This window comes from Lactobacillus sp. B4007 (genome assembly GCF_026535895.1).
Classification (GTDB): domain Bacteria; phylum Bacillota; class Bacilli; order Lactobacillales; family Lactobacillaceae; genus Lactobacillus; species Lactobacillus panisapium.
This window is the reverse complement of sequence record NZ_JAFNPA010000001.1, coordinates 486981-544406: the sequence shown is the minus strand read 5'-3', so window position 1 is coordinate 544406 and position 57426 is coordinate 486981. Positions and strand designations below refer to the sequence as shown.

General features: G+C 38.3%; 61 protein-coding genes, 1 pseudogene and 2 riboswitches (1 of these 64 cut by a window edge). Of the genes and pseudogenes, 32 read left to right on the top strand and 30 right to left on the bottom strand.

From position 1 onward, the window contains the following. The first annotated feature begins 236 nt into the window (after window positions 1–236). Window positions 237–536 carry a nucleoside triphosphate pyrophosphohydrolase gene (locus J3U54_RS02610; RefSeq protein WP_267384959.1) on the top strand — a complete coding sequence of 100 codons (300 nt, stop codon included), beginning with the start codon at window positions 237–239 and terminating at the stop codon, window positions 534–536. A gap of 85 nt (window positions 537–621) precedes the next feature. Here the strand turns inward: J3U54_RS02610 and J3U54_RS02605 are convergent, their stop codons facing one another. After that, entirely contained in the window at window positions 622–1641 is a 1020-nt protein-coding gene (locus tag J3U54_RS02605) for a LacI family DNA-binding transcriptional regulator (RefSeq protein ID WP_103752586.1), read from the bottom strand. A 158-nt stretch (window positions 1642–1799) separates the two neighbouring features. Here J3U54_RS02605 and J3U54_RS02600 point away from each other — a divergent pair, with 158 nt between their 5' ends. The 4 genes from J3U54_RS02600 (at window position 1800) to J3U54_RS02585 (ending at window position 6597) form a co-directional block, all read left to right on the top strand. Further along, entirely contained in the window at window positions 1800–3143 is a 1344-nt protein-coding gene (locus tag J3U54_RS02600; protein ID WP_103752585.1) for a glycoside-pentoside-hexuronide (GPH):cation symporter, read from the top strand. 15 nt (window positions 3144–3158) lie between these two features. Continuing rightward, complete coding sequence (locus J3U54_RS02595) at window positions 3159–4274, top strand: glycoside hydrolase family 172 protein (protein WP_267384957.1); 1116 nt, start codon at window positions 3159–3161, stop codon at window positions 4272–4274. 242 nt (window positions 4275–4516) lie between these two features. Then, complete coding sequence (locus J3U54_RS02590; protein WP_267384956.1) at window positions 4517–5407, top strand: DUF3737 family protein; 891 nt, start codon at window positions 4517–4519, stop codon at window positions 5405–5407. A gap of 2 nt (window positions 5408–5409) precedes the next feature. After that, window positions 5410–6597 carry a MalY/PatB family protein gene (locus tag J3U54_RS02585; RefSeq protein WP_267385058.1) on the top strand — a complete coding sequence of 396 codons (1188 nt, stop codon included), beginning with the start codon at window positions 5410–5412 and terminating at the stop codon, window positions 6595–6597. Window positions 6598–6839: 242 nt separating this feature from the next. Here J3U54_RS02585 and J3U54_RS02580 read toward each other — a convergent pair whose 3' ends face one another. From J3U54_RS02580 to J3U54_RS02555, 6 genes are all read right to left on the bottom strand, one after another. Beyond that, entirely contained in the window at window positions 6840–7391 is a 552-nt protein-coding gene (locus J3U54_RS02580; protein ID WP_220232500.1) for a hypothetical protein, read from the bottom strand. A gap of 239 nt (window positions 7392–7630) precedes the next feature. Beyond that, window positions 7631–7864 (bottom strand): hypothetical protein, encoded by a 234-nt coding sequence (locus J3U54_RS02575; protein ID WP_267384955.1) that lies wholly within the window; start codon window positions 7862–7864, stop codon window positions 7631–7633. Further along, window positions 7836–8252, bottom strand: coding sequence for a hypothetical protein (locus tag J3U54_RS02570; RefSeq protein WP_267384954.1), 417 nt, complete (start codon window positions 8250–8252; stop codon window positions 7836–7838). Before J3U54_RS02570 ends, J3U54_RS02575 begins: the two co-directional genes overlap by 29 nt. Window positions 8253–8327: 75 nt before the next feature. Then, on the bottom strand, window positions 8328–8717 hold the full coding sequence (locus J3U54_RS02565; RefSeq protein ID WP_267385056.1) for a flavodoxin family protein: 390 nt from the start codon (window positions 8715–8717) through the stop codon (window positions 8328–8330). A 51-nt stretch (window positions 8718–8768) separates the two neighbouring features. Continuing rightward, entirely contained in the window at window positions 8769–9809 is a 1041-nt protein-coding gene (locus J3U54_RS02560) for a zinc-dependent alcohol dehydrogenase family protein (protein ID WP_267384953.1), read from the bottom strand. A 13-nt stretch (window positions 9810–9822) separates the two neighbouring features. Then, window positions 9823–10467, bottom strand: a complete 645-nt coding sequence (locus tag J3U54_RS02555) for an NAD(P)H-binding protein (RefSeq protein ID WP_103752577.1) — start codon at window positions 10465–10467, stop codon at window positions 9823–9825. A gap of 166 nt (window positions 10468–10633) precedes the next feature. Here J3U54_RS02555 and J3U54_RS02550 point away from each other — a divergent pair, with 166 nt between their 5' ends. Then, the gene (locus J3U54_RS02550) at window positions 10634–11074 is read left to right on the top strand and encodes a MerR family transcriptional regulator (protein ID WP_164715390.1); all 441 of its coding nucleotides are present in this window, start codon (window positions 10634–10636) and stop codon (window positions 11072–11074) included. 106 nt (window positions 11075–11180) lie between these two features. Here J3U54_RS02550 and J3U54_RS02545 read toward each other — a convergent pair whose 3' ends face one another. Continuing rightward, entirely contained in the window at window positions 11181–11543 is a 363-nt protein-coding gene (locus tag J3U54_RS02545; RefSeq protein ID WP_103752575.1) for a DUF805 domain-containing protein, read from the bottom strand. Window positions 11544–11704: 161 nt separating this feature from the next. Between J3U54_RS02545 and J3U54_RS02540 the strand changes: the two genes are divergently transcribed. The 4 genes from J3U54_RS02540 to J3U54_RS02525 all read left to right on the top strand — a co-directional run bounded on the left by J3U54_RS02540 (window position 11705) and on the right by J3U54_RS02525 (window position 14142). Then, on the top strand, window positions 11705–12595 hold the full coding sequence (locus J3U54_RS02540) for an SDR family oxidoreductase (protein ID WP_267384952.1): 891 nt from the start codon (window positions 11705–11707) through the stop codon (window positions 12593–12595). A gap of 210 nt (window positions 12596–12805) precedes the next feature. Then, complete coding sequence (locus tag J3U54_RS02535) at window positions 12806–13294, top strand: GNAT family N-acetyltransferase (RefSeq protein ID WP_217349842.1); 489 nt, start codon at window positions 12806–12808, stop codon at window positions 13292–13294. Window positions 13295–13318: 24 nt separating this feature from the next. Then, a complete protein-coding gene (locus tag J3U54_RS02530) occupies window positions 13319–13711 on the top strand; it encodes a cytidine deaminase family protein (protein WP_103752573.1) in 393 nt (130 codons plus the stop codon). Further along, window positions 13711–14142 carry an ASCH domain-containing protein gene (locus J3U54_RS02525; RefSeq protein WP_103752572.1) on the top strand — a complete coding sequence of 144 codons (432 nt, stop codon included), beginning with the start codon at window positions 13711–13713 and terminating at the stop codon, window positions 14140–14142. The genes J3U54_RS02530 and J3U54_RS02525 overlap by 1 nt, the downstream gene beginning before the upstream one ends. 349 nt (window positions 14143–14491) lie before the next feature. On the opposite strand, the gene J3U54_RS02520 is transcribed toward J3U54_RS02525, so the two are convergent. Further along, window positions 14492–15589: an SLC13 family permease gene (locus J3U54_RS02520; RefSeq protein WP_103752571.1), complete on the bottom strand. Its 1098-nt coding sequence runs from the start codon at window positions 15587–15589 to the stop codon at window positions 14492–14494. A gap of 217 nt (window positions 15590–15806) precedes the next feature. On the opposite strand from J3U54_RS02520, the gene J3U54_RS02515 reads away from it, so the two are divergent. Continuing rightward, the gene (locus tag J3U54_RS02515; RefSeq protein ID WP_267384950.1) at window positions 15807–16535 is read left to right on the top strand and encodes a gamma-glutamyl-gamma-aminobutyrate hydrolase family protein; all 729 of its coding nucleotides are present in this window, start codon (window positions 15807–15809) and stop codon (window positions 16533–16535) included. Between the two features lie 12 nt (window positions 16536–16547). Next, a complete protein-coding gene (locus tag J3U54_RS02510; protein ID WP_103752569.1) occupies window positions 16548–17948 on the top strand; it encodes an APC family permease in 1401 nt (466 codons plus the stop codon). 122 nt (window positions 17949–18070) lie between these two features. On the opposite strand, the gene J3U54_RS02505 is transcribed toward J3U54_RS02510, so the two are convergent. The 6 genes from J3U54_RS02505 to J3U54_RS02480 all read right to left on the bottom strand — a co-directional run bounded on the left by J3U54_RS02505 (window position 18071) and on the right by J3U54_RS02480 (window position 24703). Then, a complete protein-coding gene (locus tag J3U54_RS02505) occupies window positions 18071–19252 on the bottom strand; it encodes an MFS transporter (RefSeq protein WP_267384949.1) in 1182 nt (393 codons plus the stop codon). Between the two features lie 76 nt (window positions 19253–19328). Continuing rightward, window positions 19329–20204 carry an AraC family transcriptional regulator gene (locus J3U54_RS02500; protein WP_267384948.1) on the bottom strand — a complete coding sequence of 292 codons (876 nt, stop codon included), beginning with the start codon at window positions 20202–20204 and terminating at the stop codon, window positions 19329–19331. A gap of 78 nt (window positions 20205–20282) precedes the next feature. Next, a complete protein-coding gene (locus J3U54_RS02495) occupies window positions 20283–21179 on the bottom strand; it encodes an alpha/beta hydrolase (RefSeq protein ID WP_267384947.1) in 897 nt (298 codons plus the stop codon). 174 nt (window positions 21180–21353) lie between these two features. Continuing rightward, entirely contained in the window at window positions 21354–22190 is an 837-nt protein-coding gene (locus J3U54_RS02490; RefSeq protein ID WP_267384946.1) for a hypothetical protein, read from the bottom strand. A 155-nt stretch (window positions 22191–22345) separates the two neighbouring features. Next, window positions 22346–23329, bottom strand: coding sequence for a diaminopimelate epimerase (gene dapF, locus J3U54_RS02485; RefSeq protein WP_103752565.1), 984 nt, complete (start codon window positions 23327–23329; stop codon window positions 22346–22348). A gap of 21 nt (window positions 23330–23350) precedes the next feature. Next, window positions 23351–24703: an aspartate kinase gene (locus tag J3U54_RS02480; protein WP_103752564.1), complete on the bottom strand. Its 1353-nt coding sequence runs from the start codon at window positions 24701–24703 to the stop codon at window positions 23351–23353. Window positions 24704–24870: 167 nt separating this feature from the next. Continuing rightward, window positions 24871–25048: riboswitch (Lysine riboswitch) on the top strand. 103 nt (window positions 25049–25151) lie between these two features. Between J3U54_RS02480 and lysA the strand changes: the two genes are divergently transcribed. From lysA to J3U54_RS02445, 7 genes are read left to right on the top strand one after another with little or no spacing between them, the layout of a single operon-like run. Further along, the gene (gene lysA, locus J3U54_RS02475) at window positions 25152–26459 is read left to right on the top strand and encodes a diaminopimelate decarboxylase (RefSeq protein WP_103752705.1); all 1308 of its coding nucleotides are present in this window, start codon (window positions 25152–25154) and stop codon (window positions 26457–26459) included. Between the two features lie 12 nt (window positions 26460–26471). Further along, window positions 26472–27182: a 2,3,4,5-tetrahydropyridine-2,6-dicarboxylate N-acetyltransferase gene (gene dapD / locus J3U54_RS02470; protein ID WP_103752563.1), complete on the top strand. Its 711-nt coding sequence runs from the start codon at window positions 26472–26474 to the stop codon at window positions 27180–27182. Between the two features lie 4 nt (window positions 27183–27186). Then, a complete protein-coding gene (locus J3U54_RS02465) occupies window positions 27187–28326 on the top strand; it encodes an N-acetyldiaminopimelate deacetylase (RefSeq protein WP_103752562.1) in 1140 nt (379 codons plus the stop codon). Between the two features lie 22 nt (window positions 28327–28348). Continuing rightward, window positions 28349–29272: a 4-hydroxy-tetrahydrodipicolinate synthase gene (dapA, locus tag J3U54_RS02460; protein ID WP_228706345.1), complete on the top strand. Its 924-nt coding sequence runs from the start codon at window positions 28349–28351 to the stop codon at window positions 29270–29272. Continuing rightward, window positions 29272–30033: a 4-hydroxy-tetrahydrodipicolinate reductase gene (gene dapB, locus J3U54_RS02455; protein ID WP_103752561.1), complete on the top strand. Its 762-nt coding sequence runs from the start codon at window positions 29272–29274 to the stop codon at window positions 30031–30033. The genes dapA and dapB overlap by 1 nt, the downstream gene beginning before the upstream one ends. 18 nt (window positions 30034–30051) lie before the next feature. Beyond that, window positions 30052–31242, top strand: a complete 1191-nt coding sequence (locus tag J3U54_RS02450; RefSeq protein WP_267384944.1) for an aminotransferase class I/II-fold pyridoxal phosphate-dependent enzyme — start codon at window positions 30052–30054, stop codon at window positions 31240–31242. Then, complete coding sequence (locus J3U54_RS02445) at window positions 31239–32303, top strand: aspartate-semialdehyde dehydrogenase (RefSeq protein WP_103752559.1); 1065 nt, start codon at window positions 31239–31241, stop codon at window positions 32301–32303. Before J3U54_RS02450 ends, J3U54_RS02445 begins: the two co-directional genes overlap by 4 nt. A gap of 955 nt (window positions 32304–33258) precedes the next feature. Here J3U54_RS02445 and J3U54_RS02440 read toward each other — a convergent pair. The 3 genes from J3U54_RS02440 to J3U54_RS02430 all read right to left on the bottom strand — a co-directional run bounded on the left by J3U54_RS02440 (window position 33259) and on the right by J3U54_RS02430 (window position 35210). After that, window positions 33259–33447, bottom strand: a complete 189-nt coding sequence (locus tag J3U54_RS02440; protein WP_103752558.1) for a cysteine-rich KTR domain-containing protein — start codon at window positions 33445–33447, stop codon at window positions 33259–33261. A gap of 24 nt (window positions 33448–33471) precedes the next feature. After that, window positions 33472–33924 carry an AraC family transcriptional regulator gene (locus tag J3U54_RS02435; protein ID WP_103752557.1) on the bottom strand — a complete coding sequence of 151 codons (453 nt, stop codon included), beginning with the start codon at window positions 33922–33924 and terminating at the stop codon, window positions 33472–33474. A 293-nt stretch (window positions 33925–34217) separates the two neighbouring features. After that, window positions 34218–35210: a GMP reductase gene (locus J3U54_RS02430; protein WP_103752556.1), complete on the bottom strand. Its 993-nt coding sequence runs from the start codon at window positions 35208–35210 to the stop codon at window positions 34218–34220. A 197-nt stretch (window positions 35211–35407) separates the two neighbouring features. Here J3U54_RS02430 and J3U54_RS02425 point away from each other — a divergent pair, with 197 nt between their 5' ends. The 5 genes from J3U54_RS02425 (at window position 35408) to J3U54_RS02405 (ending at window position 40251) form a co-directional block, all read left to right on the top strand. Beyond that, window positions 35408–36697, top strand: coding sequence for an adenylosuccinate synthase (locus tag J3U54_RS02425; RefSeq protein WP_220220340.1), 1290 nt, complete (start codon window positions 35408–35410; stop codon window positions 36695–36697). A 3-nt stretch (window positions 36698–36700) separates the two neighbouring features. Then, the gene (gene purB / locus J3U54_RS02420; protein WP_267384943.1) at window positions 36701–37996 is read left to right on the top strand and encodes an adenylosuccinate lyase; all 1296 of its coding nucleotides are present in this window, start codon (window positions 36701–36703) and stop codon (window positions 37994–37996) included. 188 nt (window positions 37997–38184) lie between these two features. Further along, on the top strand, window positions 38185–38640 hold the full coding sequence (locus tag J3U54_RS02415) for a LytTR family DNA-binding domain-containing protein (RefSeq protein ID WP_103752553.1): 456 nt from the start codon (window positions 38185–38187) through the stop codon (window positions 38638–38640). Continuing rightward, window positions 38640–39401 (top strand): LiaF transmembrane domain-containing protein, encoded by a 762-nt coding sequence (locus J3U54_RS02410; RefSeq protein WP_103752552.1) that lies wholly within the window; start codon window positions 38640–38642, stop codon window positions 39399–39401. Before J3U54_RS02415 ends, J3U54_RS02410 begins: the two co-directional genes overlap by 1 nt. After that, a complete protein-coding gene (locus J3U54_RS02405) occupies window positions 39394–40251 on the top strand; it encodes a hypothetical protein (protein ID WP_103752551.1) in 858 nt (285 codons plus the stop codon). The genes J3U54_RS02410 and J3U54_RS02405 overlap by 8 nt, the downstream gene beginning before the upstream one ends. A 114-nt stretch (window positions 40252–40365) precedes the next feature. On the opposite strand, the gene thiE is transcribed toward J3U54_RS02405, so the two are convergent. The 3 genes from thiE to thiM are packed head-to-tail and all read right to left on the bottom strand — an operon-like array spanning window position 40366 to window position 42644. After that, complete coding sequence (gene thiE, locus J3U54_RS02400) at window positions 40366–41025, bottom strand: thiamine phosphate synthase (RefSeq protein ID WP_410476862.1); 660 nt, start codon at window positions 41023–41025, stop codon at window positions 40366–40368. 6 nt (window positions 41026–41031) lie between these two features. Beyond that, window positions 41032–41841, bottom strand: coding sequence for a bifunctional hydroxymethylpyrimidine kinase/phosphomethylpyrimidine kinase (gene thiD, locus J3U54_RS02395; protein ID WP_103752549.1), 810 nt, complete (start codon window positions 41839–41841; stop codon window positions 41032–41034). A 14-nt stretch (window positions 41842–41855) separates the two neighbouring features. Continuing rightward, window positions 41856–42644, bottom strand: coding sequence for a hydroxyethylthiazole kinase (thiM, locus tag J3U54_RS02390; protein WP_103752548.1), 789 nt, complete (start codon window positions 42642–42644; stop codon window positions 41856–41858). Between the two features lie 74 nt (window positions 42645–42718). After that, window positions 42719–42820: riboswitch (TPP riboswitch) on the bottom strand. A 127-nt stretch (window positions 42821–42947) separates the two neighbouring features. Between thiM and tenA the strand changes: the two genes are divergently transcribed. Then, window positions 42948–43610, top strand: a complete 663-nt coding sequence (gene tenA, locus J3U54_RS02385; protein WP_103752547.1) for a thiaminase II — start codon at window positions 42948–42950, stop codon at window positions 43608–43610. Between the two features lie 124 nt (window positions 43611–43734). Here the strand turns inward: tenA and J3U54_RS02380 are convergent, their stop codons facing one another. The 9 genes from J3U54_RS02380 to thiD (J3U54_RS02340) form a co-directional block, all read right to left on the bottom strand. Next, window positions 43735–44964, bottom strand: a complete 1230-nt coding sequence (locus J3U54_RS02380; RefSeq protein WP_267384941.1) for an alpha-L-fucosidase — start codon at window positions 44962–44964, stop codon at window positions 43735–43737. 65 nt (window positions 44965–45029) lie between these two features. Next, window positions 45030–45365 carry a PTS lactose/cellobiose transporter subunit IIA gene (locus J3U54_RS02375; protein WP_220220331.1) on the bottom strand — a complete coding sequence of 112 codons (336 nt, stop codon included), beginning with the start codon at window positions 45363–45365 and terminating at the stop codon, window positions 45030–45032. 12 nt (window positions 45366–45377) lie between these two features. Further along, entirely contained in the window at window positions 45378–46472 is a 1095-nt protein-coding gene (locus J3U54_RS02370) for a DUF871 domain-containing protein (protein ID WP_103752544.1), read from the bottom strand. Next, window positions 46438–47733, bottom strand: coding sequence for a PTS sugar transporter subunit IIC (locus tag J3U54_RS02365; RefSeq protein WP_267384940.1), 1296 nt, complete (start codon window positions 47731–47733; stop codon window positions 46438–46440). Before J3U54_RS02365 ends, J3U54_RS02370 begins: the two co-directional genes overlap by 35 nt. Continuing rightward, window positions 47733–47888 carry a hypothetical protein gene (locus tag J3U54_RS02360; protein WP_228706344.1) on the bottom strand — a complete coding sequence of 52 codons (156 nt, stop codon included), beginning with the start codon at window positions 47886–47888 and terminating at the stop codon, window positions 47733–47735. The genes J3U54_RS02365 and J3U54_RS02360 overlap by 1 nt, the downstream gene beginning before the upstream one ends. 29 nt (window positions 47889–47917) lie before the next feature. Beyond that, entirely contained in the window at window positions 47918–48031 is a 114-nt protein-coding gene (locus J3U54_RS02355) for a hypothetical protein (RefSeq protein WP_228706343.1), read from the bottom strand. A gap of 162 nt (window positions 48032–48193) precedes the next feature. After that, on the bottom strand, window positions 48194–49168 hold the full coding sequence (locus J3U54_RS02350) for a LacI family DNA-binding transcriptional regulator (RefSeq protein WP_103752542.1): 975 nt from the start codon (window positions 49166–49168) through the stop codon (window positions 48194–48196). 48 nt (window positions 49169–49216) lie between these two features. Next, complete coding sequence (locus tag J3U54_RS02345) at window positions 49217–49906, bottom strand: type 1 glutamine amidotransferase (protein ID WP_103752541.1); 690 nt, start codon at window positions 49904–49906, stop codon at window positions 49217–49219. Between the two features lie 229 nt (window positions 49907–50135). After that, window positions 50136–50948 carry a bifunctional hydroxymethylpyrimidine kinase/phosphomethylpyrimidine kinase gene (thiD, locus tag J3U54_RS02340; protein ID WP_410476861.1) on the bottom strand — a complete coding sequence of 271 codons (813 nt, stop codon included), beginning with the start codon at window positions 50946–50948 and terminating at the stop codon, window positions 50136–50138. Window positions 50949–51087: 139 nt separating this feature from the next. Here thiD (J3U54_RS02340) and glpK point away from each other — a divergent pair, with 139 nt between their 5' ends. The 7 genes and pseudogenes from glpK to J3U54_RS02305 all read left to right on the top strand — a co-directional run. Further along, window positions 51088–52590 (top strand): glycerol kinase GlpK, encoded by a 1503-nt coding sequence (gene glpK / locus J3U54_RS02335; RefSeq protein ID WP_103752539.1) that lies wholly within the window; start codon window positions 51088–51090, stop codon window positions 52588–52590. Between the two features lie 32 nt (window positions 52591–52622). Then, window positions 52623–53396: a tyrosine-protein phosphatase gene (locus J3U54_RS02330; protein ID WP_103752538.1), complete on the top strand. Its 774-nt coding sequence runs from the start codon at window positions 52623–52625 to the stop codon at window positions 53394–53396. Window positions 53397–53408: 12 nt separating this feature from the next. Beyond that, a pseudogene (locus tag J3U54_RS02325) lies at window positions 53409–54349 on the top strand (LacI family DNA-binding transcriptional regulator). Window positions 54350–54525: 176 nt separating this feature from the next. Further along, on the top strand, window positions 54526–55428 hold the full coding sequence (locus J3U54_RS02320; RefSeq protein ID WP_103752537.1) for a helix-turn-helix domain-containing protein: 903 nt from the start codon (window positions 54526–54528) through the stop codon (window positions 55426–55428). A gap of 384 nt (window positions 55429–55812) precedes the next feature. Beyond that, complete coding sequence (locus J3U54_RS02315; protein ID WP_103752536.1) at window positions 55813–56640, top strand: hypothetical protein; 828 nt, start codon at window positions 55813–55815, stop codon at window positions 56638–56640. 50 nt (window positions 56641–56690) lie between these two features. Then, window positions 56691–57227 carry a hypothetical protein gene (locus J3U54_RS02310; protein ID WP_127326212.1) on the top strand — a complete coding sequence of 179 codons (537 nt, stop codon included), beginning with the start codon at window positions 56691–56693 and terminating at the stop codon, window positions 57225–57227. 12 nt (window positions 57228–57239) lie between these two features. Next, a protein-coding gene (locus J3U54_RS02305; protein WP_103752534.1) for an ATP-binding cassette domain-containing protein crosses the window boundary here: on the top strand, window positions 57240–57426 show its 5' portion. It continues 413 nt past the right edge of the window; the window shows 187 of its 600 coding nt (coding positions 1–187); it begins with the start codon at window positions 57240–57242; the stop codon falls past the right edge of the window.

Genomic DNA, 57426 nt, shown 5'->3' with positions numbered 1-57426 from the left:
GGATTTGGTGAAAACGAAATTATAGATAATCAAAAGCTAAATGATGAAGGAATTGATATACCTAAGAAATTGTAAACCAGTTTAATTAATTATCCATTTAGTATATTGATAATAACGGGTATATTTAATGTAAACTATCATTGTATATTATCTTTTTGTTTGTTGTAAAGACATTCTGAATTATACAATAATATAATGTTATACATTAACTTATTTAACTGAGAAGGCAAATAAATATGAAAAAATTAGTTAGAGATAAAATACCTGAATTTGCTAAAGATGCTAATTATCGTCACCTTACACATAGTGAAATTGAACCAGCTCTAAAGAAAAAATTAATTGAAGAAACTGGAGAAGTTGTCAACGCAACAAGTGAGACTAATTTGGTTGAAGAGCTAGGCGATGTTTATGAAGTTATCAGGGCCTATTTGAAGTTTAAGGGTGTTAGCCAAGAGGAGTTTCTAAAAATAGTTGGTCAAAAACGAGCTGAAAAGGGTGGCTTTACTGAATTTATTGAAATGGAAACTAAAAAGTAATATAAAAACTTCTTGTAAAAAAGAACATCAATTTTATATAGCAAATTAGAATTTTAATTTCTATAAAATTGATGTTTTTTATTTATTATAAAAATTTAGGCTGAGATAGGTTTTTGGTAGTCTGAGCTGCTCGAAAAGAAACAGGAATAGTTGTGTTGTGTGAAATATTTGAATCGTGTTCAATTAGTTTAATAAGATCATCAACTGCTACTCTTGCTATTTCTTTTACTGGTTGAACAATTGAAGATAAACTTGGAGTAATATTTGGCATAATTTGAAAACCGTCATATCCAATTATCTGTAATTCATCAGGAATTTTTATAGCATAATTTTTCAATTTAAATAGTAGTTGATAAGCTGTTTCGTCGTTAACAGCGAATATCCCATCAATTGTATCTAGATTATTAATGACCCTATCTAATAATAAAGGTGCCTGAGGGTCTGTTTCGCTACATTCAAAAATCTGATACGGAATCTGATTGTGCTCAATTACTTCTAAAAATCCTTTTTTTCGGTTTAATGAACCATTTGGATAATTAGCATATGTTCCAACAAAAGCTAATTTTTTTGCTCCTCTTTGAATTAATTCATGTGCAGCAATTTCGCCGCCATGAAAATTATCAGAAGTGATTGTAGCAACAGTCGGATATTCTGAAGTATCAAAGAATCTATCAATACTAACAAAAGGAATATTTGTTGATAAATAAGGAACAATATCATTATAAGTAATGCCTATAATACCATCGACTTTATTTTCTTGAGCCATTTTAAGGAACTTTTGCTCACTAGAAGGATCACTTTGATTATTAGACAGAAGCATCCCGTAACCACGGTTCTGCAAGTCAGCTTCTATATAGTAAGCAAACTCGGCATAAAAGGGATGCCAAATAAAAGGTACACTAAGAGCAATCATTTTCATTGATTCGGACTTTAATGCTTGTGCGACTCGATTGGGTTGGTAACCGAGCTCTTCCATTGCAATTTGCACCTTATCATAAGTAGATTGTGAAAAACCTCTTTTATTATTTAATACACGTGAAACTGTAGCTATTGAAACGCCAGCCTTGGCTGCTACATCTTTAATATTAGGCTGATTTTGGTTCATAATTACCCTACTTTATAACTTATATATACTATTATAACTCATAGATAACGTTTACTAAAAATATTTTATTTTTTCTTGAAACCCTTTTATATTAAGTATATTATTTAAGTAAACGTTTACTGATAACGTTTACAATAATGAAAAGGAGAGTAGTTTAAGTGAAACAAAAAGTTCAGTCGACTTCCCATCAGTTGTGGAAGGAACGTTTAAGTTATGGCATTTCAGATTTTGCATGCAACTTAGTATGGAATGTCTTGACATTGTATATGATGTTTTTTTATACCGATGTTGCCGGAATTGCGAGCGCGGCAATTGGTACAATGATTATGGTTACAAGGCTATTTGATAGTTTTGCAGATATGTTTACCGGAGTAATTATCGATAAAACACACTCGCGATGGGGAAAAAGTTTACCTTACATTTTCTTTGGCTCATTTCCGCTAGCAATATTTGGTGTTCTGCTATTTTGTGTTCCAAATATTTCAATGAATGGCAAATTGATTTATGCTTACATAACTTATTTAGGCATTTCAATTTGCTATGGCTTGGTTAATATCCCGATTTCATCAGTTTTACCTAATTTAACTAGAGACCCAGTAGAAAGAACTAACATGTCAACAGTTCGGATGGTTTTTTCTTTTCTAGGTGCAACTTTTGTTAGCGTGGCAACTCTACCCTTAGTTAAAATCCTGGGAGGAGCTAATCAGCAAAAAGGCTTTGTTATTGTGATGAGTCTATATTGTATTTCTGCAATCTTTATTTTATATATACCTTTTAAAAACTTACATGAAATTGAAGATACAGATAAAATTAAAAGCTCAGTTAAATTAAGTGAGAGCTTCCATGCACTATTTAAAAATAAGCCATGGTTAATTTTTGCTTTTAGTACATTGTTTATGTGGGCTTCTAACTTCTTTGTTCAAGGTTCGTTAGTATATTACTTTACTTATGTAATAGGTAGTACTACCCAAGCTGCAGTCGTAGCAGGACTGATTAATTTTGTGCCAATGCTTGGAACGATTGTAACGCCTTTTTTAGTAAAGTATATGATTAAACGTAATGTTTTCATTTTAGGAAGTAGTTTAGCGGGAATTGGTCTTCTAGTAATGTTATTTGGTCATAAAGGCTTGTTTTGTATATATCTGGGATCAATTCTTTATGCTTTTGGACATGGGATTCGCCAAAATATGTACTTTTCAATGCAAGCAGACCCTGTAGATTATAGTCGTTGGCAATCAGGTATTAATCTATCTGGACTTATTTCTGCAATAAATGGTTTTATTGGTAAACTTGCCATGGCAATAACTTCTGCAGTTACAGGGCTTTTATTAAGTTGGGGTCAATATGCTCCTCATCATATCCAAACTATGAAAGCAATCTTTGCGATAAAAGCAAACTTTATTTTATTACCTTTTATCATGATTATTTTATCTATTATAGTAATGTGCTTTTATAATCTAGATAAAATATATAGCAAAATTAATGTTGAGCACACAAATTAACAGGAGGCAGAAAATATGAATCTATCAGACTTAACAGAAATTAATTTAAATGAAGAAAATCGCACCATATCACCAGAAAATTTAACTGGAGAAAAGGGAAAAGCTGCTATGTCTAGTAGTGATTTGGGTCCTAGCCGTAAGGGAAACGGATCAATCAAACTACCTAAAGGTAAGACGGTTACAATTGCTGATATTCAAAACTCAGGTGAAATACGACATATATGGATGACAATTGCAGATGCAACTCCTGAAGGTAGTTTTGTTTTAAGAGATGTAGTTTTACGTATGTATTGGGATGGAGACGATAAACCAGCTGTTGAAGTCCCGATTGGTGACTTCTTTTGTAATGGATTTGGTGAAAGATGTGAAATAAATTCAGCATTAATTACTGTTAATCCAACTGGTGGCTTTAATAGTTATTTTCCAATGCCATTTAGAAAATCGGCTAAAATCACAATTACTAATGAGCATCCTGGGGATATTGATGGTTTCTTTTATGGAATTGACTATGTAATTAAAGATGTACCAGAAAACTCAGCATACTTTCATGCGATATGGAATAGACAGCAATACACTGAAAAACAGAAGGACTTTGTAGTTTTGCCAGAGATTAAAGGACCAGGACATTTTGTTGGAGTTTATTTTGAAGTATGTGCACTTCAGCGTTACTGGTGGGGTGAAGGTGAATTTAAGTTTTATATAGATGGTGATACTAAATATCCTACAGTTACTTCAACAGGGACAGAGGATTATTTTGGTGGAGCTTGGGCATTCCATCAAAGAGATGCAAAGGGCAAAACATATGCCAAAACATTCCAACGGCCATTTATGGGTTATCCTTTTATGTCTAAAATTGATCACACTCGTGATGAATTTAATAATGGTGAATTAATGCCTTTACACGCATTTGGTAATGATGCTTTACCTATGCATGGCTTGTATCGTTTCCATTTACTTGACCCAATTCGTTTTAAACATAATTTAAAAGTTACGGTACAACAGATAGGAAATAATGATTTGCAACTATTTGAAAGATCAGATGATGTTGCCGCAGTGGCTTATTGGTACTCAATGCAAAAAGGTAATAATCTTTCACCCATTGCTCCTCAGTATCAAAGAATACCGCGATAATAGATAATGCCTGCAATAGCATCTTACTGTTTAACGAATTTTTGATTGCTTTCAATATGGCATGAGCATTTTTTATAATCTATCTCCCTATTTCCTAGGAAATAAATTTCTAATCCATACTTAAGTTGTAATAACTAATAGTAATTGAAAAGTCTTAATAATAAGTATTTTTAATTTTTACTATTTTGATAAATAATAGCAGTATAAGATTAGTAACTTTAAGACTTAGGAAAGAAGCAGTAATGAATAATATTAGAGACCACTATTTTGAGGGTGAAAGAATTCTTTTTGGCTTGAGTAACAGTGAAATAGAAAATGTTACTTTTGGTCATGGCGAATCGCCGCTTAAAGAAGCAAAAGGGATTAAACTAAAGAACTCCGTTTTTAAATGGAAATATCCTTTATGGTACGATGATGATATTAGGGTTGAGAACACGGTTTTTGAAACAATGGCCCGCAGTGGTATTTGGTATACCAAAAATATCTCAATTTATGATTCAGCTATGCAAGCACCTAAATTGTTTCGGCGTTCTGAAAAAATTGTTCTTGACCGTGTGCACTTTGCCAATGCTGAAGAAACGATGTGGACGTGCCGAAAAATTAAAGTCACTAATAGTCAAATTAACGGGGACTATTTCGGCAAAGACAGCAGTGACATTTATTTAGATAATGTTAGTGTAGTAGGCAATTACGTTTTTGATGGTGCCAAAAACATTGAGGTTCACAATTCGACTTTTATTTCTAAGGATGCTTTTTGGAATTGTGAAAACGTAACGGTCTATGATTCAACTATTGATGGTGAATATCTAGCCTGGAATAGTAAAAACGTTAAATTTATTAACTGTAAAATTCAAAGCAGTCAGGGACTAAATTATATCGACAATTTAGTATTGACGAATGTGAGTCTGACTCATACTGATTTAGCCTTTGAATATGTTTCTAACCTTGATGCGGATATTGTGACTAAAATCGATAGTGTAAAAAACCCAATTTCTGGTAAAATAGCTGCGCCATGCATAGGTAAATTGATTATGGATCCGGCTAAAATAAATCCTGCGAAGACTAAAATAAACTGTGCTAAGATTGAAGTAAAAGTAGCTCGTTCAGATCAAAATCAGAAACCAAAGGAATGAATATGCAAACAAATTACGATTTTACCAATGCACCGGACAGAAGCAAGACAGATTCTATTAAGTGGGATGTTGAGCCAGGTGAACTACCAATGTCTTTGGCTGATATGGATTTTCAAACCGCTCCGGAAATTATTGCAGCGATGAAGGAAAAAATTAATTTAAAAGCATTTGGCTATGAATGGCCTGGTGCCACTTATTTCAATGCCGTTGCAGATTGGTATGACAAAGAGCACAGTCACCACCCTGATCCTGATTGGATGATTTTTACAACTGGCGTTGTGCCCGCTATTTCTTCAATTGTACGTCGTGTTAGCCACCTAGGCGATAATATCTTAGTACAAGAACCGGTTTATAATGTCTTTTACAATTCGATCGAAAACAATGGCCGTCATGTATTAGCAAGTGATTTGCATTTTACTGGTGAAAATTATCAGATTGATTGGCAGGACCTTGAGCAAAAGCTGGCATTACCATTAACAACGCTAATGATTTTTTGTAATCCGCATAATCCAATTGGCAAGGTCTGGACAAAGCAAGAAGTTCAAAAAATAGCAGATTTATGTCTTAAGCATCACGTGGTTCTTTTGTCAGATGAAATCCATGGCGATCTAGTCAGAACTGGCAAAGATTATACACCGGCGTTTGCTGTTAATGGTGTTTCACGTGAAAACATTATTTCGCTAGTTTCTCCTAGTAAAACTTTTAACGTTGCAGCACTTCATGCAGCGACTGTGATTATCCCTAATGATAATTTACGTGAAATTGTTAATCGGGGTCTTAATAGCGATGAATTGGCTGAGCCAAATTTACTTGCAATTCCAGGTACTATTGCCGCCTATACTGAGGGGCAGAGCTGGCGCCAAGCTTTAATCGCTCAGCTTAACGATAATTTCACCTATGCCACTAATTTTATTGCCAAAAATCTACCTGAGCTTAAGGTAATTACGGGAGATGCCACGTATTTAATGTGGCTTGATGTTCAACAAGTTAGTCATAATTCAGCAGAATTAGCGCAGTTCTTACGCCAGGAAACTGGACTAATTGTTTCACCAGGGAATATTTATCGTGGTAATGGCGCTGACTTTTTGCGGATTAACTTGGCTTGTCCACTAGCAATGGTTCAAGACGGTTTGCAGCGCTTAAGTGATGGCATAAAGAAATATCAAAGTAATAAAAAATCCAGCAGATAATGTTAACCCACTAATTAAACTGCTCTAACGAAGTATTTATAATGAAGTTAAGCCCCATAATTAATTATGAGGCTTTTGCATGACTAGGAAATTTTGCAAAAAAATACATGACTCTGGTAAATTACCGGAATCATGTTTCACTTTTTGGCTTCTAATCTACTATTGAGCCGTTACAAGTGCCTTTGTTTGATTTTAAAAAAGTAGAGGTGCTTTTAAATTCTCAGTCGTAATGACCGATTTCCTTAATTTTTATTTTTTTGAAAATGTTGAGCCAATTGTAGTGCCGTTGCAACATAATCTAAAATGGTAGTGACAGTCACTAAGACTTTTTTACCGCTAAATGATCCTTTGAGAAGCAGCGGTACTTGCGCACCCATGGCAATGAATAACACGATTATCAACAAGCTTGCGGGTGAGAAGGGACTACCATTGTTAGTAAATTTATTTAGCAGATTTTGGATTGTTTTAACAGTTTGCGGCGGCAGTTTCATTTTGTCTGCTAAAATTTTTAAGAAATTTTGGTTTTTAAAAACGGGGATTAACTGGGCACTGGCTTCATGAGAGAGTTGCTTTAATTGCACTTGAACCTGTTTGCTGTGGCCCGCACAGTATTGCAATAAGTTCTGCACTTGCTCCAATCCAGCCTGAGTCCAAGAATAATTTTTGGTGTGCAATTCCTGCCATATTTTTGGCATATGACTGGTTGTTTGGCCAATTTGTTTTAATATTTGCTGTGTTGGTTTGGCGCGTAATAAAGTTTGTGACCAATTAACGAAGTATTTTTCAATGTGCATAAAATACACCTCCTGTTACCTCATTATAGCAAGGGCATAATAGAGATTGGTTTGATACGCTCAGAAAAATTGTGGCGGTACATTTAATTTTTTAACGTCTTATTATAATTAATTAGCTTATTTAAGAGTGAATAAAAAGTGTTAAAGCAAAAAGTCACAGCAGTTATAAGAACTACTGTGATTGAGATAAACGTTGTTACACAAGGGATGCGTTTTAGTTATGTGTAATCGATATCAAATTATTTTTTGCCAATCATCTTATTGTGTAAAGTATTTGCCTGTGAGTTTGTCTGTGCGATACCAACAAAATTCAGACCAAATCTTTTAGAAACACGGTTTAGTGTTCCATAAGTTGAATTAATAGCCAAAGTTTGGTTACTGTCAGCTCCTTGGACAATAACGTATAAATCACTGCCTTTAAGGTCATTATTGATGTTTAGGTGGTCAATAAAAGTTTTTAAATAGCCCGACATATTTGACCAATAAACAGGAGTTCCGATAACGATAACATCGGGCACCTTTCAATTGGTTCCATACTTTAGGGAAGTCGCCATCTCCTTGGCCAATTTGGGGAATGTGGTAATCGACTAAATTAATTTGTTTGTATGAGCTGCTTCCAAATAGTTTTTTGGCGAGATTGGCCGTATTACCATCTTTATTTTGGCTAGCGTTAATAAATACCCGTCTGGCACCTTGATTAGTATGGCGCGGCTTAACAAATTTCTTTTTTACTTTGGATTTGGCCGTAACAGAACTAGAATCAGAATTTAAGCGTGTTGTGATTACGGCTGTTCCTGCGACTAGGCCAATAATTGCTAAAAAAATTGCCAGTTTTTTCAGCAGATTAAACTTCTTATTCATTTTTCTTACCTCCTAATAGTGTCAAATTGTTTTACGTGAAACATTCTATTCTCTTTTTTAATTAATAAATTGTTCTTAAATATCAACAAAGTTCATGTTGGCAACAGAGGCAAAACGGGCGATAACATCAGTTACTGGCTTAATGGCATCTGTTGGATCAGTCCCTTGGATAAAAACAGAAATTTTTTTATCGGCTAAAGTATTAAAATCTTTGCTTTGACCGATTCTTTCAATGAATGTTTTTAGATAGCCGCTCATATAGTGCCAATAGGCTGGGGTACCGAGAATAATCCAATCAGCTTGTTGTAATTTTGCAAAAACCTCGTCAAATTGGTCGTCAGAATAGCTTTGATTAATTTGGTAGATTTTATAATCAACAAGATTGATTTGCTGGTATTTTCGGCCATTTAAATAATTTTGCCCCATGCGACTAGTAGTTCCTGAACGGTTTTGACTAGCGTTAATAAAGACGATGTTAATTTTAATTACTTCCCTTCCAAAATAAGAGTAATTAACTTATTGGTTAACGACTAATAAAGATTTAATTGCTTCACGTTGATCCATTGCTTCATAGGCTTCTTGGATTTGTGCCAATTTAAAACTCTTGGTAAAAACTCTACCGGGATGAATTTTACCGCTTAAAACCGCATCAAGCAGAATATCGCGGTCGTAAGTAGTAACGGGGGCAATACCACCACGCAAACCAATATTTTTCCAGAATAAAGCGGTTGTATCAATTGCTGGATTCTGAGGCACACCGACACGACCAACAATTGCGCCCGGACGACCAACTTGCAGTGCAGTTTGAATTGACTGTTTTGTACCAACGCATTCTAAAACCGAATCGGCGCCATTACCGTTAGTTAGCTCTAATACCCGCTTGACAGCCTCGTCACCACGCTCTGGCACAATATCAGTTGCACCAAATTCAACAGCTAATTTTTGCCGATCTTGGTGCCTACTCATAGCAATGATTCGTTTTGCACCACGTAGTTTAGCTGCGATTACACCGCATAAGCCAACTGCACCATCACCAAAAACGACTGTTGTGTCGCCAATTTTTACTTCTGCGCTAGCAGCTGCATGGTAGCCAGTGGCCATGACATCTGCTAATGCTAAAAAGTCATTTAGCTGCTCAGCAGTATAATCAGAAGGCTTGCCGGGGATTTTTACTAAGGCCCAATTAGCATTGTGAAATTTGAGGTATTCTCCTTGGTAACCACCGTTAATTTCGTTTCCCTGATTAAAACAATTACCATCAAACCCTGCTAAGCATGCGGCACAATGTCCACATCCGTGCGTAAAAGGGGCGATAACAAAATCGCCGGGTTTAACTTGAGTTACTTCAGCACCAACTTGCTCAACAATACCAATTGCTTCGTGTCCGGTAGTCGAATTTGCCTTGCGCTGCGATATGCCACGGAACCACCACAAGTCTGAGCCACAGACACAAGAGCGGACGATTTTGATAATTGCATCATTTTCTGATTTTAATTCTGGCATCGGGTAGTCTTTTAATTCTACTTTGCCTGGTTTAATAAATGTTCCTGCTTTCACTTTGATTTTCTCCTTAATATACTGGTCGATCTTCACCTTGGGTTGCTGGATCAGCAATGCCAATACTATCGTTAACGTAGAGATTTGGATCCCGAATTATTTTTAAAATAGCGTCTGCAATGCTTTGCCGAGAACCTGAAACACCTACATACGGCTCATCATGAGTAGTAATGGTATATTTGATTTCATTTCGATCATTGAGCCATGGCAAACGCAGGGTAGTATACTGCAGGCCCGACTCGGCAAGCAGCTTATCCGAATTAATTGCAGTTTGCAAACCGGGCAATGTGTATTCGTGATTCCACCGACCAAATTCGCCGCCAACTTCATTGTAAATGCCCAAAATATTAGTAAATATTACACGTGAAACATGGTTATTTTTCATGGCACTAATTACATTTTTAGTAATGACATTGCCCGCGGTATGATCAACTACTGCTACAAAAACCATGTCTTGGCCGCTAACGGCATCATTTACTTCGTTAGCATTAGTTAAGTCAACTTCCATTACTTTTACCTTAGGTTTTAAATTTGCCAGTCTTTGGGCGTTGCGCAAGCCAACCGTCAAATTGATATCTTGGAATTCTGGCTCAGTTAAAAGCCGATTTTCAACTAAACGCGCTATTTGACCGTTTGCTGCTAAAATTAATAATTTCATTGAAAGCACCTCTTTTTCTAATTAATACAAAGTATATTGCCTTCGAGCAACTCTAAGTCAAATTTTTTTGCTAGTTTATTAGTTGATAGAAAGTGTTAATATTAAAGACAAAGTAGTTATTTTTAGTAAGTTAATTATGATTGGTAAATAGTGGCAGGAGAACATGATGAAAAAATACCAAATCAAGGATGTAAGTGATTTGCTCGGAGTTAGTACTTACACTTTGCGCTATTATGAGAAAATTGGTTTACTCAACTTTGTAAAGCGAAATAAAAGTGGTGTTCGTGAATTTGAAGCCAGCGACTTAATTACTATCAATACCATTATTTGCCTGAAACAAACCGGTATGCCATTAAAAGAAATCAAAAAATACCTAAAGCTAGTTGGAGAAGGCATTGATACGGCCGAGCAGCGAAAAGCAATGTTTCTGCAGCAACGACAAAAGGTAACGGAAGAGATCGCTGCTTTAAAAAAATCAATGAAAATAATAGATCGCAAAATTAATTTTTATGATGAAGCAATTAAAGAGCAGAGCTTAGATGTTTGCCGCGATGACCGCAAAAAATGGTTAGAAGGAATTTTGGCTGGAAAAGAAAAAGTGCAATAACTCATCGATAAGGTAAGTTTGCACTTGATAAAGACAATCTTTAATAAATAAAAACGACCCAAATTAACTGTGTCAATTATGTACGTTTAATTTGAGTCGTTTTTTATTAATAATTATTTGGACGTGAAGGCCAGAGCATTAATATCACAAACCAGATCTGGCCGATAAACGGCAGGACATTAATTAAAATCCACCAACCCGAGCGGTTAGTATCATGTAAACGCCGAATGCTTAGTGATAAAGTGGCAAGCCAAACAATAAAACTAATAACTAGTGAACCTGTCTTAGCGCTCCAGTCACCCCAAGTATAAATATCTTCAATAGAATGACCTAAAATTGTTTGCACAATCCAGGTTAAAACAAATCCTAGAATTATGTTAATAATTACGGGAATCCAATATTCACCCAAACTTGCAACCCCAGAAAAGTTGAAAATATTTTTCCAAAATTTCTTATACGTATTAATCATAGGTATAGCCTCCTTGACTACAGTATTATCAACACCATCATAAAACGAAAAATTTAATACATCAAAGAATATGATTTGTTAAATATTGTAAGCATATATTTTGTTTTGCGTATGCAAACGCTGTAAATTGAAGGTGGATTTTTAAGAAGGGAGATCATAGTATGGATAATAATTTATCAAACCCGTTAACTCGTTACCGCAATGAAGAATTTTCAGAGCAATCACAAGACTACCCTGGACTTCAAAGCAAGATGGATCCTAAACCTGATGGTGATATGGCTGATTATGAAGGTCATGAATTACTAATTGGGCGCCACGCTCTAGTAACTGGCGGCGATTCTGGAATTGGTCGTGCGGTAGCAATTGGTTTTGCTAAAGAAGGCGCTGATGTTGCTATTTCATTCTTGCCAGATGAGGAAGAAGATGCCAAAGAAGTTGCCGAGTTGATCGAAAAGGTCGGTCGAAAGGCAGTTTTGCTTCCAGCAGATTTACGTAAACGCGGTGAAGCTGAACGTGTTGTTAATGATGCTGTAAAAGAATTTGGCAGCTTGGAATTATTGGTTATGAATGCTGCTATCCAGCAACACTCTGACAGTTTAGAAGAACTGTCCCTTGATAGCGTCCATGATACTTTTGAAGTTAATATTATTTCGATGTTTGAAATGACAAAGGCTGCAGTTCCACATATGAAACCAGGTAGTGTCATTTTAACTTCTACTTCAGTTCAAGGATTCCGGCCAACGCCAATTTTATTGGATTATGCTTCCACCAAGGCAGCGATTGCTAACTTTTCAATTAACCTTGCACAAGAACTTGCTTCAAAGGGAATTCGGGTTAACAGTGTTGCTCCTGGTCCTATTTGGACACCATTACAAGTTTGTGGTGGTCAGCCAAAATCTGGTGTACCTAGCTTTGGTCATGAAGAGCCACTCGATAGAGCAGGTCAACCTGATGAATTAGCTCCTATTTATATCTTCTTAGCATCCAATTTGGCTAGTTATGTTACTGGTCAAGTATATGGTGCAACTGGAGGACAAGGAATTAATTTGTAAAAGATATTATTACTAAAAAACGCTTCTACTTGTAATGCAGGCAGAAGCGTTTTTGCATGTCTAATTTTTACTATTTTCCAGTTTAATGAAAAAACGATTGATTATTAAAATAAAGCAATTGAAATCTTATCTATATTTAAGCAAAATTCTATAGTATAATTAACTTATCTTAAACCTTATTTTATTACTATAATTGAAAGATTTTTTAAAATGAAAATAGTTTTTAGCCAAATTCAGCAATTATCGCAAAAAAATGCAGAAATAATTGCTACTAAATGGCATTATGATGGTGAATATTCCTTTTATGATATGAAAAATGACCAGGAAGATTACGATGAAATTATTACGCCTGCATTGCGAAAAGACCATTACTTTGAAGTTTTGGCAGATGATGGCCAGTTGACAGCCTTCTTTTGTTTAGATCCGATTGAAGGTAAGAATGATCAGGTTGAAGTTGGACTAGGGATGGCGCCGGAGTTAACGGGACATGGCCTTGGCATAAAGTTAATGCAAATGATTGAAGACTATGTGAAGCAAATTGGAAAATACCATAAAATTATTTTATCGGTTGCTGAATTCAATAAGCGGGCGCAAAAAGTTTACCAACGAGCAGGCTATCGCATTACTGGGTCAGAAGACGAGGCTTCTAATGGCGGTATTTATTGCTTTATTTTAATGGCAAAAGAAATAAAGAAATAAGAATATTTTGAAAGAATTACAATAATGGATCAGCAATGGCAAAAAATGTATGAAGCCGCTAGCCAAGTGCAGAGGTTTCATCAAATTGGCGAACATATGGAAGCTGGCGGGGTAGCTGCAGCTGTTTTAAGTGAGTCAGGAAAAATTTATACAGGAGTTTGCGTTGATACGGCATGTGGTCTTGGAGTATGTGCTGAACGAAATGCTCTTTTTAACATGATTACGCAGGGCGAAACGAGGGTGTCACGTGTCTTAGCCCTAATGTCAAATGGCAAAAATGGTGCGCCATGCGGAGCATGCCGTGAATTTATCGTCCAGTTGATGGAAAAAGATTACCAGAATGTTGAAGTAATGATGGATTATCGGCATGATAAGGTAGTAAAAATGAGCGAATTGACGCCAGAATGGTGGTTATAATGAAACAAGAAGTAAAAGAATTTTGGCGTGATTTTTGTCAAAAGCATAATTGGGATGAGAGCACAAAGTTTGATGCTTGGTCATTTGGTACAGACAAAAACGGTTTAGCTGATAAAGTCAACGGTGGCATCAAAACTGCGACTACCTCTGCTTATGAATTTTACGAAGATAAGCCATTGCCTCAAGTGGGGGAATTGAGTGTTATTCTTGATGAGGCTGGTAAACCAGTTTGCGTGGTTCGTGAAAAAGTTGTGGAGATTGTCCCCTACAATCAGATTTCCGCTGAACATGCTTATCATGAAGGCGATGGTACCTACAAAAATTGGCGACAAATTCACGATGATTTTTTCAAGAAAGAATATGAAAGCAAAAAACGCGTTTTTTATCCGCAAGCACCAATGGTTTGTGAAGTTTTTGAAAAAGTTGAATAAACTTTGGAATGAAATAAAATTAAAAGGTGGGCGAAAACTGTTGCTAACAGATTAGTGCAGATGGTAAAGCATTTTGCTAATAACTCAGAACTTGAGGACTGAATTTTACCTAAACCTTATTTTATTTAATACTGCTTTTTATCCACTGCTAATTAGATTGTAGGTAATCTAATTAGCAGTGTTTTTCTTTATTAAAAAGTAGGTGCTTAGTATGGAACAGAAAAATTGGCTAAACTAATTTTTAATGAGAACACTCAAGAGTTAAGACATTAACTCTAACCTATTATCCGTTAACTAAATCCGCGGTTAATATTTCCCAGGAAATATTAACTCAAGTAAAAATAACTAATTATTTTAATATTATTAGTGTTAATAAAGCTAAAACAATCAGAAAACTAAAGTTGACAAATAAAAAACCAGTAACTGTTTTCCAGTCATGTACTTGTGCTTGTTTCAAGGCCAGTAAATTAGCAAATGAGGCAATGGGCGTGCCCAGCCCTCCAACATTTACGCCAAAAAAGATAGCGGCAATGTTTGTTGAGAAGTTGGCGATCAATAAAGTTGCGGGCACATTACTGATCACTTGACTTAACATGATCCCAGTCCAGTAAGTAATTTGTGTTCCCTGGTGTAAAAAGTGGGTAATTATTTTAATAATTATTACTTGACGACCAAGTATTCCAACAATTAGGAAAAAACCAATAAAAGTTAGTAAAGTTCCGTAATCAATTTGTCCGATAGTAGAGCAGTCCACAAGAAAAATAATGACAAAAATAGCAATTGTCGAGATTGTTAGTTGGATGAAGTGTAATACTCCAGCGAATGCAAGAGCAAGTAGAATAATTGCTGCTGTTAGCTGAATAGGTTGTAAAGCATGCTTAGTCTGGGCTAACTTAGGCAAGGATGTTTTGGGAATGGTCATTGTTGCCACAACTAATAACATTAGGCTGATAAGGGCTAGTGGCAATGATAGTTTGAAAAAATTGCTGAGAGTCAAGTGGTAGTGATTATATAGATACAGGTTTTGGGGATTGCCAAAAGGTGTTAATGCACTACCTAGGTTAGCAGAAATTGTGATTAAGCTTAACGGTAAAATAAACGGACCACGTATTTGGTGATGAATAGCCAAAAAAAGTGGCACCAAACTGAGAATAGCAACATCATTAGTTAAAAACATCGCTAAAAAGCTGGCTAATAAAACTAACAATTGTGTAACTTGGCGATGAGTATTGGCTAAATCAATGATTTTCTGGCTGAGATAATCTAAAACATTAATTTTGATTAGATATTGGGTAACCAGCATTAGACTAAAAAGCGAGAAAATAGTTTCCCAGTTAATATCTGCTGTTTTTGGAAGAGCATGACAAGCAATACTAGTACAAATTAATATTAGCATTATTAGCCATAATATCTTTTGTTCCCTAAAAAATTTGGTAATTGTGTTCATTTTTAACTTTCACCTCTGCTTTTTCAGTTGACTTGGTCACTAAATTTATGCTCATGCTGACGCATAGTTTTAAATTCTAGATTATTTCTTTCTTGCCTATCTGTAAAAAAAGAGTATAGCAGAAAAAGCATGTGAGGCAAACAAATTTTCCCTTTAAACTTAAATTTATTGCTATAATAAAAATAGAAAATTAGAGTTAAAAAAGTAGGAGAAGAAAATGACAAAACCGATTATTGGAATTGCTGGCTCGGAAATGATTGATACTGAAGGCCTTTTTCTTGGGTATCGCCGTAGCTATATTAATGAAGATTACGTTGATTCAGTGGTTCAAAATGGTGGTGTGCCATATGTTATTCCGTTTACTGGCAATGATGATGTAGTTAAAGCACAAATGGAACATGTTCAAGGGGTGATTTTATCTGGTGGGCATGATGTCGATCCGCATCTATACGGTGAAGAACTCAAGCCTAATATTGGTGAAATTTGGCCCGCTCGTGATCATTTTGATATGCTTCTTTTAAAGTTGGCCGAAGAAATGGGTAAGCCCGTGTTGGGAATCTGTCGGGGTGCGCAAATTATTAATGTTGCTCATGGTGGCAGCCTGTATCAAGATGTGGCTTACCGCAAAGAACAGACGCTTAAGCATGATCAACAACATACGCCAGATTTGCCAACGCATGGAATGAAAGTAAAAGAGGGAAGTGTTCTTGCTCAAACATTAGGCAAGACAGAATTTATGGTAAACTCTTTCCATCATCAGCTAATTAATAAGGTAGCACCAGACTTAATTGAAGTTGCTCATGCAAGTGATGGTGTTATTGAGGGCTTGGAAAACAAGGCTGGCAATGTTTTGGCTGTTCAATGGCATCCAGAAATGCTTCACAAAAATCCAGATACTAAATTCCAAAATAATTTGTTTAAGTTCGTTATTGAGAATGCAAAGTAAAAGAAGATAATTATGAACACAAATGAGAAGGCAAATGACAAGTTAGGCTTTTGGTCGATTGTACTTTTAGCAATTAACTCAATTATTGGTTCCGGGATTTTTTTAACTCCCGGAAGTGTTGTTACTCAGGCAGGCAGCAAGTCTTTGATTGTTTACTTAATTGCAGCAATTTTTGCGGCGATTTTGGCCATTTCATTTTCGGCTGCGGCCAAATATGTGACTAAGTCTGGTGCTTCGTATGCGTACACAAAGGCTGCTTTTGGTGAAAATGTCGGCTTTTATGTCGGCATTCTGCGCTATTTTTCCGCTAGTGTTGCTTGGGGAGTAATGGCAGTAGGTGTGATTAAGTCAACGATTTCCATCTTCGGTGGCAATCCAGACAGCGTATTAAATGTAACCATTGGCTTTTTGGTTTTAATGTTAATAATTTCAGTGATTAACTTATTTGGTCAAAAATTTGTCAAGTTGGTAATGAACCTCGCGACAGCAGGAAAGTTGTTTGCATTAGTGCTAATTATTGTCGCTGGCGTAGTACTTTTGATTACGACGGGGGCGTCACACAACTTAACAATGGTTGACCAAATCACGCAAAATGGCCACAGAATTGTCCCGACACTGACAACCACAGGTTTCGTGATGGCTGTTGTTTCTGCTTTTTACGCTTTTACCGGTTTTGAATCGGTGGCTTCTGGGTCTGACGATATGCAGGAGCCAGAAAAGAACCTGCCTAAGGCTATTCCGCTGGCAATTTTTATTATTGCTGCAATTTATATTGGGGTAGTGGCTGTTGCTTTGATGCTAAATCCGAAAGCATTGATGACGACTAAACAGGTAGTAGCAATCAGTGCAATTTTTAATAATGAAATCTTGCGCGATGTGATCTTGGTGGGAGCATTAGTATCAATGCTGGGCATCAATGTGGCCTCAAGCTTTAATGCACCCCGGATTTTAGAAGCGATGGCACGTGAAAATCAGTTGCCTTCTTCACTCACGAAAAGAACCAAAAGAAACTTTCCTGTTAGAACCTTCTTTATTTCTGAGGCTTTAGCAATCTTAGTTCCACTCGCTTTTCAATATAATATGGTAAATTTGATTACACTGAGTGCAATGGTGCGGTTTCTAGGCTTTATGATTGTGCCCCTAGCGGTCATTTGTTTTTACTTTGGTAAGAACAAGGAGCCAATTTTACCAGCGCCAAAGAACATTTGGACAGACATCATCGTACCGCTTTTATCGATTGCTTTAGTCATTTTTCTATTAGTGAAGTACAATTGGCAAGCACAGTTTGGCATTATTGAAAATGGCAAAGTCGTTGGTGTCAATTGGTATGCGATATTCATGATGGTATTTGGCTTTATCATTTTGCCATTGTTGATGTTTTGGTTTTCACGGTGGCAAAAAAATAAGCAGTAATTATTTGGGTAAAAAACAAACCGTCAATTAAAGTTAAATCTTTAACTCACGGTTTTTATGTTCATAATTATAGTAAATGTGTAACTAAAAACGACATTCTAACAAGAATGTCGTTTTTTGCTTTATTTATGCTGTTTTTTAATTTGGAAGTAGTGCACAATACTGTAGCAGAACAAAATTGCCATTCCAATTCCAGCCATTGTCATGTCAGAACGTGGAGTACCTGAACCCAAAGTGGCACCAAGCCAGTTAATGATAGTTGGTGAAACGGCACAGCCAATGTTTACTAATACTAGGGTAATTGTTGTAGCAAAGTTAACGGAATTTTTCGGGGCTGCTTCATCCAGCCAGTTAAAAATATAAGGAACTGATAGGCCAAAGCCAGCACCTAAGACGATAACGGCTACAAATAACATTGGCAAGTTGACAGCATATGCAATTGCAAGCAAGCCGGCAACTTGTAAAAACAAACCGATCGGTAGAATCAAATCATGCAGTTTCTTTTTCAAAAAGCCGTAGCACATGCCTACAGGAATTCCAATAAGTGTAACTACACTTGAAACGAAAGCAATTTGGCTAACATTTGCAATTTTCTGGCTTGTTGCCAATTGCGGTAGTTTGAAAGACATTGGCATAAAGAAAACATACATAAAGAACATAACGATGGCGATTTCAATCACGCTGGCATTAATTTTGTTTTCTTCCCGGTTAGCTGATTGGTCAGTACTATCAGTTTGTTGTTGATCAGGTAATTTAACCACAAAGCCGAACAACAGTAGAATAGGCAAAGCTGCTAGGTAAATAGCGAAGGTTGCGTGCCAGCCATTAACTGCTAATATGCCGACACAAAATGAAAAAATAGCTGCTCCTACACTACCCATTGAATTTTGGAAACCCAGCATTGTTGATAGTTCATCGCCCGCATAGAATTTGGATAATAAGCTAACTGCAAGGGAATTAAATAGACCAATTCCTGTACCCAGTAAGAAACGTGATACCAAAATTAGGGTATAGCCAGTGGCATACATCGGATAAGTTCCGGCTAGAAGTGCAATAATAAGACCCGTAATTACGGTTGTTTTGGTACCCAATAATTTGATTAAAAATGGGCTTAATACTAAGCCAACAACTATTCCAATATTTGGAATAGTACTTAAAGTTTCAACGGCTGCGCGTGAGACATCTGGGAATGATGAGTACATTAATGGCAATACCGATGAAATTTGTGGCGCTATCATCAATAATAAAGAAATTGATAATAAGGCAACTTTGAACAATCCAGATTTTGGATTAACTTTTTTCATACTAGCTCCTCATTTCTTCAGCTATAAATCGTTTTCGTTAATATTATACTTGCTTTTTCCATTTGAAATAACGCTTTCAGTCGCCTGAATCTGGCGCTGAGGAACCTTTGCGAATTTGCATACTGGTCTGCCCATAATTAGCGACCATCGCCCGATTCAAAGATCTGACACCACTAAAGCCATTATTCATGGCAACGGCTGTTAGCGTGTGAGAAGTACCGCATAATTCTTGATAGGCACGTTGAGCACGATAATTTCTAATATATTTACCCAAAGTAATGCCCATGTTTTGCCGAAAAATTCGTTGCAAATATTGTCGTGCCAAATGGCAGCTATCTGCAATATCCTGCAATGAAAATGGTTCTTGATAATGATCCTGAATGAAATCTAATGCTCGTCTTAAATGCCCAGTAATTAATAGATTGCTTGATAGCTGACTATTATTGTCGCGAGTCCGTAAAAAATACTTAAGTAAAATTTCTAACACCTGATAGCTCAGAATTGTTAGTTCCAAGTTTTGAAATTCGCTGTCATTAGCTAACTTTGTCTCGGTAATCCGGCTAAGTAGAGTTTGTAAGTGGTGATATTGAGCGATTTGTTCCACTGATAATTCGGCTAGTGGTTTAAGGTCAATCATATATTGATCCATTTCAGGAAATACTTGTAAAACCAGTGAATAAGGAAAAAGCATGGTAAGCATCAAGTCCGAGCAAGAGGATGTACTGCTTCGGACGCTGTGAACAACTTGGGAATTTATCACTAAGATCTCGCCTGGATGTGTATGATGATCGACACCGTTAATAATAAAATGAGCAATTTGACCACGCATGGTAAAACTGAGTTCAATACTTTGGTGCCAATGCGGCGCCACGTCTGACTCATTATTTTGCTGGTGAATTTCAATGTATAGCGGTAGTTTATTTAACTGGACCAGTTCGTGTTTATCAGGCACTAGAAACTCCTCCTTTAGTCAAAAAAATGATTGAACTACCTTGTTAGTTCAACCATTATTTTACAACGAGATGAAATTCTAATTTAAATACTTGCGGAAAAAGTTTAATTCATCCAAGTTACATTTTTTAGCTAGCTCATCTCTTTGATTCACATGGAAAACATGCTCGCGGCGGTGCTCAGCATCACCGTAAAAGTGAATTTCATGGAAGATGCCCTTAGCATGTAAGTAACCCGAAAGCATATAGGCATTGTCGCGTAAAAAGTCATCCGTACAAGTCATTAGGTAAATTGGCGGCAAGTCTTTTGTTAAAAATTGTTCAACGTTTAGCTGCTCATGTTCAGTTAAGCGAATTTCTGGCCGGAAATATGCTTCTGGTGCTCCTGCGATTGAATTGATTTCCGTTAAGAAATAAGCACCACAATTAAGTGCAGCCGCCTTAATTGTTAGTTGTGGTAACGCATAACCAAAGTATTTGCGGTAATTGTCATTGGTATAAATTGCTAAAATTTGTTCTCCCATTTGACCGCCAGCACTATCGCCGACGATGAAGACGTTATCAAGGTCAAACTGGTATTTTTGGGCATTAGTAGTATTTGCTACCCAATGAAAAACGCGATTAACATCATCAAGTTCACCTGGATAAACAACATCAGGAGCTAACCGATAATTCGCATTTACAACGGCAAAACCCTCTTTAGCCAGTGCCATACAGTAAAATTGATATGTTTCTTTGGTGCCATAAACCCAGCCGCCCCCGTGAATATTGACGATGACAGGTAATTTAGCCTCGGTGCGCTTACTTGGTAAATAAACATCTAATATCTGATATTTGGGATCCTTGCCATAAGGAATATTATCGAAACGCTCCACTTCGGGAATGTGGGTTGGCAAGCCTGCGTCACGCTTGTCATCACCCTCCTTAAATTCTTTACGCATATCATTGACTAATTTTTGATAATCTGGTTCTGCCATATCTAGCACTCCTTTTATATGTAATCGCTTTACTAAAAACATTGTACTTCATCAAAAAGAAAAAGAAAGTCCAGAAAAGCACCTCAAACTGGCAGATAAGGCCTTTTTAAAATTAATGTTAGTAAAAAAGCCTACCAAAGCTGGCAGACTTTTGTTCAATGCTTTAAAAAGCTTTTATCCTTTTTTAGCTAACCATTCTTTTACTAAGGCGCGATATTTAGTTAGTGTAATCGCACTCTTGGCTCCTTTATTTGTGGCATTGTAGGCATCAACATAGCCATAGTCAGGGCTTTGCGTCATGTGAGCCATTCCCATCACCCGATGATTTTTGTTAACGACATTAGTATAATGTCCAGCGGTTTTGTAACCATTTGTTCCTAGAACAGCGTGCGTGTATTTCTTATTGCTCCAATTGGGTGCAAATTGATAGCGAGCAAGACTCGGCGTTTTCTTAACATCCCACTTCCAGTTTGCTTTTTCACCCAGCCACATAGTAACTGGATTACCACCAGCAGCAAGATTTTCTAGGTTACCAGCATAATGATAGTATTGCGGATGTGCGAGTCCGCCACGCTTTTGGTAGTCACTATCAATCATTGAGATTGCGGTTGAAATAAGAGAAATCTTTAGCCGCTTCTCACCAAGCTTAGCCCTTTTTTGGTTGAGGCTAGTCAAGTTGGGAAGGGATGCAGCAATATTAGTCGCACTAGTTGCATCATCAGGACTACCTAATTTGACAGTTGTAGTAAACCAAGAAGGAGCCGCTGTAGCGCCAAGCTTACCTGTTCTAAGCAACTTAGCTGCTTTTTTGGCCTCATTTTTCTGCGCAGATGTCAGTGATTTCTTTTTGGCAATAAAATCCATGAAATTGGCTGCGTTTTTACTCGGCGACATAGCAGAAATGTTGGCAGTTGTGACCGCTGCTTGGACTTTAGGTGCGCCTGCCAGCTTTCCACAACTAAGCAAAACGAGGATGGCGGGTAATATTAGCTTTAATGCTTTCTTTTTCATTTTTATACAACTTTCTTGATCAAAATCTAAAAATAATTCAACTTATTTTACCAGATTATGATTAACTAAATTACTTATTTTTGCCAGGCTACATTTTTAAGCAAAACATATATTATATAAATACAAAATTGCTAATTTAAGGGCAAGCTTGCTTACTATTTATTATTTGAAATAAAAGCTTGATATGCCGCATTTTCTGAGGTCTGCTCAACTTGAAAAAGACTGAAGTCCGGCAAGTCCTGGTGAAATAAACTTTCGTCAGCATTGATATTATGTGTGACTGTAGCGTTACCGATGAGCTCAATCCAATAATGATCTTCTTGCTGGTGTACTCTAGTTTGAACGAAGCCGCCTGGATTGGAAACGGTGAGTAAGTGATTAAAAACTTTTTCCTGCTGGTGCGTTAGTGCAAATACTAAACTGGCGGCCGACATTCCCGTGCCACAAGCATTAGTAAAACCAACCCCACGTTCAAAAGTACGGACAAAGAGGTGCCGTGAATCAATCACTTGGGCAAAGCTGACATTCACGCCATCGGGAAAATATGGGTTCGGTTGATTGAGCTTGGTGCCGAGTTTTTCTAATAAGGAACTGGCTAAAACTTCCGCAGAAACAATGCTGATTAAATGCGGGTTGGGGACAGCCACAGCAGTAAATTTTAGGCCCGGGGCAAAAGTTGGTACTTCTTGATTAATGAGCTGATTGCAATTTAACTGGGCAAAAGGCAGATCCTGCTTGGCAAAGCTGACGGGGCTGATTTCAACACTAATCGCTTTGACGCTCTCTGCCCAGTCGGGTTCAACACTCACCTTGAGATCCGCTTGCTGGGTCTCAACTTTAAACGAATTTTGGTGATATTTTTCGGCTAAATAGCGCCCAACGGTCCTTAGACCATTACCGCACATGGAAGCAATTGACCCATCTGCATTAATAACCTGCATTTTTCCAAGAACATTTTGGTGGCTGGATGCACTGACTACCAAAAGACCATCTGCTCCACCCAATAGGCCCGTTTTGGAATTGGTCAATTGCTTTGCCAGACGAACTAATTCTGCTTGTGAAAGTGCCTGCTTTAACTGTGTTTGATCGAGTAAGAAAAAAGTGTTCTGCGAACCATGAACTTTTTGCATGTAAACCATTTGTTTGAACTCCCTTGAAAATTATTTGAAAAATTGGTGGTAAATCTGGGTAACGGCGGCAGCCGCATCCTCTTTTTTAGTTCCCAGCATTATTGAAATACGGGAAGCCCCCTGATTAATCATATGAATTGCAACGTGCCTTTGGGCCAGTGGGGTAGTGATGTTTTGCATGGCACCGATTTTGTTACGCATGCCTTCGCCGACAACCATGATGATGGCATAATCATCAATCCATTCTAATTGATCAGGCTGGAGAACTCGCTTAATTTCGGCACACATTTGTTGGCGCAGTTTTTCAGTAAACTGGCGTTTGTCAAAAATAACGGTTAAATCGTCAATTCCAGATGGCATATGTTCATATGAGATATTAAACTGGTAAAATATTTTTAGTAATTTTAACGTAAAACCAGTTTCTTTATTAAGTAAATATCGATGTAAGTATAAAGCGGCAAAGTGATTGGAGCTTGCGACACCGGTAATAATATTTTTGGGATGAAAATTCTTTTCGGGAACAATTAGCGTACCCGGAAGCTCAGGGTGGTTAGTATTTTTCACGTTGATATATACCTGACCTTGAATCGCTGGAATTAGTGCCTCATCATGGAAAACCGAAAACCCGGCATAAGATAATTCCCGTAATTCTCGGTAGGTCATGATTTTGATTGGGTGCGGCTTGGTCACAATTCTTGGATCAGCAGCATAAATGGCATTAACATCAGTAAAATTCTCGTACAAGTCGGCCGCAGTTCCGCGGGCCCAAATTGCGCCGGTGATATCTGAACCACCCCGTGAAAAGGTCGCAATGCTGCCAGTTGGGGTAACACCGTAAAATCCCGGAACAACAAGAATTTCAGGTATGTCGCGCCAGCGAGAGAGATTTTGGTAGGTTTCTTCCAGAACTTGAGCATCATTAGCGACATTGCTGACTAAAAAGCCGGCTTCTTGGGGATCGAGAAAGCGCGCCGGAAAATTTTTTTGTTGTAAAAGAAGGGCTAACAGCTGAGCGTTAAGCTTTTCACCGTGGGCTTTAAATGCAGCCATGAGAAAATCATTGTCTGGATACGAAATTGTGGGTAAGTCGCACAATTCCTGGTGTAAAGGTGCAATTGTGTCCGGATTTAAGGCAAAAAATTGTGCAATTTCGCTATATCTAGCCCAAATTTGTTGAACGATTGCGGCACAGTCTTGGTGCTTGATCGTTTTTTTAGCATAGTCAATTAATAAGTCAGTCACCTTGGTATCCTGCTCAAATCTTTTTCCAGGTGCTGAAGTAACAATTACTTTTCTGGTTGGATCAGCATTTATAATATTAAGCACTTTTTGAAACTGTTCTCCGTTTGCCAGAGAACTACCACCAAATTTAACAACTTTCATTCTCGATCACCTGCTTGATTAAATTATTTTAAGTTTGATAGTAACGCATTTTAACATTTTAATTTTAATCTGCAACCGAAAAGGCGATTTAGCGCGTACTTAAATTGGGCAAGTGAATTATTTATGAAAAAATGTTGACATCGGCTATGATTAATAATAAGATTTTTATTAATCGAAGAGGTCGCGACCAACAAGAGTAGCTGGTGGAGTTTCTGCAAAAACTAAGAAACCAGTGAAAGGGGCGGTTGCCGAAGCGTTAATTATTGCGGTAATTAATTGGCTGGGACGTAATTTAATAGATTACGGACTGTCGCAAGTTAATAATTTGCGGAGCGCTCGTCAAAATTGAACCAGATAATAATTAATTTTAATTTTTTGAAGGACTCTTTTGTATGCTAAGCGCACACAAAAGAGTCCTTTTTTATTCAAGAAAACGGAGGGTTACCAGATGCCAGCAGATGATTATTACGAGACTAATGATCAAGGACACTTAACGATCGGTGGAGTTGATGCACTAGATTTAGCCCGTGAATACGGCACGCCGGTTGTAGTTTACGATGTTACTCAAATTCGGCAACAGTTTCGGGCTTTGCAGCAAGCCTTTACCAAACAGCACATCGATTATGCAATCAGTTACGCTAGTAAAGCTTTTGCCACCATTGCGATGTATCAGGTGGTCAATCAAGAACACGGCCATATTGATGTCGTTTCAGGCGGTGAATTGTTTACCGCCCTTAAAGCTGGCTTTCCAAGTAGCAAAATCAGTTTTCACGGGAATAACAAAACTAGGGCAGAACTTTTAATGGCGGTGCAAAATCATGTTGGCGTAATTATTCTGGATAACTTTCATGAAATTAAACTTCTTGAGGAAGTTCTTGCTGATACTAAAAGTCATATTCAGGTCATGTTAAGAATTACCCCCGGCGTTACGGCACATACTCATGAATATGATCAGACCGGTCAAGAAGACAGTAAGTTTGGCTTTGACGTCAAATCTGGGCAAGCCGAGCAGGCTTTTTTACAAGTACAGGCTAGTGAACAGATGACTTTAATTGGTCTTCATGCACATATTGGTTCACAGATTTTAGAAACGACTGGCTTTAAGCTTGAAGTTAAAAAACTAATGCAACTTGTCCGTGAATGGGCCAAAAAATATGATTATCAGCCCCAAATCTTAAATCTTGGGGGCGGCTTTGGTATTCGTTATACCGCCCAAGACCAAGTATTGGCTTTAGGAACTTTTGTTGAACAGATTGTGACAACTCTTCGCCAGTTAGCTGAAGAATATCAACTGAAAGTTCCAGCTGTTTGGGTTGAACCTGGTCGCTCAATCGTCGGTACCGCGGGCTACAGTTTGTATACGATTGGCGCACGTAAAGATGTTCCCGGATTAATGCCCTATGTAGCAGTAGATGGCGGTATGGGTGACAATATTAGGCCGGCTCTTTACCAAGCTGATTATGAAGCACTTCTTGCCCGTGATCCCGCTGCTCAACCTAGCGAAACAGTCCACTTGGCTGGGCGCTATTGTGAATCAGGGGACTTGTTAATCAAAAAACTTCCGCTGCCAGCGACCAAAGCAGGTGATGTAATTGCAATGCTAGCAACTGGTGCTTATGGTTACAGCATGGCATCGAACTATAACCGGGTGCCTCGGCCAGCTGTTGTGTTTGCAGAAAATGGTCACGCACAAGAAGTTGTTACACGTGAAACCAATGAAGATTTAGTCAGTCATGATCGTTTTTATCAAGAATAGTGAGGAATTCAAATGAAAAATATGTCAGCGACAGAAATAATTGATTTTATTGCCAATGCACCCAAGAAAACGCCAGTTAAGGTTTATGTAAAAGGTGACCTGGCAAAATTAGACTGGCCAGTAGAAGTAAGACCCTTTGTAAATGATCATGTTGGGGTGGTTTTCGGTGACTGGGCGGATTTAGTGCCGTTTTTAAGAACCAATGCAGCTAAGATCAATGATTATCAAGTAGAAAATTGTAGCCGCAATTCGGCCGTTCCCTTATTGGATTTAAAAAATGTTTCGGCCCGGATCGAACCTGGTGCATTGATTCGCCAACAAGTAAGTATTGGTGCTAATGCGGTAATTATGATGGGAGCCGTAATCAATATTGGAGCGGAAATTGGTGAAAATGCCATGATTGACATGAATGCTGTCCTTGGTGGGCGCGCAATTATTGGCGCCAATACTCATGTTGGTGCGGGAGCGGTTATTGCTGGTGTAGTTGAACCGGCTTCTGCTAAACCAGTTAGAATCGGCCAAAACGTTTTAGTTGGCGCCAATGCCGTTGTCCTAGAAGGAGTTCAAGTTGGTGATAACGCAGTTATTGCTGCCGGAGCAGTTGTTACTGCTGATGTGCCAGCAAATGCGGTGGTAGCCGGTGTCCCAGCTAAAATTATTAAGCAGCGGGATGAAAAAACCACAAGTAAGACCAAGATTGAACAAGATTTAAGAAAGCTGTAAGCCAATGCTAACAAATGAGCAATTAATCCAAATCCGCCGTGATTTACATCAAATACCGGAATTAGCCCTAGAAGAAAAACAGACGCAAAAGTACTTATTACAGGTTATCCACCAATTTCGGCAAGACTATTTGGAAATTAAGACTGTGCCTGAATTGCCAACTGCTATTTTAGTCAGAGTCAAGGGAAGCAATCCCACTAAAACCATTGGCTATCGTGCTGACATTGACGGCTTACCGGTAACAGAAAAAACGGGGTTGCCTTTTTCTTCAAAACATGATGGTCAAATGCATGCCTGTGGTCATGACATCCATATGACCGTAGCCTTGGGTGTTCTTAACTATTTTAGTGAGCACCAGCCAAAAGATAATGTGCTGTTCTTTTTTCAACCAGCAGAAGAAAGCAAAAATGGGGGCAAACTTGCGTACGAGCAAGGGGTCTTCACTGGTCAGTGGCGTCCTGATGAATTTTTTGCCCTTCACGTTACCCCTGACTTGCCTACTGGAACAATTGGCTGCCGCAATGGCACTTTATTTGCCGGAGCAGCAGAAGTTAACATCGATTTATACGGGCAAGATGGGCATGCAGCTTATCCTCAGCGGGCAAATGACATGGTTGTGGCTGCGGCAGCTCTAATTGAGCAAGTGCAAACCGTTATTTCCCGCAGCATCGATCCAATTGCCGGTGGGGTGATCACGATTGGCAAGATCCAGGCGGGGACGATTAGAAACGCAATCGCTGGACATGCACGTTTAGAAGGAACAATTCGCGGATTAACGCAAACGATGATTGAACGCATTGAACAACGTTTACGCGAAGTAACTGCCGGTATTGGTCAAAGTTTTCAAGCAAAAGTTAAATTGGAGATTAATCAGGGTGGCTATTGGCCAGTTGAAAATGATCCAGAGATAACTGCTCAGTTGATTACCTATTTAAAAAACGATTCTGCTGTTAATTATCAAGAAACGGAGCCAGCAATGACGGGAGAAGATTTCGGCTATTTACTAGCTAAAATTCCGGGTAGCATGTTTTGGCTAGGCGTGCAGGATGAGTCACAGCTTCATTCGGCAACTTTTAGTCCGCAAGAAGAAGCTATTAAAGTCGGAATTGATGCAATTGTCGGTTTCTTTAAGCAGCACATGTAACTCTATTGAAAGGAAGAACAAGATGACGGATTTTACGCAAGCAGACTTAATGACAGCAATCATTACGCCATTTAATAAACAAGGTGAGGTTGATTATCCTGGCTTAGAAGAATTAACCGAGCATTTGCTCAAAACGGGCAGCCGGGGATTTGTCATTGGCGGCACAACTGGTGAGACAGCCACAATGACCCATGATGAAAAAATTCAGCTTTACACCAAATTTGCACAGATAGTTAATAACCGTGTGCCAGTCATCGCTGGCACGGGTAGCAATAACACGGCACAAACCGCGGAATTTACTGCAGAGGTCAGTCAAATTCCTGGAATTGATTTAGCTTTAGTGGTTGCACCTTATTACAACAAGCCTAACCAGCGTGGCATTAAGGCCCATTTTGAGGCTGTAGCCAAAAAAGCGCAAATTCCGCTAATGATTTATAACATTCCCGGCAGAACAGGAATTACGATTGCAAAAGAAACAATTGTGGAATTAGCACAAAATCCGCAAATTGCTGGTGTCAAGCAATGCACGGAACTGGAAGATTTAGAGTATATTATCGAGCACACTGCAGATGACTTTTTAGTTTATACGGGTGAGGATGTGCAGGCTTTAGCTGCCAAGACGCTTGGGGCACATGGCGTAATTTCAGTTGCCTCCCACATTTACGGCCAAGTTATGCGGCAAATGTATGATGAATTAGCTCGGGGCAATATTGCTCTCGCCGGTAAGCTACAACGACAATTAGTGCCTAAAATGCAGGCTTTATTTATGTATCCGTCACCGTCACCGGTAAAGGCGGTCTTGAATGCACAAGGATTAGCTGCCGGGGGATGCCGGTTGCCAATCGTTACTTTAAATAAGGAAGAAAAACAACAGTTAGCCCGTCATCTTGGCTTAAATGAAACGGCTTTGTTTAACCGCTTGCCTAAAGAATTAGGAGTGAATTAATCATGAAAAAAATTTTACTTGCTGGTGCAACAGGTTCAATGGGAAAAAAGGTTGCCCACTTAATTGCACAACTACCTGACTGTGAATTGGTTGGCGTTTTGGCACCAGATGCAACGACTAGTGGTGAAGTGAGTGCTTCAGTAGCTCGCTTTACGCAACTAGCAGATATTAATCTTAGTGCGGATGTTTGGATTGACTTTACTACTCCAAGTGCCGTTTACGCTAATACGAAGTTTGCCTTAGAGCATCATATGCGCCCAATCATTGGTACTAGCGGATTAACTGATGAACAAATAAAACAATTACAAGAAATTGCTCGTAAACAAAAAATGGGTGGAATTATTGTTCCTAACTTTGGACTATCGGCCGTTTTATTAATGAAATTTGCTCAAGAAGCAGCTCAGTATTTTCCGGATGCAGAAGTTATTGAGATGCATCATGCCGATAAACTTGATGCACCATCCGGTACAGCAAGCGCCACTGCTAAATTAATTGCCCAAAGCCGTAAAAAACAGCCCCAAGCTGATAGCTGCGACGATAATCCAGCACGTGGTGCCAATTGTGCTGGCGTTCCCGTTCATGCGGTTCGTTTACCGGGCTATGTTGCTCATGAACAAGTTTTATTTGGTGGACCTGGTGAAGCCCTGACCATTAGGCAAGATTCTTTTGACCGTTCTTCGTTCATGCAAGGAGTAAAAGTAGCATTAGCTAAAATCATGGATCTGGATGAATTAATTGTTGGTTTAGACAAAATCTTATAAAGAAAAGGAGTAATTAAAATGCCTCATTTAGCTGCTGATTTAACTGCAATAACTGCCACGCCCTTGGCCGAAATACCACCTTCAGGGATTCGTGCGTTTGCCCAAAAAGTTGATGATATTCCGGGTTTAATTAAATTAACTTTAGGAGAACCAGATTTAAATACACCTGAACACGTTAAACAAGCAGCTGTTCAAAGCATTTTAAATAATGATTCCCATTATTCGGCCCAAAAGGGTACTCCAAAATTGCGTCGAGCAATAAGCGCCTATTTAAAACTCAAACAAAATTTGTCTTATGATCCCGAAACTGAAGTCATTGTTACGGTTGGTGCGACAGAAGCGATTGCTTGCGCGATGCTGGCGTTGTTTCAGCCAGGGGATGAAATTATTGTGCCGACCCCATCTTATGCCTTATATTTTCCGCTAATTCAATTTACTAAAGCAAAATTGGTGCCAATTAATACCGCCAAAACCGATTTTGTTCTGACGCCGGAAGCCTTGAAAGACACATTACGGCAGCATCCTCATGCCAAAGCAATTTTGCTCAATTATCCGACCAATCCTACCGGTCGCGAATGTTCTAGCAGCGTTTTGGCTCAGCTGGCCCCGATTATTGCAGAAAATCACTTATATGTAATTTCCGATGAGATTTATGGTGAACTGACTTATGGCATTAAGCATACTTCCATTGCCCGTTATTTGCCCGACCGTACCCTCTTAATTAATGGCCTATCTAAGTCACACGCGATGACAGGCTACCGCATCGGCTATATTGCGGGTCCGGCTAATTTGATCAGTCCAATTGCTAAAATGCATGCTTTTTTAGTGACAGCTCCGTCTAATCCGGCCCAGGCAGCGGCTGCAGAAGCGCTAGAACATGGCGATGATGATCCAGCACAGGCGCGCCCAATTTATCAAAAAAGGCGGGACTACTTGGTTAAAGCTCTTAATGATTTGGGCTTAAAGACGATGACCAGCGAGGGGGCATTTTATGTTTTTACACAAATTCCAGCTGAATACGGGACAGACGATGAAAAATTTGCACTTGACTTAGCGCGACAAGCTAAAGTCGGCGGTACCCCTGGCAGTGCATTTGGTCCCGGAGGAGAGGGACATGTCCGCTTTTCTTATGCTGCTAGTGATGCAGACTTACATGAAGCCGTAAACAGAATTAAGAATTTTTTAGTAACAAAGGATGATAACAAATGAGAGAATACGTCGTTGCAATACTAGGAGCAACCGGTGCGGTTGGTCAGCGTTTAATTAGTGAGCTTGAACAGTCGAATATTCCGGTTAAACAAGTTAAACTACTGGCTTCAAAGCGTTCCGCCGGAAAAAAATTGCAGTTCAAGGGACGTGAAATCACCGTCGAAGAGGCTACGCCTGAATCATTTACCGGGGTTGATTTGGTTTTGTCTTCAGCCGGTGGCGCAGTTTCTCAAAAATTATTGCCAGAAGCAGTTAAGCGCGGTGCGGTTTGCGTCGATAATACAAGTGCATTCAGGATGGACGATGACGTACCACTAATTATTCCTGGAGTAAACGATGAGCAATTAGCCCATCATCATGGCATCATTGCCAATCCCAATTGTTCAACTATTCAAATGGTAGTTGCATTGTATCCTATTTTTCAGCGTTTTGGCTTAAGCCAGATAATTGTTTCAACTTATCAGGCGGTGTCCGGTGCTGGAAAAGCTGCTTGGGATGAAATGTTGCAGCAGGCTCAAGACTTATTGAATGGGCAACAGCCCCAAGCCCAAATTTTACCAACCGGGGCTGATCGCAAGCACTATCCCTTGGCTTTTAATTTGCTACCCCAGATTGATGTCTTTGAAAATGACGGCTACACTCACGAAGAATGGAAAATGATTCATGAAACCAAGAAAATTTTGTTTAATGACCAGGACTCCAGTCAAATTAAAGTTACCGCAACTTGTGTCAGGGTTCCGGTTGAAATTGGTCATGGTGAAACTGTCTACTTTGTTGTGAAAGATCATGCTGCAAGCGTTAAGGCAATTCAGCAAACAATTGCGCAAACAGCGGGCTTAGTTTTACAAGATGACCCGTCAAAGCAGCTTTATCCGCAGCCACTACAAGCAGCGGGCAAGCGTGAAACCTTTGTGGGCCGAATCCGTGCCGATGAAGAAAACGCCGGAGCGTTCCACATGTGGGTAGTGGCCGATAACTTGTTACGTGGCGCTGCCAGCAACACAGTGGAAATTGCTGAGTGCTTGGTGCGGGATAATTTGGTTCGGGTGCCCCAAGATTAATAATTCTGGTTAAACCAAAAATAGGGTAATTAAAAACGGTGAGAATTTTTTCTCACCGTTTTTTACTAATATAATAATTGTTAAAAAATTAAATATCTTATTTTGGTCATAATAAAAGCCTCTAAGTTATTCTAAACTTGGAACCCATATAATTATTGTAGTTATATCAAATGAAGAATATGTTTATGAAATTTAGTAAAAAATTCATCCTTATTTCTGTGACTGTCTTACTAACTATTGTTTTTAGTTAATATTAACTAGGCTTAAGGTAAAAATTAATATTTAAAAGTATCAAATATTGATAGTGTAATAAGAATAATTACTATTAATACTTATATTTATAGTAATCTAGTCTGTATAACTAATTATTAAAAAAGTGGAAGTTATAAAAGATCTAAACTGAGTATAAATAATTCAGCAAATGGGAAACATCAGAGTTAATAAACTTTTATATATCTGGTTTCCTAGTAAGCAAACATTAGAGCATTCTCTAATTTTTGGGTACTTTTTATGCAACTAGTAATATTGTACCCCTAATGTTGGTCATGATACTTACGTTAAGGTTAATAATGTATTGTCAGTGTATAATTAAAAACTCCGTCAAACATATAAGAATAAGCCAAGTCATCTATAAATAAATGATTGACTTAGTTGAAAAATTAGTTATTAACAAAAAGCGTTGAGCTTGCAGGTTCAATGCCATTTCGTATATCTTGTTTGATCTTACTATTGTTTAATTACTATTCTTTAAATAAATATGAGATAAAAACAATGTATCAAGTAAATAATCGAAAAGATTTATAAATGAAGCCATAATAGAAATTGTTACACTTATGATGTTATTGCTGAATTAGTGAAATTATTTAATGTACTAAAAATTGGACCTCATGATAAACATTAAGTATCACATTCAAAAATTAAAGAGCCAATAATCTGTAAGAGTAATTCCTACAAATTATTGGCTCTGCGTCTTCGCGTCTGGCTCTTTAATAACTGTAATAATTCCATGTTTTAGATTAATTAGATTTTCGTGTCTACACTTGGGACAGAATAGTGGAAACCTTAATAGCTCCGTATCTTCACGTACCTTAATTCGGGTCTTGCTATTGCAAGTAGGACATAATACCCATGATTGTTTTTCCATTAATAACTTACCTTTTTCATTAATTTATCTCACAGGAACACAAAATTCGCATAAGTGTGCTGAAACTTTTGAAGAAGCATACCGCTCAATTATTGGTTTAGTGTTATCTACCGGTAAATCACTCGTTAAATTTTGAATATTTTCCCAAAAATGTGATACTCCCTCAACGGTATGAGCAATTTCAAAGATTGCGTAACGTCCGTCAGGAATCTTACGAGTAGGTAAATCAATCTTTTTTTCACCATCAGTGATAATAATGCCTACATCATATCTTTGCTTTTCTGGTGGCGTTTGGATTGGATCATCCATTGCTATCCCAAGTATGGTGCTATCGTCTGTGAGTAAGTTATGCTCTTTTAAGTGTGCTTTGAAATCATCCATTAATTGATTATTTCCCGGGCCATAAGCACCCGTTCTCCGCATATATGCGATTTCAATATCTTTAAATTCTTCAATACCGCTAAATTTTTCTTTCATCAATGCTTTGAACCTCCTACATCAAAATATCTTATCAAGCTTTGACAAAACCAATCGTAAGGGCAATTAAAATGATTTTCAAGAAAAATTTTAAAATATATTATTGTTTAGTTATTGTTATGACAATCAAAGATCTGCTAGATTATGGCTCAAATAGTGATTTTTTAAGGTTTAATTATTAGCTAAAACAAAAAATCCCAGTGCTGCTACCTAACCGCACTGGGATATTTATTATTTTAACGGAAATAGTTAATTAATGCTATAACAAATTACTTATCTGGATAAATTAGCAATTATTTATCACCGCTCATAATGGTGTTTTTAACGATAACATAATCAACAAGCTTAATTGAACTAAGCGTTTTACCACCGGCATAAGAGATAGAAGATTGCAAGTCTTCCTGCATTTCGGTCAAAGTATCAGCAATTGAGCCCCGATATGGTACAAGCATTTGTTTACCCTCAACGTTGCGATAGGCTCCTTTTTGAACTTCAGATGCGGAGCCCCAATATTGCTTGTAGGTTTTACCGTCAATCTTAATAACGTTACCTGGGGATTCTTCGTGGCCAGCTAGCATTGAACCAATCATGACCATTGTTGCACCAAAGCGAACAGATTTTGCTATATCGCCGTTATAACGGATACCGCCATCAGCGATTAGTGGTTTGCTGGCAACTTTACTGCACATTCTAAGAGCAGCTAGCTGCCAGCCACCAGTACCAAAACCGGTTTTAAGTTTGGTAATACATGCACGTCCAGGACCAACACCAACTTTGGTAGCATCAGCACCAGCGTTTTCTAGTTCACGAACAGCTTCTGGCGTGGCAATGTTTCCCGCGGTTAAGAAAGTATCTGGTAATTTTTCTTTAATGTATTTAATCATGTCAATGACATAGACGGAATGGCCGTGTGCAACATCAATCGTAATGTATTCGGGAACGATTTTTTCAGCTGCTAATTGATCAATAAAGTTATATTCGTCCTTTTTAATACCGACAGAAATTGAAGCAAAAAGGCCTTTTTCATGCATCATTTTGATGAAATCAAGCCGCTTTTCAGGTTGAAAGCGGTGCATTACATAGTAATAGCCGTTTTGCGCAAGCCAAATAGCCAACTCGTCATTAATGACGCTCTCCATGTTAGCTGGAACAACCGGGATTTTAAATGTTCGGTTTCCAAACTTAACACTAGTATCCGCATCATGACGGCTTTTGATGATTCCTTTGTTAGGAACAAGTTGAATATCATCGTAATCAAAGGCTTCTACACTAAAATAATTACTCATAAGTAAATCGGCTCCTATTTAAATATCTCTTTTCCAAACCAAGTTACTATAATCAAAAAGCATATTTTTGTCAATATAAAAATCGAACTATCTAAAATAAATTAGTCGGAATAATTCGCATTTAAATTTGACTATGATAGCTTAAATTGCTAGACTATTTACGTGATATTTGTAGATTTTTAATGAGGTGAAGGAAAATGACAGCAGTTACAGTTGTTGGTAGCCAATGGGGCGACGAAGGAAAAGGTAAAATAACCGATTTTTTGAGTAAGGAAGCAGCTTACTCCGTTCGTTCCAATGGTGGTAATAATGCTGGGCACACAATTGAAATCGATAATCAAACTTTTAAGATGCGCTTAATTCCATCCGGTATTTTCGCATCTGCTAAAGGAGCAGTTATCGGTAATGGTGTAGTAATTAACCCAGAGGTTTTATTAGGTGAACTCGAAAACCTTGAAAAAAATGGGATTGATACTAGCAAATTACGAATTTCCAACCGTGCTCATGTCATCATGCCTTATCATATTAAGCAAGACGAGTATCAAGAAGAAGCAAAAGGTGCAAATAAAATTGGCACAACCAAAAATGGTATTGGACCAACTTATATGGATAAGGCTTCAAGAATTGGTATCAGAGTTTGTGATTTACTTGAAAAAGATACATTTGCAGAAAAATTACGCGCTAATTTAGCTGCTAAAAACGAATTATTTACTAAAATTTATGGTAAGCCTGAACTTGATTATGACGAAATCTTCAACAAGTACTATGAATACGGCCAAAAAATGAAAAAATACGTAACTGATACTTCTGTATTAGTTAATGATGCGCTAGATAACGATGAAAAAGTACTGTTTGAAGGTGCACAGGGAATTATGCTCGACTTAGATGAAGGAACATACCCATTTGTAACTTCATCAAATACAATTTCGGGTGGAATTGCCAGCGGAATTGGGATTGGCGCTAACCGACTAAACACTGTAATCGGTGTTTGCAAGGCATACACTACTCGTGTTGGTGCTGGTCCATTTCCAACAGAACTTCTTGATGAGACTGGCGACCGCATTCGTGAAACTGCTCATGAATACGGCACAGTTACCGGTCGACCACGGCGGGTTGGCTGGTTTGACTCCGTTGCATTGCGTCATGCTAAACGAGTTGCTGGCATTAACGGCTTAAGCTTGAACTTGCTTGATATCTTCAGTGGTTTTGACACAATTAAGATTGCGACCGCATATGAACTAGATGGTCAAGAAATCGATTACTATCCAGCTAGTCTAAAAGAATTGGAGCGCTGCAAGCCGGTTTACGAAGAATTACCTGCATGGCAAGAAGATATTACTAATGCCAAAACCTGGGAAGATTTGCCTGAAAATGCGCAAAAATTCTTAAACCGTGTTGCTGAGTTAGTTGGCGTTCCGCTGGTAACCGTTTCGGTTGGACCAGAACGTGAACAAACAATTGTTTTACGTAATCCTTGGGAAATGTAATTGATGTTAGAACGATACACTCGCCCTGAAATGGGCAAAATATGGTCAGATGAAAATAAATATGCGGCTTGGCTAAAAGTTGAGATTGCTGCGACAAATGCTTGGAGCGAAATCGGCGAAGTGCCACGAGAAGATGCTGCCAAAATTGCGCAAAATGCTCGTTTTACACCCGAAAGAGTGGCTGAGCTCGAACAAGTAACGCATCATGATGTTGTCGCATTTACTAGAACGGTTTCTGAAAGCCTTGGCCCGGAGAAAAAGTGGGTTCACTTTGGCCTGACTTCAACTGATGTTGTTGATACTGCCCAAGGTTATATTCTCAAGCAAGCCGATGAAATCATTAGACAAGACTTGCAGGAATTGAAAAAGACGATTGCAGAAAAAGCGCGTAAATACAAAAATACCGTTGAAATGGGTCGCACGCATGGTGTGCAAGCTGAACCTACTACTTTTGGTTTAAAACTGGCTCGCTGGTATGCAGAAATCAACCGCGATATTGATCGCTTTGAACATGCTGCTAAAGGCGTAGAATCCGGTAAAATTTCTGGTGCGGTTGGTACTTTTGCGAATGTGCCACCAGAAATTGAAACTAGTGTGCTTCAACAGCTTGGGCTGACTCAACAGCCGATTACAAGTCAAATTTTACCCCGCGATTTGCACGCAGAATACATTGCTACACTAGCCTTAATTGCCACTAGCATTGAAAATTGGGCAACAGAGATTCGCAGCTTGCAACGGTCGGAAATTCATGAAGTTGAAGAGCATTTCCGTGCGGGACAAAAGGGTTCATCCGCGATGCCGCATAAACGCAATCCAATTGGCTCAGAAAATCTGTGCGGAATGGCGCGGGTTTTGCGTGGGCACATTGTAACGGCGTATGAGGATGTCACTCTTTGGCACGAACGTGATATTTCGCATTCAAGTGCCGAACGAATTATTTTGCCTGATACCACGATTGGCATTGATTATATGTTAAATCGGTTTAACCGAATTTTGACCAATCTTGATGTTTTCCCCGAAACCATGCTCAAGAATATGGATAAAACTTATGGCTTAATTTATTCACAAAGACTGCTGCTTAAACTAATCGATGAAGCAGGGCTTTCTCGTGAAGACGCATATGATATGGTGCAAAAGCTGACAACTAAATCTTGGAATGAAGGAATTTCATTTAGAAAATTAGTTGAGAACAGTAAAATTATGAATTATCTTTCAGTAGATGATGTTGCGGATGCTTTTGATTACCACTATCACTTGCGTCACGTTGATGATATTTTTAAAAATGTCGGTTTAGAATAAAGTAGGTTAAATCTTTGCACTCATCGTGTTAGCTCTTACTAGCAGTATGAGTGCTTTTTGCGTCCGGCAGTTTAACTCTTTTTGTTTAACCACTTAAGCAAAAAAAGTGACCACTTGAGAAAATAAACTGGCTTTTAAAAATTAATTAGCGTTTAATAAAAATATCAGATGAAAGGCAGGTGAGAATCTTGAAGGTGAAAATTGAGCTTGACCCAGAACAAGAAGAACCGTCAGTGACCATTCATGCACGGGAATTGTCCCCCGAAGTGGAACAAATTTATCGTCAATTGCAAGAATTGGATGGACGACCTGATCAGCTTGAGTGTCATAAAGATGAATTAACCTATTATGTAAATCTAGCGGATATTTTGTTTTTTGAAACTGAGGGGCGGCAGGTAATCGCGCATACGAAAACGGAAGCTTTTACTGTCAATTACAAACTTTATGAATTAGAAAATTTGTTGAGCAGCCAATTTATGAGGATTTCAAAATCAACAATTTTAAATTTAAAACAGATCTATGCGTTAACAAGGTCAATTTCAAATTGTCAGGTTCACTTTCGGGATTCATATAAAACCGTCTATGTATCGCGCCGCTATTATCACAGTTTAAGTGATCGATTAAACGAGAGAAGGTCATCATAATGAGAAAACAAAAAATTAAGGAAATACTTTGGGGCATTGGGTTAGTTGCTGCAGCAGTCTATATTGTTATGAACCAAATGCACCTTTTATCATTTCATTTAGGCTTAGGAACAATTTTTTGGACAGCCGTTTTTGGCATTTTACTGATTAATAGCATTGCAGGTAAAAGCATTTTTGGAATGGTTTTTTCAGTAACATTTTTACTAATTGTTTATGCTGGGCCGCTTCATATTACTAAAATTGTCCCGTGGACCTTATTACTGGCTGCATGTTTGGTATATGTTGGCTTATGCCTGATTTTTGCTAAAGGTTGGCGTCGTGATACGCTATTTCGCATTAATCATCACCAGAATAAATATGACCAAATCTGGGAAGATGGTGAGTTTAAAACGACAGGTAATAACTTTTCTTCTAGAAGTAGAGATGAAAATGACCGCAATATTGTCATTAATCAGCGTTTATCTGAGGTCTCACGTTACGTTCATTCACAAAATTTAGAAAGTGTGACGATTAATTCTACTTTAGGTGAAACTAATGTTTACCTTGATTCTGCTAAGGTCGCTGGTGATACGGTGGTCATTAATCTGAATGCTTCAATGAGTGAAGTAGTAATTTATCTGCCATTATCTTGGCGAATAGAAGATCATTTAGCAGCTGTTTTTGGTGAAGTTGAAATCAATGGTACTTCTACCGGCGGTGGTCCTAAAGTGCTTTTGCAGGGATCAAGCAAATTTGGTGAAGTGACGATTAATTATGTTTAATGAGATGAGCAAAGACCTACTTAAAAACGTGGCCGCTGATCGTATGATTAAAGAAATGGTGGGTAAATTTTCCCAACATCAACAAAATTACTTTTTAGCGGGAAAAACGATTGGGACCAGCACCTATTGGATTAACGACTTTCATCCAACTGCTCTTAATTTTGCTGCTTATCTTTCACCTAAAATAACCTTAGCTGAACAAGAACGGCTCTTTCAGCAAATGATCGAAGAACTAGAGCAAGTTGCTCGCAAGAAGCAAAAGAAAGCCCTAATTACTTATGATTATGCTCCGCAACTAGTCTTTAATACTCTGGCCAAGGACAATGGCTTTCACTTAATTAGAACCACAGTTATGCCCAAGATGCCTTTATCTTCAGCTTTAGAGCAGACCAAAGCTATTAAAATTGCAAGTGATTTTGAGCTCTTAAGTCTGACCGCTTTGAAAAAATGTCCAGAACAATTAGCGGAATTAGCGCGACAAAGTTATGCCGATTACCAAGAAAATCACCGGGCTAACCCAGTGGCTGATCTTTCTTTAGAAAGGTGGCAAGAAGTTATTTATGCCGATCAGTTGCTAGATGCGCCACTAGTTTTAAGAGTAAAAAATCAGCTTGCTGCCTACTCTTTTACCTTTGAAGATCATCCGCATGAATTAACGTGGGGCTGGATGGGAGCAGTAAAACCAGAACTACTAGATTTTTTACAACAACGGCAATTAAGCTGGGCGCAAGCAAAATATCAGACTTTAACTGGTGAATTTGACTCAACAGATAAGTTGGCAACTAGAACTTACCGTAATTATGCCTTTGAACTGTGTCCGGTCTATGAAACTTATTTAAAAAATGTGTAAATAAGAATATTAGGGCTAAAGTAATATGAGACAGTAGTTAATTATTTAAAATTAAATCAATAAAAAACTCCGCTAATAAACGGAGTTTTTGTGTGCTTAAAATAGCGGGCAGTTTTAATGCTGCCAATTAGTGTTTAGCATTGCGGCCACAGTTTCTGCAATATTATCGCTTTGTGCAATCATTGAAATAACAGCGGCGCCGGCAGCTTTAGTGCTTGCAATTTGGGGTAAATCTTTTTCTGTAATACCCCCAATTGCAACAATTGGACGGTCAGTTTGTTGGACCAATTTTGTCAGTCCAGCAATTCCAATTTCTGGATCAGCATCATCTTTAGACTGAGTAGCAAAGATGGGACCACTACCGTAATAATCAATTCCGCTAATATGATCCGCAAGACTTATTTCAGCACTTGTTGAACAAGAATAACCGACAATCATTTTTCCTTGCACATCTTTTATTACCCGGGAAATATCTTCATCGTCTTGTCCAACATGAATTCCTTCGGCACCAACCTTCTGGGCAAGTTTAACATCATCATCAACGAAGAAAGGAACATGGAATTTTTGGCAAAGTTCATGAAGTTCTTTTGCCATTGGTAAGCGGTCATCTTCGTTTAACGTTGACTTTGGCCCTTTATCACGAAACTGATAAGCAGTGATACCTGCTTTTAAAGCTTCTTCGACTAATTCAGGTAAAGTCTTTCCGGCTGGCAAGTCTTGTGTCCCGCAGACGAAATATGCGGTTAATTGTGTTGCGTTAAATTGAGCCATAATCTCCTCCTAATCTACCTTAACCCAATGATTAAGTGGTCCATGACCGTGACCAACCTGAATCGTTTGTTCAATCGCCTTGGTGACATACTGTTTGCCGATTTTAATTGCTTCACTGAGAGTATGGCCCAGAGCTAATTGAGCAGTAATGGCGGCTGCAAGAGTATCACCAGTACCGTGAGTCCTGTTAGTGTGCGTCCGTGGACTGCTAACCCAAAAGTCGGTACCATCTGCTAATAAAGCGTAATCGCGCACAACTTCAGCGTTAGAATGTCCGCCTTTAATAAGCACGTTTTTTACACCCATTTTTTGCAAGCTTCGTGCTAATTGGGGATATTCTTGTTCACTAGTAGCCTTAATTCCGGTAAGAGCTTCTGCTTCAGGCAAGTTAGGCGTAATGAGGTTAGCTAGCGGCAATAGTTCATTTTTAACGGTGGCAATAGCATCTTGGCTAAGAAGAGGTGCTCCGCCTTTAGCCACCATAACTGGGTCGATGGTTACCGGACCAAAGTCATATTTTTGCAGATTAAGAGCTACTTGATGGACGTGCGCTGCATCTCCCAACATACCCGTTTTACAAGCCTTAATCTTAAAGTCTGAGGCTAATGACGCAAATTGGGCATCGACCATTTCAAGTGGTAATAAAAACGAGTCTTGGACTCCGAGCGTATTTTGGGCAGTCACAGCTACAACCACCGCTGTCCCAAAAACATGTTGCATCTGAAAAGTTTTTAGATCCGCCATAATTCCGGCTCCACCACCGGAATCAGTCCCAGCAATGGTCAAAACTTGGGGAAATGAATTTAGTTCTTCTGTCATTATTGCTAACCTCCTTAATCAAATTTAGCAATAGCTGTAATCTCGGTTTCTTTGACTTTAGCTAAATAATCCATCAAATACATGCTAAATGTTCCAGGGCCTACTTCAGGATGATCATTAACGAGCAATTCTCCAGTAGCTGCAAAAACTAGGCAAGCTGTTTGCGCAGCTTCAAAAGAATTATCGCAGACGGCCGCAAAGGCGGCAACAATGCTTGAGAGCATGTCACCTGAACCAACGTGTGCCTGAAATAGCGGGGTACCATTGTAAACATGAGCGATATTTTGGCCATCGCTAATTGTGTCTGTTACGCCACTGGCAATAATTGTACAATGCAATTTTTGCGCAGTTTTACGCGTAATTTCGTCAAGATCGCCACTGCCTGAACCCGCATCAATACCTTTGGCATTCCAGGCAAAACCACCTAAAGCGGCAATTTCACCAGCGTTACCACGAATGATTGTAGCTGGGAAAGCTTCTAGCAATTTTTGTGCGGTTTGCAGGCGGTAATTGACTGCGCCAACGGCAACGGGATCAAGGACAACCGGTTTTTGAGCTTGCGCGGCAAGTAGCCCCATTTCTTTCATTTGCATAATTTGCAATTTAGTCAAAGTCCCGAGGTTGATGGCAATGCTTGATGCCATCTGAACCATTTCTTCGACCTCAGCAATTTCCTTACTCATGATAGGCGAGGCACCCAGCGCATTTAAGCCGTTAGCGACATCTTGAACGGTCACAAAATTGGCGGCATTAAGGACAATTGGATTAGTTTCACGTAATTTAGCTAACAGATCTAGTTTCATAATCTCTCCTTTAAAAATCTCCTGCGCCGATTTCAGGTCAATAAAAAAGCTTTGACATATTTGTGTCAAAGCATAAGTGGATTTTGACACGTTCCTACGCAAGAATTAGCTTACAGGTTCAAAGGGTCTGGCTATCCGCCATCTCAGCCTTCAAAAAGGCACCCCTCGTGTTATCGGTTTCAATTATAGCTACTTTTGCTGGGCAAGACAATAACTAATTTAACCGAATTGCTGCAGTGACTCGACTAAGGTAAACTAACTACTAAAAAACACGCAACTATTAATTGGGCGAGGGAGATAATAATGACTGAATTTACGGCACAATTGCGTTATGCGGCAAAGGATCTGTGGAAAAAAAGCATGGAGCAGCCCTTTGTTAAAGAGCTGCAAAGTGGCCAATTGCCATTGGCTACTTTTCGGTTTTACTTATTGCAAGACAGGTACTATTTAGCTGAATTTAGCAAAATTCACCGGCTAATGGCAAAGAAAACTACTAGTCAAGAAGTGCAACGATTCTTGCTGGCAGGTGCCCAAGATTTGCAAGAATGTGAAATAACGATGCAGCAACATTTTTTAGCGGAATTAAAAGTCACATCCAATGAGATTAAAGAAACTGACGCAGCGCCAACGGCGTATGCCTATGTCAATCATCTGTTTAAAACGCTTGAAAAAGATGGCCTTGTACCTTGTGTCTGTGCCATTTTGCCTTGCTACTGGCTTTACCAGGAAATTGGTCAAGCATTGGCGCAAACGGGTTCACCGGTTGCACTTTACCAGAAATGGATCGAGACCTATGATAGCGACTGGTATGACGTCAATGTTAGTCGCATGTTAAAGTTGACCAATGACTTAGCTGCGCAAGCTTCAGAACGAGAGCGTGGGCAGATGCAGAAAGCCTTTGTGCGCAGCAGCTATTATGAATGCCGGTTTTGGCAAATGGCGTATGAGCAAGAGCAGTGGCAATAGTTTTCTGCCTTAAAGAATTTTTTTAATTAAAAAAGCCTAGCTTCACTACAAATAGCAAAGCTAAGCTTGGAGAGCGCATAATAATTAGCGCTTGATTTGAACGAAAAATATAGTAAGAGAGTTCTTAATAATAGATTTTGGCCACGCGCTCGACTAAATTAGTGCCATATTCAAAGCCATCGGCAGCAATTTTAAGTGTGTTAGCTGTTTGATCTTGTTTAAATGCTAATGGCTCTTGGTTGTCTAGCCAAGCGATATGGTCAATTTTTTGTTTTGCAAAATTAGTGAAAACTAATTCACGTGCCTGTTCGCCACCTAGAACGACGTTGCTGTTGCCAATATTTCCTAGGTCATCAACAAATAAGTAATTACCTTTAATAAAATCATGGTCATTAGAAATAGTGGAGTAGGTTGAATGCTCATAATTATTGGTATGGTAAATTGCTTCATGGTTGATAGCCATCCATTGACCAACTAGTTCGATTAGTGAACGACAGTGGATATTCAGTGAACCATCAAATTCTGGTCCAACATTAATTAATAAGTTAGCGCCGACCTTGCGCGTCCGGCAAATTTGCTCAATTAACTGGTGCCCAGAAAGATAATTAAGGTCATTTTGGGCATTGCCCCAGTGTTTATTGAGTGTTAGCGAAGTTTCAGCGGCTAAATAGCGTTGGTTTTGAACATGCTTAATTGCAGTTGGATTGCCACGCTCAAATGTTAATACGTCAACTTCTCGACCTTCCGTTACGCCTTGTTTTTCTAGTCCGGTATTATTGGTAATAATGGCATTAGGTTGTAATTGCCGAATTTCTTGGTAAAGCAAATCTTCTTGCCAATCTGCATGTGGCTTATCCCAATTACCATCGAACCAGAAACCACCAATTTCGCCGTAATTAGTGCATAAAAGTTTAATTAGTTGACGCATTTCGGCTAAATAGCCGTTAAAGTCGTCGCGGTACTTAACGTTATTCCAATCATAAGTAGCGTAATAGATAAAGGGAGCAATCTTTTGCCGGTGGCATTCATCGGTAAAAATCTTGATAACATCTTTGTGAAATGGGGTATGGACGCTGTCAAAGTTATTAATATTCTTGGTATCAAAGAGGTAAAAGCCATCATGATGTTTGGCAGTAAGAACAATATACTTAAAGCCGCACTTCTTAGCTAGTCTAACTAAGCTGCGAATATTTTCTTCTTTTGGGTTGAATTCATTAAACGCCGCCTGATAGGTCGAAATATTTAAGATGTTCTGTGACCATTCGCCCTTGGCAAATTTAGAGTAGAGTCCCCAATGGACGAAAAGGCCAATCCCCATTTTTTCAAAATTGCTAATTTTTGTTTCTATCTTCATTATCTGTATACTTTCAATTGCTTATATTATCATCTGGTCAATTGCTACTAACTTTAAACGAAAAATTACTGTTTTTTAGCTACTTCTTGCCGCAATTTGACCAATTCTTGGTTGGTCTTAATCAACTCGGTGGCAAAGTCTAAAAAACTTTCTGCTGTAATCATTTGATCTTCAGCATGCATATATAACGGGTCAATTTTGTTATTACCAGTTTTAGCAAAATCAGCTAAAACCTTTAAGTGTAAGTTTTGCGCCTGCTTTAGTTCTTCTTTGGCGTCTTTCAGCAATGGCTCAGGGTCTTTAGCGTCAGACTTAGAGCAGGTAACTGCCTCCATAATTTCTGCTTTTGCTTGCCCCGAGTGACTAATAATTTCAAAACTAATTTCTTCTAAACCTTCCATAGCGGCCTTTCTTTAATAATTATCTACATCAATAAACTTAAATTTGTCCCATGGCTGAATGAAAGCAATAAACTGCAAATCACTAGGGACAATTTGCGCAACAACATTTTTGCGGTGGTCATGGTTGTCCATTTCCTGCTTGACAATGTTAAGTTCGCCCTTGTACTGGTCAAAGTCATTATTGCCAATTGTAATCATTCCCCGGGTCAAAGTGTTAACAGGGTTGTTGACCGGTATGTCGCGTTTATTATATTTCAGCTTAACGAAGGTTGAACGAATCGCATAGCTATTGATATCTCCCCGGTTAAAGTGCAAATTAGCTAAGACAATTTCTTTTTCCAAAGCGGTTGCGTTAGAGGCAAACTTGACAAAAAACTGTGGTATTTTTGCCTCCAAGTTGGCCACTTTAACTAATTCGTCATCACTGGCAAACGCATTCCCAATAATAATGTCATCAATTAGCTGGGTATTAATTAAATACTGCGCCTGTTTTTCAAGGGGTAAACCGCGGTGGATTTCTAACGTTGGTAAACCAGCATTATAGGGATGCGGTCCAATTGCACCATGGTTTGATGAGATAAAAGCGGCTGTCCGCAAACCTAGGTCATGATATTTCCGCGTAGTCTTTAAAAAATAATCTGTATCTAGTCCCGTGTATCGTTGCGGATAAAAATTATGACAACCGATAATTTTGTCCTTAAGCGGTCGGTAAGTGAGAATATTCGCAATATTGCCAGTATCATTACTAATATTGACCTCAATCGTTAAGTTCTCGGAATTATAAGTCATAATTGACTCTGGCATACCATCGAAATTTGAATCTAATCGTACGATGTCGGCACCTAGTTTTTTAAAAAAAGACAGGTCATTGTAACTAATGTTTAAGTTTGTAAAAAGGCCCGGATTAACATCTAAGCTGACCCACATCCCTTTTTCATGGGCATAGCTTAAAACGGTTTTAAACTTTTGTAAGACCGTTTCTTTGTCATCATTTAGCTCTAATAAGCTTGTAAAAAGCCTTTGGTAACCAAGTTGAGCAGCACGATCAATGTATTCAAGACACTCATCGACTTTAGTTTTGTTCGGATAAACTGAGATCCCCTTCATTTTTCTGAGCCTCTTTCTCTAATTTTACTTGGTTGTTGTCAAACATTTTGAAGAATGGGTAATAGATAATGAGAGAAATCAGAATGTTAACAAGACATAAAACGATTGCGCGCCAGTCAAAGCCGGTTGCCATCCAAGCACCGATTGGTCCGGGCAGTGTCCAAGGCGCAACGGCTGTTGTATAAGCCACTAAGTGCAGCTTCATTGCTACGTAGGTTACAGCTGCCATTGCGGTTGGCGCTAAGACAAATGGAATGGCAAAATACGGGTTCATGATGATTGGAATACCAAAAATCAGGGGTTCATTGATATTGAAAATAGCGGGCACGATAGTGACAGCACCCATTGTTTTACTAAATTTAGATTTTCCTAAAACTAATAACAGGATTGCCAGTGAAAGAGTAGCACCAGCACCACCAACCCAAACAAACCATTGGAAAAATTGTTCGGTCATGAAGTGAACTGGAGCGTGACCATGAGCAACAGCGGTAACATTGGCATTTAAGTTGGCATACCAGTAAGGGTAGAGAATTGGTGTAGCAATAACCATTCCGTGAACCCCGAACAACCAGATAATGGTAATTAAAAGAACGGGCACGATTGCTGATAAGAATGTGTCACGACCAAAGTAGCCAATCGGTGAGAAAATCCAGATCAAAATCTTATTGATGTCTAAGTTGCAGAGTTCTTTTAGCACAAACGAAATCACAATAATTAAGATTCCTGGTAGCAGGGCACTGAAAGATTTACCAACTGCTGCAGGCACACCGTCAGGCATTTTAATTACCAAGTTGTGCTCGGTGAAAAAGCGCACAATTTCAACGGTGAAAATAGCACATAAAATGGCAGTAAACAGTCCTTGAGCCCCCATATTGCTAATTGACATGTAAGTGCCAGGAGCCATGCCAGCTTTAGCCTTATCTAGTACAATTGGTTCAATTGCTAGAATAAAAAAAGACATTTCAGCTAAGACACTAGTTGAGATTGGGTCAATCTTATAGTATTTAGCTAAATGTGAAGTTATCGAGAATACACAGTAAATTGCCATCAAGTTGATGGAATAATACATTGGTACGGATAACATTGCGGCATATGGCTGAATAAAATTCTTCCAAGCAACAATTGGCAAGTTCAGTAAAATAGTGAAAAATGAGCCAATAATTGATACCGGAATAATAACCGACATTCCGTCTCTAATAGCGGTTAAATAGCGATTGTTAGCTATTTGGCCCATTTTTGCAGAAACTGTATCGAAGTTCATTATTTTGTCTCCTTGATAATTAGTTCATACAATTTATCTACTTTAGCTGGGTTGTACATCGTCATTGGAATTAAAATAAATTTGGCATGCTTTTGCTCGGCTTCTTCTTCAAAGTCCTTCTTTTTAAAAGAAACTTGGGGTGCTAGCAAAATCAATTGGTAGTCGCCTTCGTTCAGGTCATCAGCTACCTTGTCAATGCTGGTTTCGTGAACGTGCCAATTTTGCTGGCTTCTTTAGTTAAAGCAGTTGCCAAAATAGATGAGCTCATACCGCCACCACAGGCTAATAAAATATTCATAATCTTTCCTCCTTAACTTGAATCGGTTCAAGTTTAGCTAAAAAATAAAAAATCTAAAAAGTCCGCCTTTTTAAAGTAAGCAGTCTGTACTTCTTTAAAAAATGAATCATTTCAAATTCACGCTAAATTATATTCTCATGTTGATAAAAAAGCAAGCGCTTTCTACATCTGGTGGAAAATGTTACGGCAGTAAACTGTTTGACAACTTGTTTCGGCAGGGTTGGTTAGCTTGGCAATTACCAGTTTGCCAGCAGTGGTTCCAATCTGTTTTACAGGCTGTTCAATTGAACTGATTTCTGGAAAGAAAAGATCATTCACGAAGAAATGATCATAGACAAGAAACTCAATGTTTGGCTGGTGATCTTTTTCCCGGTAGGCCTTAATGGCACCTAAAGACATGTAGTAATTAATGATAAAAATGGCATCGAGATCTGGATTTTGCTTAATCAGCCTGTTAAAGCCTTCATATCCGGACTTGATGGTATAATCGCCCGACCAAATATAACTATTTTTTACAGTGAGACCATTTTCTTTTAAGGCATCTTCATAACCTTGCTGCCTTTTTTGGGCAATGTAGTTTTCAGATGAGCCGGTGATAATGCCAATATGGCGGTAGCCCTTCTTAAGCAAATAATTTACGCCTGCTTTAGAAGAGTCGTAATTATTGACGACTACAACATCAGTCTTAAGACCATTAATGGGGGCATCGATAGCAACAATCGGGATGTTGCTGTTAGCAATTTTTTCAAGCATTGGCGTTGATTGATCTTGGTGAAAAACAATAATTGCGTCAATTGATCGTTTTAGTAGAAAATCAATCTTTTGTTCCAAGCGCTTTTTATCATCATGATAATCGCACACAATGATGCTGTAGCCGAACTTTTCAACATAAGCTTCGATAGCGGAAACAATTGACATAGAAAAAAAGTCAGTTAACTGATTGATAACAATCCCAATTGACATGGTTTTGTTTTTCTTCAGTCCACTGGCAATAATGTTTTGATGATAATCCAATTGCGTCATCGCTGTTTTGATTTTTTCAGCTGTTGCTTTTCTTTGATGCCTGCCATTGAGATAATTCGAAACTGAACCAATTGACACACCAGCTAGTGCCGCGACATCTTTTGCCGTTGCCACAAATATCACCTGCCTGAATTTTCTTAAATTAATGAGCGTTAAAAACGATTATACCGCCTTATCAGTCGCTGTTTTTTTCATGCGCTCATCGTGCCATTCTAAAATCATCTTAACGATAGCATTTGCCACATTAAGATTTTTTAAAATTGGGCCATGAGAGTAGGTTCCGATAAAATTGCGGTAGCGCAGACCTTCAACGTGATCTTGTGGGTTGTTACCGTAGCCTTCAATCATTGTGCCCAAAGGATGCAATTTATCGGGATCGTCAAAATAAGTTTGTCCCGAGTGATTTTCAAAGGCTCTGACTTCACCCCACTCACTCATGTAGCGGGTATCGCCAATCATCCGTTTATCAGCTTTAAATACGGTATGGAAAGGCAAGATATCTAGTCCTTTGATGGTAACGCCTGAGTTGGTCTTATAATACGTTCCAACCAGTTGATAGCCACCACAAACGCCCAGCATTGGTTTGCCGTCATTAATATACTTTGTCAAAGTTTCTTTATGACGTGGAAGGTCTTTGGCAATAACGGTTTGTTCGAAGTCTTGTCCACCACCAAAAAAGACAAAGTCATAGTCAAAAGCATCGAACTTATCACCTAAGGAAATATTGTCTATTTGAGTAGAATAGCCCTGTTTTTTAAGTAAAAACCGAATGATTTTGACATCACCAGAATCACCATAGGTATTCATTAAATCTTCATATAAGTATGCAATTTTAATTGTCTTGCTTGCCATTGTGCATCAGCTCCTACTATCTTGTTAAAGTATATCTTAAAGGCGCAGTAGGGGCAAAAGATAATTATTTTTCTCGTTTTTAAAAAAACTTACATAAAATAAGCAAACACGTTAAAAGATTAATTGTTTAAGAAAAAATTGTTCCACTAAAATTCTGACCGTGTGAATTGTCAAAATAAAGCAGAACAATTTTGTACTAATTAGTAATGTAATTGCCGAAATTATGTAATTATTTCGTATCTTCCTGCGCCGCAAAGTGATTAATCGGGCCATACTTAGAGCCAACTTCAATTGGGTGGGCAATTGCTTCGTAGGTGAAGTCTTTGGCCGTTTGGACACTGGCAATAATTGACCTGCCTTTAGCCAGTTCGGCGGCAATAACTGCGGATAAAGTGTCACCAGTTCCGTTAATTCTTTCTGTGTTGATAAATGGCTTAGTAAATTCGTAGAATTGACCATCTTCAGCCAAGAGAATATCAGTTACTTCGCTTTGAGCAGCATTATCGTGTCGGCCCTTCATCAAGACGTTTTTAGCACCCATCTTCTGCAATTTTTCGGCGCCGCGGTGAATTTCTTCCTTAGTATCTAGTTGCATGCCCGTTAACTTTTGTTGTTCATAAAAGTTGGGCGTAATAATATCAGCAAGCGGCATTAAGTCGTCTAAAAAAGCTTGGTAAGCATCATCATCCAAGAGCGTGTCCCCGTGCTTGGTCATAATCACGGGATCAAGCACAATTTTGCCCATATCGTATTTGCGCAAATTGGCAGCTACACAGGCGATGACTTCTTTATTAGCTAGCATTCCCGTCTTTAAAGCGGCAATTTTAAAGTCGTCATTTAGGACGTCAAATTGCTTTTGAATAAATGACACTGGCATTACTTCTTGTGCGTAAATACCGGTAGTGTTGCCAGCAACAGCAGCCGTTAAGAGCCCCATACCGTACACCTGTCTGGCATAAAACGAATGCAGGTCGGCTGTCATTCCAGCGCTGCCATCGCTATCATTGCCAGCGATAGTTAAAGTGATAATTTCTTTTTTCATTATTATGGATCCTCATTTTAATCGAAACTTTATGTTCACAGTATAACTTAAAATAAGGGTAATGCTATAATTATTTCTTGTAAAAATAGGGTCAAATAGTAAAATTATAGTGAACCGCTTTCTTAAGGAAGGATACATTATGTTAAAAAATTACATTATGGCAATTGATGAAGGTACCACATCAACACGCGCAATGATTTTTGATCACGAGGGGCATAAAGTTTCGTCCTCGCAAAAAGAGTTTCCCCAATATTTTCCCCAGCCTGGCTGGGTTGAACACAAGGCTGAGGAAATTTGGCATGCTGTTCAAACCACAATTGCTAATGCAATTATTAATTCAGGTATTCGTCCGGAGCAAATCAAGGGCATTGGCATTACTAATCAACGTGAAACCACGGTAATCTGGGATAAAAAAACTGGTAAACCGATTTACAATGCAATTGTTTGGCAATCGCGACAAACTACTGAATTAGCTGAAAAACTTAAAGCTGACGGTTATAGTTCAATGATCCATAAGAAAACGGGCTTAATTATTGACCCTTATTTTAGTGCAACTAAAATTCGCTGGATTTTAGATCATGTTGAAGGTGCGCAAGAAAAAGCCGAAAAGGGTGATTTGCTCTTTGGCACCATTGATACTTGGCTTTTGTGGAAATTAACTGATGGCGAAGTTCACGTTACCGATTACACGAATGCCTCAAGAACCATGCTTTATAATATCCATGACCTAAAATGGGATGATGACATCCTTGAGTTACTTAATATTCCGAAAAAGATGTTGCCTGAAGTAAGATCGAATTCAGAAATCTACGGCTACACTAAGTCTTACACCTTTTTCGGCGGCAAGGTACCCATCTGTGGGATTGCTGGTGACCAGCAGGCCGCCCTTGTTGGTCAATTGGCCCTGAAAAAAGGGATGGTTAAAAATACCTACGGCACGGGTTCATTTATTGTTATGAATACAGGAGAAGAACCCACAGAGTCTGATAACAACCTGTTAACAACGATTGCTTATGGGATTGATGGCAAAATTAACTATGCTTTAGAAGGCTCAATCTTTGTTTCTGGCAGTGCAATCCAGTGGTTGCGTGACTCAATGAAGATGATCAAAACGGCGGCAGAATCCGAAAAGGCGGCACGTGCGTCCAAATCAGAAAATGAGGTTTACGTTGTACCTGCCTTCACGGGACTAGGCGCGCCTTACTGGGATTCCGAAGCTAGGGGTGCAGTTTTTGGCGTTACACGTGGAACAAGTAACAATGATTTAATCAAGGCAACTTTGCAGTCACTTGCTTACCAGACTCGTGATGTAGTTGACACGATGCAAATTGATTCTGGAATACAGATCCCAACGTTACGTGTGGATGGTGGGGCATCAAATAATGATTACTTATTGCAATTCCAAGCTGATATATTGGGTACTAAAATTGAACGATCAAAGACGCTTGAAACGACTTCAATGGGAGCTGCATTTTTAGCAGGCCTGGCAGTAGGCTATTGGAAAGATGTTGACGAACTGAAAGATATTTTTGTTGTAGGCAAGACTTTTGAGAGCAAAATGGGACAAAAAGAACGTGAGCATTTGTATCAAGGCTGGAAGCGTGCGGTCAAGGCAACCCAAGTATTTGCTCACGGCGAATAAAAGTGCGAATACAGTAGTGTGAGGTGAGAAAATTGGCACATGATCGAATTGTTAAATTAGATGGTCCGTTAAATTTTAGGGATGTTGGTGGCTACCAAAATCAAAATGGTCAAAAGATAAAGTGGAATAAAATTTATCGCTCCGATTCACTTAGTACCCTAACGGAAGCTGATCAAGAAAAACTGACGGAATTGCATGTCACAATTGATTGTGATTTACGTTCACAATACGAAAAACATTCTTCACCGGACAAAGCGTGGCCAAATGTTCATTATCTTGATTTACCGGTTTATTCAGAAAACCCTGAGGACCGACCCAATGGTCACAAAATTTATCGTTTTCTTCATCATATTCCGGATTTAAGCAATAATTTTATTGGTCAAATTTACCAACAGACTTTGCTTAGTGAGCATAGTCGTAAGATGTTTGCCCGCATTTTTAGTGAATTACTAGCAATGCCTGCTAACGAAGCTCTTGTTTATCATTGCAGTGCCGGTAAGGACAGAACGGGAATGGTTTCTGCTTTGATTTTAATGGCACTAGGTGTTGATGACGATACAATTGCCCGTGACTATTTATTAACTAACAAATTATATGACTTCGCCGTTTCACGCCAATTGCCAAGCAATGACGAAATTTCACAGATGGTTGCCAAAATGAATGTAACCAAAGGCGAAGGGATCGCTATTCGCGGCATTACCGAGACTGTCCGTGGTGGCTGGGGCGACTTTGATACCTTTTTTAAAAAAGAATTGGGCTTTAATGATGCCGATTTGGCAAGATTAAGGCAAATGTATTTAGAATAGGGGCATAAATCAGTGGTAACTTTGCTTGATGTCGCTAAAAAGGCCAACGTTTCAAAGATGACGGTTTCGCGAGTCATTAATCACCCCGAACAAGTGACAGATGAATTACGTGAAGGGCCATGCAGGAATTAAATTACCAACCGAATTATGTTGCACAAGCCCTAGTAAATAACCGGACTAATGTCGTTAAGTTCGTTACGCTTGAAGATATTGATACAACTGAGCCCTATTACATGAACCTGCTTTTCGGTATTGCTCAAGGTTTATCTAAAAAGCAATATGCTATCCAGCTAGTCACTGATCGCAAGCAAATCAAAGAAGGTAATTTTGACGGTTACTTAATTACTGGTGCACGGTCATCTGATTATAGTTTGTTTGACGAACTAGCTAAGCCGTTCGTTCTTTTTGGTGAAAATCATCGCGGTTTTGATTTTGTTGATAACAATAATCAGCTCGGTGGCGAAATTGCTACTAAATATGCCTTATCGCGTTTATATCGCAATGTTATCTTTATTGGTATCGATGTCAGGGAGCCGTTTGAAGTTTCACGTGAAACAGGCTATGTTAACACATTACAGCAAAATAAATTGATTCCGCAAATATACAGGATACCTAATCATAGTCATGCGGCCCAGAAAATAATCAAGAATAATTTAGGTAAGTTCCAACACGATACTTGCTTTGTTTGTGCTAGCGATCGGATTGCAATTGGTGTTGTACGCCAACTACTGAACGAAGGGGCCAAGGTACCCGAAGATTTTGGCGTAATCGGCTATGATGGGGTCTTTTTAGATCAGGTTTCAAATTTAAAATTAACAACGGTCAAGCAACCAATTTTTGCGATGGGTGAATTATTGGCTAAGATGCTGTTACAAAAAATTGAGCAAGACGGCTCACCCCAAGGGGAGGCAATGCTTAAGCCTAAGTTGATTCGCAGGCAGTCAACGAGGTAAAAATTAAAAAATAAAGTAGCTAAAGGTGCATTAATACTTTTAGCTATTTTTTATTCAGTATAAAATTATTAGAAAATTACAAAATTGTTATAAATGATGGCAATGATTTTGCATATACGCTAATATATATCTTATAAAGCAATTCGTTAAATATGAACTAACAGTGAGGTACATTGATGAGAGATGAGACTTATGGAAAGAAGTTCAGACGCATCAGAAAGCTTAAACGCTTAAGCTTGGTTAAAGCTTCTACTGGAGTAATTTCAAAATCAAGCCTAGCACGCTGGGAATTAGGCTACGATAATCTATCTTGGGGAAATGTTCTAAAACTACTTGATCAAAACAACATATACCCGGATGAATTTATAGAAAATAGTGAGATTTCTTATTTAGGAGTAAATATTAAAAAGATTCAGAGTGCTTTTGTTCGTGGTCAAACTTCGCTTTTAAAGAAATATGTACTTGATACTTTGAAATCTTGTAAATTAGATCCGTTAAATGAAAAAGCTTTCTTTGAGGCGGCAGTTGCATGTGACCTCTATAAAAAACACACAAATAAAAGCATTTGTCCAAAGCGTGTACAAGTAAAACTCAGATTGTATTTTTCTAATATCATTGCTGAAAATGATTATTGGAACTATAAAAATATTTTCTTCTTTAAAAATGTCGTAATGCTTTTAAAGGGGAAAGAAGCTTATAAGTTTGCTTATGATTTACTTGACTATGCAAAACAAGAAAATCTTGAACAGAGCGGTTTTCGCCATATAGTATTACAAGCACTGCTTGAAGCGACAAATGCATTAATAAGAAAAAATATTATCTATGCCAAAAAAATCTTATTTGAGGTAAAATCACTGATTTTTTCTGATTATGACTCACTAGAAAAAATTGAAATTAGTTTTTTAGATTCTGCAATCAAATTTATTGAGGAAGATGAGACAGCAGAATTAAAAGCCCTGTACAATGTGTTAGATTATCTGGAAATGAAAGACCTCAAATATCATTTAGAAAACAATATAATGATATTAACAAAACTCTATAAAAATATAGAATTTGATTCTCAAATTTGGGAAAAGTAGGAAAAAATCAATTTTTCCTGTTGTAAACTAAGATTATCAAGTGGCATGGATTAAAAATATTTTTGGGGGTAGTAACCGCTGCTACAGGAATAGATAATGATACAGAAGCAACTACTAACACTGACAATGTGAAAGTATATGGCGGCTGCACTTGGAGCATAGATACTAAGTCCGATTTTAAAAAAGAAATGGTAATTATGCTCCATTTAATGGTGAAGCTGCACCTAAACTTCACTTTAGTGCTGATACAAAGTAATTGCGTAATATTATCTTAGAGATAATTGAATCTAGAAAGGGGGTTATTTCCCCCTTTTTTTAATTTTATTGGAATGTATTGCTTTAATAAATACTAAATTAAAGCAATGTATATTAAAAGGTATAACAATGTTAAAACGAACAAAAATTTTTTCTGTTGTGACTATGATATTTTATTTATCACTGATTACTTGGGGAGCTTTTGCTGGTATTAGAGACTACCAAGGAATTCTTCCATCAGGTAACAGAGTATCTGATGTTTCTATAAATCTCTTCTTTGCATTACAACCCAAAGGAGTTGATGAAAATATTATTGCAGCTGTTATTATGATGGCATTAGCCCCAACTTTAGGCTCGGGTCTTTTCATTTACTTAAAAAATAATAATATGTTTAGTGCTGTTCAACAAAGAATTGGTTATAAATCCTTTTTGAAAAAAGGTGTTGTTACCACTTTTTTCGGCGCTATGAGCGTTTCTCTAATAACTAATCTATATCAAATAGGATTAATTAATTGGTTTTACTATCCTTTCGTCTTTAAAACTATCCCTAGAAAATTAGCTCAGGGATATAGACCAGGGTATTTTTCGCCTAATGAATTATTTGATTTAATTTTATACATTATTTTAGCGGCTATTGGTTGGGGAGTCTTTGCAGTGTTAGTTTTTAGTGTGGGACTTTTTGTTCGTAAGAATGCGCTTTATCTGATTCTTGGACCAGCTTTGGGACTAGCTTTGGTACTATTAGCCGTTTTAGGAAATATGAATAGCCTAATCTGGCGCACCTTCGCATTTTCCTGGTTTTTTTATACCTTAACTGCGCCGGGACAATATACTTTTGCTGGGCAACTACCACCAATAAATTCTCTGGTAGCTTTTTTCATTGCGGCCATTATCTATTTAGTAATTGCTGCGAGCTTAATCAAAATATGGTATAGAAGAAAAAGAAAGCAGGGTTGACTTTGCAATATAAACGAATACACCGTCGTATCATATTAATTGGGCTCATAATGATTCTACTCGGACTAGCAGGAAGTTTTGAACTGTTACTAAGAAATGATCCCAATACTATGGAATTGCCTAATGCTTTTCTTAACGCACACTTAATTTCTTTATATTTGCAACCAGCTATTTTGGCGCTGTTCTATAGTCAAGTGCTCACTTTTCGCCGAATTAATTTACTTGTTGGTGTGCGGCAAAAGACTAATCTTATGATTACTCGCTTGTTAAGTTTGGCTACCATTTATTGCGTGCTATTTTTAGTAGCCTTGTTTGTACCGTATTTCTTTTCAGATTATCCTTTATTTAAGTATGGCAATCCGTTATTGGGCACAGCACTGATAGTGCTCCATATAGCAGTCCTATTATTTTTGTTTTGGCTATTGGTGGGAGCTTATAATTCACGCCATCCATATTTATTCTTGATTTTAGTGATTATCCTAGATTTGGTAAATCACTACTATATTGAGAAGAAACTTTTAATAAATTATAGTCCCATGTATGATGAGCTTTATCGTGCTATACACCATATATATGGCGGCTTTTAAGGAAGGATCAAAATGTTAAAAATTACAGGAATTAAAAAATCATTTGGTCGTAAATCGGTTTTAAAAAACGTATCTATGATTGCTAATCCGGGCCAACTAATTCATATCTCGGGAATTAATGGTTCAGGTAAATCGACGATTTTTAAAATTGTTACTGGTCTGTTAGAAGCGGATAGTGGAAAAGTAGAGCTAGATCATG

Bases quoted from the DNA above. Each gene is read 5' to 3' on its own strand.
- J3U54_RS02495 (WP_267384947.1), bottom strand. From the start codon at position 21,179: ATGGCAGAACCAGATTATCAAAAATTAGTCAATGATATGCGTAAAGAA.
- dapD (WP_103752563.1), top strand. From the start codon at position 26,472: ATGAAAAATATGTCAGCGACAGAAATAATTGATTTTATTGCCAATGCA.
- J3U54_RS02550 (WP_164715390.1), top strand. From the start codon at position 10,634: ATGAAAAAATACCAAATCAAGGATGTAAGTGATTTGCTCGGAGTTAGT.
- J3U54_RS02585 (WP_267385058.1), top strand. From the start codon at position 5,410: ATGCAAACAAATTACGATTTTACCAATGCACCGGACAGAAGCAAGACA.
- J3U54_RS02375 (WP_220220331.1), bottom strand. From the start codon at position 45,365: ATGGAAGGTTTAGAAGAAATTAGTTTTGAAATTATTAGTCACTCGGGG.
- J3U54_RS02320 (WP_103752537.1), top strand. From the start codon at position 54,526: ATGAGAGATGAGACTTATGGAAAGAAGTTCAGACGCATCAGAAAGCTT.
- J3U54_RS02555 (WP_103752577.1), bottom strand. From the start codon at position 10,467: ATGAAATTATTAATTTTAGCAGCAAACGGTCAAATAGCGCGTTTAGTT.
- thiD (WP_103752549.1), bottom strand. From the start codon at position 41,841: ATGACAGAAGAACTAAATTCATTTCCCCAAGTTTTGACCATTGCTGGG.
- thiD (WP_410476861.1), bottom strand. From the start codon at position 50,948: ATGAAAAAAGAAATTATCACTTTAACTATCGCTGGCAATGATAGCGAT.
- dapF (WP_103752565.1), bottom strand. From the start codon at position 23,329: ATGGTTTACATGCAAAAAGTTCATGGTTCGCAGAACACTTTTTTCTTA.
- J3U54_RS02380 (WP_267384941.1), bottom strand. From the start codon at position 44,964: ATGAAGATAGAAACAAAAATTAGCAATTTTGAAAAAATGGGGATTGGC.
- J3U54_RS02445 (WP_103752559.1), top strand. From the start codon at position 31,239: ATGAGAGAATACGTCGTTGCAATACTAGGAGCAACCGGTGCGGTTGGT.
- J3U54_RS02575 (WP_267384955.1), bottom strand. From the start codon at position 7,864: ATGTCGGGCTATTTAAAAACTTTTATTGACCACCTAAACATCAATAAT.
- J3U54_RS02545 (WP_103752575.1), bottom strand. From the start codon at position 11,543: ATGATTAATACGTATAAGAAATTTTGGAAAAATATTTTCAACTTTTCT.
- J3U54_RS02355 (WP_228706343.1), bottom strand. From the start codon at position 48,031: ATGAATATTTTATTAGCCTGTGGTGGCGGTATGAGCTCATCTATTTTG.
- J3U54_RS02425 (WP_220220340.1), top strand. From the start codon at position 35,408: ATGACAGCAGTTACAGTTGTTGGTAGCCAATGGGGCGACGAAGGAAAA.
- J3U54_RS02610 (WP_267384959.1), top strand. From the start codon at position 237: ATGAAAAAATTAGTTAGAGATAAAATACCTGAATTTGCTAAAGATGCT.
- J3U54_RS02510 (WP_103752569.1), top strand. From the start codon at position 16,548: ATGAACACAAATGAGAAGGCAAATGACAAGTTAGGCTTTTGGTCGATT.
- J3U54_RS02370 (WP_103752544.1), bottom strand. From the start codon at position 46,472: ATGAAGGGGATCTCAGTTTATCCGAACAAAACTAAAGTCGATGAGTGT.
- J3U54_RS02520 (WP_103752571.1), bottom strand. From the start codon at position 15,589: ATGAACACAATTACCAAATTTTTTAGGGAACAAAAGATATTATGGCTA.
- tenA (WP_103752547.1), top strand. From the start codon at position 42,948: ATGACTGAATTTACGGCACAATTGCGTTATGCGGCAAAGGATCTGTGG.
- J3U54_RS02310 (WP_127326212.1), top strand. From the start codon at position 56,691: ATGATTCTACTCGGACTAGCAGGAAGTTTTGAACTGTTACTAAGAAAT.
- purB (WP_267384943.1), top strand. From the start codon at position 36,701: ATGTTAGAACGATACACTCGCCCTGAAATGGGCAAAATATGGTCAGAT.
- J3U54_RS02590 (WP_267384956.1), top strand. From the start codon at position 4,517: ATGAATAATATTAGAGACCACTATTTTGAGGGTGAAAGAATTCTTTTT.
- J3U54_RS02435 (WP_103752557.1), bottom strand. From the start codon at position 33,924: ATGAAAGAAAAATTTAGCGGTATTGAAGAATTTAAAGATATTGAAATC.
- J3U54_RS02345 (WP_103752541.1), bottom strand. From the start codon at position 49,906: ATGGCAAGCAAGACAATTAAAATTGCATACTTATATGAAGATTTAATG.
- J3U54_RS02570 (WP_267384954.1), bottom strand. From the start codon at position 8,252: ATGAATAAGAAGTTTAATCTGCTGAAAAAACTGGCAATTTTTTTAGCA.
- J3U54_RS02440 (WP_103752558.1), bottom strand. From the start codon at position 33,447: ATGGAAAAACAATCATGGGTATTATGTCCTACTTGCAATAGCAAGACC.
- J3U54_RS02430 (WP_103752556.1), bottom strand. From the start codon at position 35,210: ATGAGTAATTATTTTAGTGTAGAAGCCTTTGATTACGATGATATTCAA.
- J3U54_RS02365 (WP_267384940.1), bottom strand. From the start codon at position 47,733: ATGAACTTCGATACAGTTTCTGCAAAAATGGGCCAAATAGCTAACAAT.
- J3U54_RS02540 (WP_267384952.1), top strand. From the start codon at position 11,705: ATGGATAATAATTTATCAAACCCGTTAACTCGTTACCGCAATGAAGAA.
- J3U54_RS02480 (WP_103752564.1), bottom strand. From the start codon at position 24,703: ATGAAAGTTGTTAAATTTGGTGGTAGTTCTCTGGCAAACGGAGAACAG.
- J3U54_RS02525 (WP_103752572.1), top strand. From the start codon at position 13,711: ATGAAACAAGAAGTAAAAGAATTTTGGCGTGATTTTTGTCAAAAGCAT.
- glpK (WP_103752539.1), top strand. From the start codon at position 51,088: ATGTTAAAAAATTACATTATGGCAATTGATGAAGGTACCACATCAACA.
- J3U54_RS02530 (WP_103752573.1), top strand. From the start codon at position 13,319: ATGGATCAGCAATGGCAAAAAATGTATGAAGCCGCTAGCCAAGTGCAG.
- J3U54_RS02505 (WP_267384949.1), bottom strand. From the start codon at position 19,252: ATGAAAAAAGTTAATCCAAAATCTGGATTGTTCAAAGTTGCCTTATTA.
- J3U54_RS02465 (WP_103752562.1), top strand. From the start codon at position 27,187: ATGCTAACAAATGAGCAATTAATCCAAATCCGCCGTGATTTACATCAA.
- thiM (WP_103752548.1), bottom strand. From the start codon at position 42,644: ATGAAACTAGATCTGTTAGCTAAATTACGTGAAACTAATCCAATTGTC.
- J3U54_RS02515 (WP_267384950.1), top strand. From the start codon at position 15,807: ATGACAAAACCGATTATTGGAATTGCTGGCTCGGAAATGATTGATACT.
- J3U54_RS02405 (WP_103752551.1), top strand. From the start codon at position 39,394: ATGTTTAATGAGATGAGCAAAGACCTACTTAAAAACGTGGCCGCTGAT.
- dapA (WP_228706345.1), top strand. From the start codon at position 28,349: ATGACGGATTTTACGCAAGCAGACTTAATGACAGCAATCATTACGCCA.
- J3U54_RS02410 (WP_103752552.1), top strand. From the start codon at position 38,640: ATGAGAAAACAAAAAATTAAGGAAATACTTTGGGGCATTGGGTTAGTT.
- J3U54_RS02580 (WP_220232500.1), bottom strand. From the start codon at position 7,391: ATGCACATTGAAAAATACTTCGTTAATTGGTCACAAACTTTATTACGC.
- lysA (WP_103752705.1), top strand. From the start codon at position 25,152: ATGCCAGCAGATGATTATTACGAGACTAATGATCAAGGACACTTAACG.
- J3U54_RS02450 (WP_267384944.1), top strand. From the start codon at position 30,052: ATGCCTCATTTAGCTGCTGATTTAACTGCAATAACTGCCACGCCCTTG.
- J3U54_RS02490 (WP_267384946.1), bottom strand. From the start codon at position 22,190: ATGAAAAAGAAAGCATTAAAGCTAATATTACCCGCCATCCTCGTTTTG.
- J3U54_RS02595 (WP_267384957.1), top strand. From the start codon at position 3,159: ATGAATCTATCAGACTTAACAGAAATTAATTTAAATGAAGAAAATCGC.
- J3U54_RS02605 (WP_103752586.1), bottom strand. From the start codon at position 1,641: ATGAACCAAAATCAGCCTAATATTAAAGATGTAGCAGCCAAGGCTGGC.
- J3U54_RS02535 (WP_217349842.1), top strand. From the start codon at position 12,806: ATGAAAATAGTTTTTAGCCAAATTCAGCAATTATCGCAAAAAAATGCA.
- J3U54_RS02315 (WP_103752536.1), top strand. From the start codon at position 55,813: ATGTTAAAACGAACAAAAATTTTTTCTGTTGTGACTATGATATTTTAT.